52 protein-coding genes and 2 tRNA genes (1 of these 54 running past the window's edge) are annotated in these 56,138 nt (G+C 67.8%); 26 read left to right on the plus strand and 28 right to left on the minus strand.

Annotated elements, in window-relative coordinates:
* Positions 1-128: 128 nt before the first annotated feature.
* Together ABZZ22_RS15750 and ABZZ22_RS15755 are read right to left on the minus strand one after the other, a co-directional pair.
* Positions 129-1,523, minus strand: a complete 1,395-nt coding sequence (locus ABZZ22_RS15750; protein ID WP_354932920.1) for a trypsin-like peptidase domain-containing protein — start codon at positions 1,521-1,523, stop codon at positions 129-131.
* A gap of 88 nt (positions 1,524-1,611) precedes the next feature.
* The gene (locus ABZZ22_RS15755) at positions 1,612-2,151 is read right to left on the minus strand and encodes a MarR family transcriptional regulator (RefSeq protein ID WP_354932922.1); all 540 of its coding nucleotides are present in this window, start codon (positions 2,149-2,151) and stop codon (positions 1,612-1,614) included.
* Positions 2,152-2,211: 60 nt separating this feature from the next.
* Here ABZZ22_RS15755 and ABZZ22_RS15760 point away from each other — a divergent pair, with 60 nt between their 5' ends.
* Positions 2,212-3,450: an MFS transporter gene (locus ABZZ22_RS15760; RefSeq protein WP_354932924.1), complete on the plus strand. Its 1,239-nt coding sequence runs from the start codon at positions 2,212-2,214 to the stop codon at positions 3,448-3,450.
* Here the strand turns inward: ABZZ22_RS15760 and ABZZ22_RS15765 are convergent.
* The 3 genes from ABZZ22_RS15765 to ABZZ22_RS15775 form a co-directional block, all read right to left on the minus strand.
* Positions 3,447-4,055: an HAD-IA family hydrolase gene (locus tag ABZZ22_RS15765; protein ID WP_354932926.1), complete on the minus strand. Its 609-nt coding sequence runs from the start codon at positions 4,053-4,055 to the stop codon at positions 3,447-3,449. The genes ABZZ22_RS15760 and ABZZ22_RS15765 overlap by 4 nt on opposite strands.
* 91 nt (positions 4,056-4,146) lie before the next feature.
* Positions 4,147-5,433, minus strand: coding sequence for a citrate synthase (locus ABZZ22_RS15770; RefSeq protein ID WP_354932928.1), 1,287 nt, complete (start codon positions 5,431-5,433; stop codon positions 4,147-4,149).
* 87 nt (positions 5,434-5,520) lie between these two features.
* A complete protein-coding gene (locus ABZZ22_RS15775) occupies positions 5,521-5,712 on the minus strand; it encodes a hypothetical protein (RefSeq protein WP_354932930.1) in 192 nt (63 codons plus the stop codon).
* A 332-nt stretch (positions 5,713-6,044) separates the two neighbouring features.
* On the opposite strand from ABZZ22_RS15775, the gene ABZZ22_RS15780 reads away from it, so the two are divergent.
* Positions 6,045-6,491, plus strand: coding sequence for a winged helix-turn-helix domain-containing protein (locus tag ABZZ22_RS15780; RefSeq protein ID WP_354932932.1), 447 nt, complete (start codon positions 6,045-6,047; stop codon positions 6,489-6,491).
* 180 nt (positions 6,492-6,671) lie between these two features.
* A complete protein-coding gene (locus ABZZ22_RS15785) occupies positions 6,672-7,067 on the plus strand; it encodes a hypothetical protein (RefSeq protein ID WP_354932934.1) in 396 nt (131 codons plus the stop codon).
* Between the two features lie 82 nt (positions 7,068-7,149).
* On the opposite strand, the gene ABZZ22_RS15790 is transcribed toward ABZZ22_RS15785, so the two are convergent.
* Together ABZZ22_RS15790 and ABZZ22_RS15795 are read right to left on the minus strand one after the other, a co-directional pair.
* Positions 7,150-8,193: a helix-turn-helix domain-containing protein gene (locus tag ABZZ22_RS15790; protein WP_354932936.1), complete on the minus strand. Its 1,044-nt coding sequence runs from the start codon at positions 8,191-8,193 to the stop codon at positions 7,150-7,152.
* A gap of 51 nt (positions 8,194-8,244) precedes the next feature.
* Positions 8,245-9,249 carry an alpha/beta hydrolase gene (locus ABZZ22_RS15795; RefSeq protein WP_354932938.1) on the minus strand — a complete coding sequence of 335 codons (1,005 nt, stop codon included), beginning with the start codon at positions 9,247-9,249 and terminating at the stop codon, positions 8,245-8,247.
* A 160-nt stretch (positions 9,250-9,409) separates the two neighbouring features.
* On the opposite strand from ABZZ22_RS15795, the gene hrpA reads away from it, so the two are divergent.
* The 4 genes from hrpA (at position 9,410) to ABZZ22_RS15815 (ending at position 16,179) form a co-directional block, all read left to right on the plus strand.
* Positions 9,410-13,306: an ATP-dependent RNA helicase HrpA gene (gene hrpA / locus ABZZ22_RS15800; RefSeq protein WP_354932940.1), complete on the plus strand. Its 3,897-nt coding sequence runs from the start codon at positions 9,410-9,412 to the stop codon at positions 13,304-13,306.
* 133 nt (positions 13,307-13,439) lie between these two features.
* Positions 13,440-14,036: a hypothetical protein gene (locus ABZZ22_RS15805; RefSeq protein WP_354932942.1), complete on the plus strand. Its 597-nt coding sequence runs from the start codon at positions 13,440-13,442 to the stop codon at positions 14,034-14,036.
* 232 nt (positions 14,037-14,268) lie between these two features.
* A complete protein-coding gene (locus ABZZ22_RS15810; RefSeq protein ID WP_354932944.1) occupies positions 14,269-14,679 on the plus strand; it encodes a type II toxin-antitoxin system PemK/MazF family toxin in 411 nt (136 codons plus the stop codon).
* A 165-nt stretch (positions 14,680-14,844) separates the two neighbouring features.
* The gene (locus tag ABZZ22_RS15815; RefSeq protein ID WP_354932946.1) at positions 14,845-16,179 is read left to right on the plus strand and encodes an extracellular solute-binding protein; all 1,335 of its coding nucleotides are present in this window, start codon (positions 14,845-14,847) and stop codon (positions 16,177-16,179) included.
* An 81-nt stretch (positions 16,180-16,260) separates the two neighbouring features.
* Here the strand turns inward: ABZZ22_RS15815 and ABZZ22_RS15820 are convergent, their stop codons facing one another.
* Complete coding sequence (locus ABZZ22_RS15820; RefSeq protein WP_354932948.1) at positions 16,261-17,556, minus strand: ribonuclease D; 1,296 nt, start codon at positions 17,554-17,556, stop codon at positions 16,261-16,263.
* A gap of 79 nt (positions 17,557-17,635) precedes the next feature.
* Positions 17,636-18,274: a DUF3000 domain-containing protein gene (locus ABZZ22_RS15825; protein ID WP_354932950.1), complete on the minus strand. Its 639-nt coding sequence runs from the start codon at positions 18,272-18,274 to the stop codon at positions 17,636-17,638.
* A 70-nt stretch (positions 18,275-18,344) separates the two neighbouring features.
* Here ABZZ22_RS15825 and hemE point away from each other — a divergent pair, with 70 nt between their 5' ends.
* Positions 18,345-19,409, plus strand: coding sequence for a uroporphyrinogen decarboxylase (gene hemE, locus ABZZ22_RS15830; protein ID WP_354932952.1), 1,065 nt, complete (start codon positions 18,345-18,347; stop codon positions 19,407-19,409).
* Between the two features lie 74 nt (positions 19,410-19,483).
* Positions 19,484-20,788, plus strand: a complete 1,305-nt coding sequence (gene hemG / locus ABZZ22_RS15835; RefSeq protein ID WP_354932954.1) for a protoporphyrinogen oxidase — start codon at positions 19,484-19,486, stop codon at positions 20,786-20,788.
* A gap of 55 nt (positions 20,789-20,843) precedes the next feature.
* Here the strand turns inward: hemG and ABZZ22_RS15840 are convergent, their stop codons facing one another.
* Positions 20,844-21,797 carry an alpha/beta hydrolase gene (locus ABZZ22_RS15840; protein ID WP_354932956.1) on the minus strand — a complete coding sequence of 318 codons (954 nt, stop codon included), beginning with the start codon at positions 21,795-21,797 and terminating at the stop codon, positions 20,844-20,846.
* A 71-nt stretch (positions 21,798-21,868) separates the two neighbouring features.
* On the opposite strand from ABZZ22_RS15840, the gene hemQ reads away from it, so the two are divergent.
* The 5 genes from hemQ to ABZZ22_RS15865 all read left to right on the plus strand — a co-directional run bounded on the left by hemQ (position 21,869) and on the right by ABZZ22_RS15865 (position 28,338).
* Complete coding sequence (hemQ, locus tag ABZZ22_RS15845) at positions 21,869-22,588, plus strand: hydrogen peroxide-dependent heme synthase (RefSeq protein WP_179659640.1); 720 nt, start codon at positions 21,869-21,871, stop codon at positions 22,586-22,588.
* A 161-nt stretch (positions 22,589-22,749) separates the two neighbouring features.
* Positions 22,750-23,460: a hypothetical protein gene (locus ABZZ22_RS15850; RefSeq protein WP_354932958.1), complete on the plus strand. Its 711-nt coding sequence runs from the start codon at positions 22,750-22,752 to the stop codon at positions 23,458-23,460.
* Positions 23,461-23,470: 10 nt separating this feature from the next.
* Entirely contained in the window at positions 23,471-27,112 is a 3,642-nt protein-coding gene (locus ABZZ22_RS15855) for an RHS repeat-associated core domain-containing protein (protein ID WP_354932960.1), read from the plus strand.
* A 25-nt stretch (positions 27,113-27,137) separates the two neighbouring features.
* Positions 27,138-27,401, plus strand: coding sequence for a S1 RNA-binding domain-containing protein (locus ABZZ22_RS15860; protein ID WP_354932962.1), 264 nt, complete (start codon positions 27,138-27,140; stop codon positions 27,399-27,401).
* A 265-nt stretch (positions 27,402-27,666) separates the two neighbouring features.
* Positions 27,667-28,338, plus strand: a complete 672-nt coding sequence (locus tag ABZZ22_RS15865) for a hypothetical protein (RefSeq protein WP_354932964.1) — start codon at positions 27,667-27,669, stop codon at positions 28,336-28,338.
* 38 nt (positions 28,339-28,376) lie between these two features.
* On the opposite strand, the gene ABZZ22_RS15870 is transcribed toward ABZZ22_RS15865, so the two are convergent.
* A complete protein-coding gene (locus tag ABZZ22_RS15870) occupies positions 28,377-29,657 on the minus strand; it encodes a solute carrier family 23 protein (RefSeq protein WP_354932966.1) in 1,281 nt (426 codons plus the stop codon).
* Positions 29,658-29,760: 103 nt separating this feature from the next.
* Here ABZZ22_RS15870 and ABZZ22_RS15875 point away from each other — a divergent pair, with 103 nt between their 5' ends.
* Complete coding sequence (locus tag ABZZ22_RS15875) at positions 29,761-30,525, plus strand: LLM class F420-dependent oxidoreductase (RefSeq protein WP_354932968.1); 765 nt, start codon at positions 29,761-29,763, stop codon at positions 30,523-30,525.
* A gap of 28 nt (positions 30,526-30,553) precedes the next feature.
* Here the strand turns inward: ABZZ22_RS15875 and ABZZ22_RS15880 are convergent, their stop codons facing one another.
* Both ABZZ22_RS15880 and ABZZ22_RS15885 read right to left on the minus strand, forming a co-directional pair.
* Positions 30,554-31,447: an aminotransferase class IV gene (locus ABZZ22_RS15880; protein WP_354932970.1), complete on the minus strand. Its 894-nt coding sequence runs from the start codon at positions 31,445-31,447 to the stop codon at positions 30,554-30,556.
* Positions 31,447-32,175 (minus strand): HAD family hydrolase, encoded by a 729-nt coding sequence (locus tag ABZZ22_RS15885; RefSeq protein WP_354932972.1) that lies wholly within the window; start codon positions 32,173-32,175, stop codon positions 31,447-31,449. Before ABZZ22_RS15885 ends, ABZZ22_RS15880 begins: the two co-directional genes overlap by 1 nt.
* Before the next feature lie 148 nt (positions 32,176-32,323).
* Here ABZZ22_RS15885 and ABZZ22_RS15890 point away from each other — a divergent pair, with 148 nt between their 5' ends.
* Entirely contained in the window at positions 32,324-33,502 is a 1,179-nt protein-coding gene (locus ABZZ22_RS15890; RefSeq protein WP_354932974.1) for an acyltransferase, read from the plus strand.
* A 4-nt stretch (positions 33,503-33,506) separates the two neighbouring features.
* On the opposite strand, the gene msrB is transcribed toward ABZZ22_RS15890, so the two are convergent.
* The 4 genes from msrB to ABZZ22_RS15910 all read right to left on the minus strand — a co-directional run bounded on the left by msrB (position 33,507) and on the right by ABZZ22_RS15910 (position 37,632).
* Entirely contained in the window at positions 33,507-33,911 is a 405-nt protein-coding gene (gene msrB, locus ABZZ22_RS15895; RefSeq protein WP_354932976.1) for a peptide-methionine (R)-S-oxide reductase MsrB, read from the minus strand.
* Positions 33,912-33,935: 24 nt separating this feature from the next.
* Positions 33,936-35,231 (minus strand): GNAT family N-acetyltransferase, encoded by a 1,296-nt coding sequence (locus ABZZ22_RS15900; protein WP_354932978.1) that lies wholly within the window; start codon positions 35,229-35,231, stop codon positions 33,936-33,938.
* 40 nt (positions 35,232-35,271) lie between these two features.
* Entirely contained in the window at positions 35,272-36,168 is an 897-nt protein-coding gene (locus ABZZ22_RS15905; RefSeq protein WP_354932980.1) for a DUF4349 domain-containing protein, read from the minus strand.
* Positions 36,169-36,291: 123 nt separating this feature from the next.
* A complete protein-coding gene (locus tag ABZZ22_RS15910) occupies positions 36,292-37,632 on the minus strand; it encodes a hypothetical protein (protein WP_354932982.1) in 1,341 nt (446 codons plus the stop codon).
* Positions 37,633-37,773: 141 nt separating this feature from the next.
* On the opposite strand from ABZZ22_RS15910, the gene ABZZ22_RS15915 reads away from it, so the two are divergent.
* Entirely contained in the window at positions 37,774-38,859 is a 1,086-nt protein-coding gene (locus ABZZ22_RS15915; protein ID WP_354932984.1) for a DNA polymerase domain-containing protein, read from the plus strand.
* Positions 38,860-39,058: 199 nt separating this feature from the next.
* Here ABZZ22_RS15915 and ABZZ22_RS15920 read toward each other — a convergent pair whose 3' ends face one another.
* From ABZZ22_RS15920 to ABZZ22_RS15930, 3 genes are all read right to left on the minus strand, one after another.
* Positions 39,059-39,583, minus strand: a complete 525-nt coding sequence (locus ABZZ22_RS15920) for a hypothetical protein (RefSeq protein ID WP_354932986.1) — start codon at positions 39,581-39,583, stop codon at positions 39,059-39,061.
* Between the two features lie 32 nt (positions 39,584-39,615).
* Positions 39,616-40,713, minus strand: coding sequence for an ATP-dependent DNA ligase (locus ABZZ22_RS15925; RefSeq protein ID WP_354932988.1), 1,098 nt, complete (start codon positions 40,711-40,713; stop codon positions 39,616-39,618).
* A 71-nt stretch (positions 40,714-40,784) separates the two neighbouring features.
* Positions 40,785-41,306 carry a helix-turn-helix domain-containing protein gene (locus tag ABZZ22_RS15930; protein WP_354932990.1) on the minus strand — a complete coding sequence of 174 codons (522 nt, stop codon included), beginning with the start codon at positions 41,304-41,306 and terminating at the stop codon, positions 40,785-40,787.
* Positions 41,307-41,367: 61 nt separating this feature from the next.
* Between ABZZ22_RS15930 and ABZZ22_RS15935 the strand changes: the two genes are divergently transcribed.
* From ABZZ22_RS15935 to ABZZ22_RS15945, 3 genes are read left to right on the plus strand one after another with little or no spacing between them, the layout of a single operon-like run.
* Positions 41,368-41,733 carry a hypothetical protein gene (locus ABZZ22_RS15935; RefSeq protein ID WP_354932992.1) on the plus strand — a complete coding sequence of 122 codons (366 nt, stop codon included), beginning with the start codon at positions 41,368-41,370 and terminating at the stop codon, positions 41,731-41,733.
* Complete coding sequence (locus ABZZ22_RS15940) at positions 41,730-42,503, plus strand: ATP-binding cassette domain-containing protein (RefSeq protein ID WP_354932993.1); 774 nt, start codon at positions 41,730-41,732, stop codon at positions 42,501-42,503. Before ABZZ22_RS15935 ends, ABZZ22_RS15940 begins: the two co-directional genes overlap by 4 nt.
* Positions 42,491-43,297 (plus strand): ABC transporter permease, encoded by an 807-nt coding sequence (locus ABZZ22_RS15945; protein ID WP_354932995.1) that lies wholly within the window; start codon positions 42,491-42,493, stop codon positions 43,295-43,297. Before ABZZ22_RS15940 ends, ABZZ22_RS15945 begins: the two co-directional genes overlap by 13 nt.
* Before the next feature lie 148 nt (positions 43,298-43,445).
* On the opposite strand, the gene ABZZ22_RS15950 is transcribed toward ABZZ22_RS15945, so the two are convergent.
* Complete coding sequence (locus tag ABZZ22_RS15950; protein ID WP_354932997.1) at positions 43,446-43,820, minus strand: PLDc N-terminal domain-containing protein; 375 nt, start codon at positions 43,818-43,820, stop codon at positions 43,446-43,448.
* Between the two features lie 128 nt (positions 43,821-43,948).
* A complete protein-coding gene (locus ABZZ22_RS15955) occupies positions 43,949-44,227 on the minus strand; it encodes a GlsB/YeaQ/YmgE family stress response membrane protein (protein ID WP_354932999.1) in 279 nt (92 codons plus the stop codon).
* A 195-nt stretch (positions 44,228-44,422) separates the two neighbouring features.
* On the opposite strand from ABZZ22_RS15955, the gene ABZZ22_RS15960 reads away from it, so the two are divergent.
* From ABZZ22_RS15960 to ABZZ22_RS15970, 3 genes are all read left to right on the plus strand, one after another.
* Positions 44,423-44,501: transfer RNA gene (locus ABZZ22_RS15960), tRNA-Gln, on the plus strand.
* 77 nt (positions 44,502-44,578) lie between these two features.
* Positions 44,579-45,397: a hypothetical protein gene (locus ABZZ22_RS15965; protein WP_354933001.1), complete on the plus strand. Its 819-nt coding sequence runs from the start codon at positions 44,579-44,581 to the stop codon at positions 45,395-45,397.
* 93 nt (positions 45,398-45,490) lie between these two features.
* A tRNA-Gln gene (locus ABZZ22_RS15970) sits at positions 45,491-45,576 on the plus strand.
* Between the two features lie 34 nt (positions 45,577-45,610).
* Here the strand turns inward: ABZZ22_RS15970 and ABZZ22_RS15975 are convergent.
* Both ABZZ22_RS15975 and ABZZ22_RS15980 read right to left on the minus strand, forming a co-directional pair.
* Positions 45,611-47,524, minus strand: coding sequence for an AAA family ATPase (locus ABZZ22_RS15975; protein ID WP_354933003.1), 1,914 nt, complete (start codon positions 47,522-47,524; stop codon positions 45,611-45,613).
* Between the two features lie 153 nt (positions 47,525-47,677).
* A complete protein-coding gene (locus ABZZ22_RS15980) occupies positions 47,678-48,535 on the minus strand; it encodes a tyrosine-type recombinase/integrase (RefSeq protein ID WP_354933005.1) in 858 nt (285 codons plus the stop codon).
* 551 nt (positions 48,536-49,086) lie between these two features.
* Here ABZZ22_RS15980 and ABZZ22_RS15985 point away from each other — a divergent pair.
* Complete coding sequence (locus ABZZ22_RS15985; RefSeq protein ID WP_354933007.1) at positions 49,087-50,196, plus strand: hypothetical protein; 1,110 nt, start codon at positions 49,087-49,089, stop codon at positions 50,194-50,196.
* Entirely contained in the window at positions 50,189-51,649 is a 1,461-nt protein-coding gene (locus ABZZ22_RS15990; RefSeq protein WP_354933009.1) for a hypothetical protein, read from the plus strand. The genes ABZZ22_RS15985 and ABZZ22_RS15990 overlap by 8 nt, the downstream gene beginning before the upstream one ends.
* A 22-nt stretch (positions 51,650-51,671) precedes the next feature.
* Here the strand turns inward: ABZZ22_RS15990 and ABZZ22_RS15995 are convergent, their stop codons facing one another.
* On the minus strand, positions 51,672-52,241 hold the full coding sequence (locus ABZZ22_RS15995; RefSeq protein WP_354933011.1) for a hypothetical protein: 570 nt from the start codon (positions 52,239-52,241) through the stop codon (positions 51,672-51,674).
* Positions 52,242-52,818: 577 nt separating this feature from the next.
* Complete coding sequence (locus tag ABZZ22_RS16000) at positions 52,819-53,142, minus strand: NIPSNAP family protein (RefSeq protein WP_354933013.1); 324 nt, start codon at positions 53,140-53,142, stop codon at positions 52,819-52,821.
* A gap of 184 nt (positions 53,143-53,326) precedes the next feature.
* Here ABZZ22_RS16000 and ABZZ22_RS16005 point away from each other — a divergent pair, with 184 nt between their 5' ends.
* Positions 53,327-54,553, plus strand: a complete 1,227-nt coding sequence (locus tag ABZZ22_RS16005; RefSeq protein WP_354933015.1) for an MFS transporter — start codon at positions 53,327-53,329, stop codon at positions 54,551-54,553.
* A gap of 41 nt (positions 54,554-54,594) precedes the next feature.
* On the opposite strand, the gene ABZZ22_RS16010 is transcribed toward ABZZ22_RS16005, so the two are convergent.
* Together ABZZ22_RS16010 and ABZZ22_RS16015 are read right to left on the minus strand one after the other, a co-directional pair.
* Positions 54,595-55,320: an SUMF1/EgtB/PvdO family nonheme iron enzyme gene (locus ABZZ22_RS16010; RefSeq protein WP_354933017.1), complete on the minus strand. Its 726-nt coding sequence runs from the start codon at positions 55,318-55,320 to the stop codon at positions 54,595-54,597.
* Between the two features lie 39 nt (positions 55,321-55,359).
* Positions 55,360-56,138 carry the 3' portion of an alpha/beta fold hydrolase gene (locus ABZZ22_RS16015; protein WP_354933019.1) on the minus strand. 4 nt of this gene lie beyond the right edge of the window, so only the last 779 of its 783 coding nucleotides appear in the window; its start codon lies off the right edge, out of view; it ends in the stop codon at positions 55,360-55,362.

A 56,138-nucleotide genomic window follows, 5' to 3' on the forward strand; every position in this document is an offset into this window, starting at 1 on the left:
CCCCTATTCCCAACCCCCCCCATCTTCCGATCTGCTTCGCCCCGCTGGTGTGCCTCTCCCCCAACAATAATTGCCGTGGTGCGCGGCCAGGAGTGCGCCATAGCGCACCCCTGGCAGCACACGGCGGATCATTTGGCGTCGGAGTCCAGCGTCACCTTTGCGGTCTGCTCCTTGCCGTTGCGTGACCAGGTGACCTCTACCTCGTCGTCTGGGCGGTAGGAGCGGACTGTTGCCACCAGCGAGTCGGAGCCGGTGATGATGTGGTCCTCGACCTTGGTGATGATGTCGCCCTTCGCGAGGCCCGCCTTCTCGGCGGTGCTGCCCTGGCCGACCTCCTGGACCTGTGCCCCGGTGACCGAGGTCTGGCCGCTCTGAGCCGCGGGGGAGTCGGAGACCGAGATGCCGAACTGCGCGTGGGTGGCCTGCTCGCCCTTCTCGAGCTGCTCGACGATCGGACGGATCTCGTCGATCGGGATGGCGAACCCGATGCCGATCGAGCCCGCGTCCTGGCCGCCTCCACCAGAGGTGGAGCGGATCGAGGCGTTGATGCCGACGAGGTTTCCGTTGAGGTCGACGAGCGCCCCACCGGAGTTGCCCGGGTTGATCGCCGCGTCGGTCTGCACCGCGGGGTAGACGGTCGCCGCGCCGCTCTGGTCGACGCCGACGTTGACCGGGCGGTCGAGAGCACTGACGATGCCGGTGGTCACCGTCTGGTCGAGACCGAACGGCGAGCCGATCGCCACGACGCTCTGGCCGACGGTGAGGTTCTCGGACTTGCCCATCGTGATCGGGGTCAGGCCGGAGACGCCGCTGGCCTTGATCACGGCGGTGTCGGTGAGCGGGTCGGTGCCGAGGACCTCGGCGGAGGCCGACGTACCGTCGTTGAAGTCGACCGTCACGGTGCCGCCGTTGGCCGCCAGCTCGACCACGTGGTGGTTGGTCAGGATCGTGCCGTCGGAGGAGATGACGACCCCGGAGCCCGAGCCGGAGCCCTGCTGGGAGGTGACCTCGATCTTCACCACGGAGGGGAGCACCTTGGCCGAGACCTTCTCGATGCTGCCCTCGGGGATCTTCGCGTCGACGACCTGCGAGGTGGCCGGGGTGTTCGCCCCGCCACCGATGCCGTCACCGGCGAGGGCGTCGTAGATCGCCGCCCCGCCGACGCCGGCGGTGCCACCGGCCACCAGCGCTCCGGCGAGGACCGCGGCGACGAGACCGGCTCGGCCGGCGCCGCGCTTCTTGGCGGGTGGCCCGGGCGCCCAGGGTGTGCCGGGCGAGCCGGGCGAGCCGGGCGCGGTCGGCATGACAGCCGTCTGGGCCGGCGGCGGTGCGTACGGGCCGGCGGACGGCTGGGCGGACGGCTGGGCGGACGGCTGGGCGGACGGCTGGGCGGACGGCTGGGCGGACGGCTGGGCGGACGGCTGAGCGGACGGCTGGGCGGACGGCTGGTCGGTTCCGGCGGGAGCCGGGGGAGTCCACTGAGGCGGGGTCCCACTCGGCTGCTGAGAAGGGATGTCGGTCATGTGATCGAGTCTGACCAGCGTCCCTGTGAGCCGGCTGAGACGGGGCTATGTGGTGCCGAAGAGAGGAACGACTCCTCTCGGATGCCGGCTAGTGGCTCTCGATCCGCAGGGTCACCTGCTTGAGCAGCTCCGCCAGGTCCGTACGCCGCTCCGGACTCAGGCCCTCCAGCAGCCTGGTCTCGGCCTCACCGCGCAGGTCCATCGCCCGGCGCCAGATCTCGATGCCGGCCTTCGTCGCCTCGACGCTGATCTTGCGGCGGTCCTCGACCGACGCCGTACGCCGCAGCCACCCGGCCTTCTCCATGCTGTCGAGCCGTCCCGTCATCCCGGCCGGACTGATGTCGAGGTCCTTCGCGAGCGCTGTGGGCGAGGCGTGGCCCGGAGTGTCTCGGATCATCAGCATGTGGAGCGTCTTGTACTCGAAGTCGGCGAGCCCGACCTCGCTCGCGGCCGCCGCGCGGGCGTCGTCGAAGAACTTCGCGATGGTCCCGATCCGCACCGTGATCGCCTCGATCTCGTCGTCGAAGTCGATGTCGATCCAGTGGTCGCGCCAACGGTTCACGTGACGATCGGCCCCGTCCTCCGCAAGGTCGTCGGTGGGCGTCTCAGCGGGTCGCAGCTCGGACATGGCTCGACCCTACAGGGTAATTCGTTGGCGAATAGTTCGCTAGCGAAGTAAGTTTGCGACATGACCGCCACCACCGAACCGGCGACCAAGTGTCGTTCGCCGCTGAGGCATCGCAACTTCCGCCGGCTCGTGACCGGGACGGCGTCCTCGTCGCTGGGCAACGCGATCACCCCGGTGGCGCTGGCCTTCGCGGTGCTCGACCTCGGCGGGACGGTCACCCAGCTGGGCATGGTGGAGGCGATCTTCGCGACCTGCCAGGTGGTGACCACGCTGGCCGGGGGCGTTCTCGGCGACCGGGTCTCGCGCAAGCTGATGATGGAGGGCACAGCGGCGATCAGCGCCGTCGTCACCGGAGCGCTCGCCGCGACGGTGATCCTGGGAGTCGCCACCATCCCCTCGATCGCGGTGATGGGCGGCCTAGCCGGCATCGTCGCAGCGCTCAACCAGCCCTCGGCGATGGCGATGACCAAGGTCGTCGTGCCGGCCGACGAGCTCGGCGCTGCCGTCTCGGTCCGGTCGCTGCTGCAGACCACCGCCTCGACCGTCGGCTACGCCCTCGGCGGTGTGCTCGTCGCGGTGGTCGGCCCCGGCTGGGCGATCACGGTCGACGCGCTCACTTTCGCCGTCGCCGCGATCGCCTACGCCGGGATGCGGGTGCCCCACGAGCGCCCGCCCCGCAAGGCCTCGATGCTGGGGGAGCTCGCCGAGGGCTTCCGCGAGGTGATGCGGCACTCGTGGCTGTGGTTCCTGATCCTGCAGGCGCTGCTCTACCACCTGTTCTGGTCCGGCGCTCACAGCGTGCTCGGGCCGATCGTCGTGGGCGAGGGGATCGGCCGCGCGTCGTGGGGCTTCGCGCTGGCCGCGCTGATGGCGGGCTTCTTCGTCGGCGGCCTGTTCTGCCTGAAGTTCCGCCCGCGTCGGCTGCTCTCCGTCGGAGTCTTCTTCCTCGCGATGACAGGCCTCTTCCCGGTCGCGATGGCCGTCTCCGACACTCTCTGGCCGATCCTCATCGGAGCCTTCCTGCACGGATTCGGCCTGCAAATCTTCGACATCTTCTGGCAGATCGCGATCCAGCAGGAGATCCCCGAGGACAAGCTCTCCCGGGTCTACTCCTTCGACATCGTCGGCTCGTTCATCGCCCGCCCCATCGGTCTCGCGCTCGTCGGCCCGGTCGCGCTCGCGGTCGGTTTCGACCCGTGGCTGCTCATCGTCGCAGCGGTGATCTCCGGGTCCGCCCTGATGTCGTTCTCCTTCGCCGGGGTACGCCGCCTCGAGCGTGCCCCCGACCAGCCCGCCTAGAGAGGAAGGCCGAGCGAGAGCAGGTCCCTGCGGAGCTGCTCGGCTCCGGTGAATTGGAACGCCTGCATGCCCACGGCCGTGGCGGCGGCCACGTTGGCGACACTGTCGTCGATGAAGACCAGCCGCTCCAGCGGGATGCCGGCGCGCTCGGCGACGAGCCGGTAGATCGCCGGGTCGGGCTTGGCCAGTCTCTCCTGCCCGGAGACGACGACGTCGCGGAGCAGCTCGATCACGTCGTACGTCGCGGGAGCATGCGGATAGAGCTCGGCCGACCAGTTGGTCAGGCCGAGCTGTGGGACGCCGGCTGCGGCGAGCTCGCGGACCAGCTCCTGGGTGCCGGGGACCGGGCCCAGCAAGGAGAGCGGAAAGTTGTCGACGTACGCCGCTCCGGCGCTGAGCCACTGGGGCGCATCGCTCTCGAGGACGGCGAGTCCCTGGGCCCAGGTGCGGCCGGCGTCCTGGGCGTGGTTCCACGACCGGAAGTCGTAGGACCCGAGGAACGCGCGGGCGTCCGCGTCCCCGACGCCCGCCGCGATGGCCGGGAGGGGGTCCCAGCGGATGAGGACATTCCCGAAGTCCCAGACGACTGCATCCACGCTACCCATGTTGCTCCTTTGCGCTGCCCGTCTCGAGTCGGCGCAATACGGTCCTCGCTTCGCTCCGGTCCGTTTGCGCCGACTCGAGCCTGGCTGAGCGCTACGCCCAGCGAACGTCGCGCGGGACGAACGTGAGACCGCGCTCGCCGGTGTAGATCTGCTTCGGACGGGCGATCTTCTGCTCCTTGTCCTGGACGAGCTCCAGCCACTGGGAGAGCCAGCCCGGCGTACGCCCGATGGCGAACAGCACGGTGAACATCTCCGGCGGGAACTCCAGGGCCTCGTAGATCAGGCCGGAGTAGAAGTCGACGTTGGGGTAGAGCTTGCGCTTGACGAAGTATTCGTCCTCGAGCGCGATCTTCTCCAGCTCCATCGCGATGTTGAGCAGCGGGTTGGTGCCGGTGACCTCGAAGACGTTGAGCGCCTGCTGCTTGATGATCGTCGCGCGCGGGTCGTAGTTCTTGTAGACCCGGTGGCCGAAGCCCATCAGTCGCTCGTTGCCGGCCTTGACGCCCTCGATGAAGGCGGGGATGTTCTCCACCTTGCCGATGCGGCGCAGCATCCGGAGCACCGCCTCGTTGGCGCCACCGTGGAGCGGGCCGAAGAGGGCGCCGACGCCGGCGGCGACCGAGGAGTAGGGGTCGACCTGGGTCGAGCCCACGCTGCGGACCGCGTTGGCGGAGGCGTTCTGCTCGTGGTCGGCGTGCAGGATGAAGAGCGTGTCGAGCGCCTTCTCGATGCGGTCGTCCGAGGCGTACTTGCTCTCGCTCATCTTGAAGAGCATCGAGAGGAAGTTGCCGGTGTAGGACAGGTCGTTGTCGGGGTAGACGTACGGCTTGCCCTGGGCGTGGCGGAACGCCCACGCGCCCAGCGTCGGCATCTTGGCGATCAGCCGGATGATCTGCAGGCGACGGTTGTCGGGGTCGGAGATGTTGGCGGCGTCCGGGTAGAACGTCGACATCGCACCGACCGACGCCATGAGCATGCCCATCGGGTGGGCGTCATAGCGGAAGCCCTGCATGAACTCCTTGATGTTCTCGTGCACGAACGTGTGGAAGGTGATCTCGTGCACCCACGCGTCGTACTCCTCCTTGGTCGGCAGCGCGCCGTGGACCAGGAGATAGGAGACCTCGAGGAAGCTCGACTTCTCCGCCAGCTGCTCGATCGGGTAGCCCCGATACTCGAGCACGCCCTTGTCACCGTCGATATAGGTGACGGAAGATCGGCAAGAAGCGGTGTTGACGAAGCCGGGGTCATAGACGGCCAGGCCAGGACCTTCTTCGTGGGTGGCCGGGTCAGCGGCCTTGATCTTCCCCAGGTCGGCGGCGCGGATGGTGCCGTCGGTGATCGGGATGTCGTACTCCACCCCGGTGCGGTTGTCACGCACTGTTAGAGATTCGGTCACGATCAGCAACGGTAACCCTCTTGAAATCACCTTCGTAACTCGGCGTCCCACCCATTGGCCGAATTCGACTCAGAATCGAAGCCTGTCCCGCGCCGGTCTGGTGTCGCCGGAGGGCTCCTCGTCGCCGAACCGGGTCAGCGCGTCGCGCAGTCGATGGAGGTCGAGAACGGTCTGTACCGACCGCTCGTTCAGGGCCTCGTCCTCTCCGCGGAGCACACGCAGCGCATCCTGGACATCGATCTCGCTCGGCTCCCCGGTCATGGGGACATAATCTAGGCGGCCGGACCAAAGGAAGCGACCGCAGGTTGGTGTGCCACAGATTCCGGGGTGGCAGATTTCTGACAGGTCCTTGGAGGCACGGTCAGAAATCTGTGAGCCCGGGCCAGCAGCATGGTCGGAGGACAGCCGCAGCGGCGGCTGGAGACGCGATCATGCTCGGGGGACGCGATGCTGCGGATTCACTTCACCTATGACGACCTCGCTCGGGTCAGGATCGCCGACGGGCCCGATGCGCTCTGGGAGGTGCAGCTCAGCCTGCACGCGCTCCAGACGCGCGGGCGCGCCGTGGAATCGAGAACTACACCGACGCCGAGGTGCGCCTCGAGGGTCGCGGGCTGCTGCTCCAGCCGTCCTACTTCTGCGAGCCGGACACGCCATTGAAGCTGTGCGATCCCGGGCCGGAGCCGATGCTGGCCTATCCCACCGCCAAACCGGCCACCGGACTCACGATCTCGGCGGACTCGGCGGACTCGGCGGACTCGGCGGACGCGGCGGACTCGGCAGAACCTGCCGGGCAGCTCGATCAGCCGGTGGTCGCTTTGCTGGGACGTACGCGGGCCAAGGCGCTCGCAGCGGTTCGGTCCGGGTGTTCGACCAGTGAGCTGGCCCGCCGGTGCGAGATCTCGGTCGGCTCAGCCAGCCAGCAGGCGAGCATCCTGCGCGAAGCCGGACTCGTCGCCACACGGCGCGAGGGCACCTCGGTACGCCACGAGGTCACCACCCTCGGGGCGCAAGCGCTGAGCGGGGCGACGGCGTCCTGATACACCTTTCGGCCCTGGCCAAAAAGGTTTCGCCGAGGCAGCGGCTGATCGGACCCTCGGAGGGTCACTCCTCCACATCAGATTCATCTGAAGGTCCATCTGAAAGGAAAGCTCAGGATCAAGCGCATCATCGCCGCGGCAGCACTTACGCTGGCGGCCACCAGCCTCGCCTCCGGGGCCATGGCGGCGGAGGGCGGAAGCGTCGACTTGAAGACCGGCAGCGCGGTCGAGGAGGTCGGCACGGCCGCTGTCTCGCCGACGGTCTCGCCTGCGGCCGAGCGGACGTTCCACCAGACCGGTGGCATCCGGAACTACGCCTGCCCGTCCGGGCGCCTGTGCGTCGACGTGTGGGACCCGACCGCCAACACGTACAAGGTCTTCCAGTTCTACCGATGCCAGACGCACGCGCTCCGAGGGTTCTACTCGACCTACACCCCGGAGTACGAGAACAACCAGACCACCGGCACCGCAACCTACTTCGAGCGCTCAGCGGGGGACCGGTATCTGAGGTCGACGGCGAAGCACGCCGAGCGCGGCATCAACTGGGACCCGATCAACTACATCGACGTCTGCTGACTCGCTGCTGACCCCGCTGCTGAGGGTCGGAGGACGGGCGATCCCAGGTCTGGGGTCGCTCATCCTCCTGCTCTGACAGGCTCTAGACGTCCTCCGTGTCGGGGCCGTGGGCAACCCGCCACAGCAGCACCGCGACCGAGGCGCGCTGTCGCCCGCGCCCCTTGATCGGCGAGTAGCCGAGCTGGGCGCTCAGCCAGGTCAGCCGCTCCTGCAACGTCGAATGGTGCACATGGAGCATCGCGGCCGACTGCCGCAGGCTCGGCTGGTCCAGCACCGCGTGGAGCGTGTCCACCACCCACGGATGACCGGCGAGCAGCTCCTCCAGACGTCGTACGTCACCCACCCGCGCCGCCTCGGCGGCGCTGATCCGCTCCGCGATGACGGCAAGTGCCCCGAGGTCGTCGTAGCGGACCACCGCGGGCGCGAGACCGCCTACGTCGGAGGCCAGCCGGAGGGCCGTACGTGCCTGCTCCAGCGCGGCCGGCAGCTGGAGCGGATCGGGGGCTACGGCGGCGCCTGCGCGGATGCCGTCCGGGATGGTGGGCGTGCCGGGAAGCAGCGCGACCACCAGATCGCCGACCGTGCTGCTCAGTGTCGCCCGCAGGTTGGTCGAACTGCTCAGCACGACGGTGACGGGACCGGCGGGACCGGCGGGACCGGCGGGACCGGCCAGATCCAGACGTGCGACCGCGTCCCGCCTGTCGGCGTCGGTCGCGTCGGGGTCGCACGCGATCCTGACCAACCCGCTGGTCGAGGGGTCGGGCGCCCCCGTGCTGAGCGCCTGCAGGGCGCGGGCGGCGCGTTCGAGGATGAGCGCGTCGAGCGGGCCGTCGTCGCCGGTGCGCTCGAGCCAGAGCCAGGACCCGGGCTGGCCGGGCACCGGGGCGTGGTGCCAGCCGCCGTCGGTCTCGCCGGCCAGCGCGCGGCCGTCGGCCGCGAACCGCTTGGCGAGGCCGCGCGCGGCGTCGTGGAGCCCGGCGGGGGAGCCGGCCAGTGCCGCCGCGGCGCGTACGACCGCGGCGGTCGAGGCCCGTTCGTCCACGAGCCGGTCGAAGTGGTCGATGACGCGTAGCGCACTGGCCGTGTCGTCGTCGACCACCTCGAGCTTGCCGATCAGATCTCGCACCTGAACCTCCCTGGCCCACTCTCGCCCACGGAAGGCGAGCAAGCCAGCGGATCAGGCCTCGAGCGCCCTGCGGACGAACTCGTCACGGGTCGCGATCGAGGCACGGGAGACCGCGGCGTGCCCGGCCATCATGTCGAACCCGTGGAACCCGCCGCCCCACATGTGGAGATCGACGCTGACGCCGGCCTCCGAGAGTCGGCGCGCATAGGCCAGCGTCTCGTCGCGGAACGTCTCCGCCGAGCCGGTGTCGATGTAGGTGCGGGGGAGGCCGGTGAGATCCTCGGCGCGCGCGGGGGCGGCGTACGGGGAGACGCCGGGGCCACCCCGGCGTTCGCCGAGCAGTGCCGTCCAGCCGAACAGGTTGGCCTCGCGGTCCCAGACTCCCTCGTCGTCGAGCATCCGACTGCTGTGGGTCTCGAAGCGGTCGTCGAGCATCGGGCAGATGAGGATCTGGTGGCTCAGCTTCGGGAAGGACCGGTCGCGGGCGAGCAGCGCCGTGCCCGCGGCGAGGCCGCCGCCGGCGCTGGCTCCCGCGATCATGAGGTGCTCGGGATCGATGCCGAGCTCAGCGGCGTTCTTCGCGGTCCAGACCAGGCCGGCATAGCAGTCCTCCACGGGCGCGGGGTCGGGATGCTCCGGGGCGAGGCGGTACTCCACCGACACGACCACGGCGGCGCCCTCGGCGACGTGCGGGAGGAAGCCCTCGACGCCGAACACCCGATTTCCGATCACCATGCCGCCGCCGTGGATGTGGTAGATCACCGGGCGCGGCGGGCCGTCGACGGCCGGGCTCAGGATCAGCAGCGTGATGTCGGGGGCGCCCTCCGGGCCGGGAACCTGCCGCTCCTCGACCCTGACCGCGCCGCCGACGGTCAGATCCGCCGGCTCCATGCCGGGGAACCCGTCGACGCTCTGCTGCCGGATCAGCGGGAGGATCTCCGCCGAGAAGGGCGGGATGCCCTGGCGTACCGCTTCGAGGACCGGCACGAGCTCGGGATCGAACGGCGGTCGGACGGGGGTGTGGGGGAAGATCTGGCCGGCGGTCGTCTCGGTCATGGGGGTGCTCCTTCGGTGAACGGGGGTGGATCCAGCCTCCTCCGGCGCCGTCGGTCACGGTACCCGGCCTGTGGCGGGAATCACATCCGCTGCCCCCGCCATCCGGCGGGCGGGGTGCTGCGAGAAACCGATGTGCGGTCGAGGGGTACGCCGGGAGAGAATGGGTGACCTCATGTCCTCCGACCAGCCTGCCGCCGTCTCCATCGCGATCACCTATCCTGCCGAGCTTCCGGTCACCCAGCGCCGCGAGGACATCGCCGCGGCCATCCGTGACCACCAGGTCGTGATCGTCGCAGGCGAGACCGGGTCGGGAAAGACGACGCAGCTGCCCAAGATCTGCCTGGAGCTCGGGCGCGGGTCGGCCGGACTGATCGGGCACACCCAGCCGCGCCGGATCGCGGCCCGGTCGGTCGCCGAGCGGATCGCCTCCGAGCTCGGCACCTCGCTCGGGGACCTGGTCGGCTATCAGGTGCGGTTCATGGACAAGTCCTCGGCCGCATCCCGGATCAAGCTGATGACCGACGGCATCCTGCTCGCCGAGCTGCAGCGAGACCGCGACCTGCGCCGCTACGACACGATCATCATCGACGAGGCCCACGAGCGGTCGCTCAACATCGACTTCCTGCTGGGCTATCTGCGCCGGCTGCTGCCGCGGCGACCGGATCTGAAGCTGATCATCACCTCCGCGACGATCGACCCGGAGCGGTTCGCGGCCCACTTCGCCGACGCTTCGGGCGACCCCGCGCCGATCATCGAGGTCTCCGGCCGCACCTATCCGGTCGAGGTCCGATACCGGCCGCTGATGGAGCTCTCCGAGGAGGACGAAGAGGGCGAGGTCGTCGTCCGCGACCAGACCGAGGCCATCGTCGACGCGGTCAAGGAGCTCTCCGCCGAGGGGCCCGGCGACGTGCTCGTCTTCCTGCCGGGCGAGCGGGAGATCCGCGATGCCGCCGACGCGCTCTCGGACGCGCTCGGGCTGAACAAGGGGCGCTCCGGCGCGGGGCTGGTCGAGATCGTCCCGCTGTTCTCCCGGCTGTCGGCCGCCGATCAGCACCGGGTCTTCTCGGCTCACACCGGCCGCCGGATCGTGCTGGCGACCAACGTCGCCGAGACCTCGCTCACGGTCCCCGGGATCAAGTACGTCGTCGACACCGGTGTCGCGCGCATCTCCCGCTACTCCGCACGCACCAAGGTGCAGCGGCTGCCCATCGAGCCGATCTCGCAGGCCTCGGCCAACCAGCGGTCCGGACGTACGGGGCGGGTCCAGGCGGGCATCGCGATCCGGCTCTACTCCGAGGATGACTTCGAGGGACGGCCGGAGTTCACCGACCCCGAGATCCTGCGTACGAACCTGGCCTCCGTCATCTTGCAGATGGCCTCCCTCGGGCTGGGGGACATCGCCCGGTTCCCCTTCGTGGAGGCGCCGGACCGGCGCAACATCACCGCCGGCGTACAGCTTCTCGAGGAGCTCGGCGCGATGCACGGGCAACGGCTGACGAAGCTGGGCCGGCGGCTGGCCAGGCTGCCGATCGACCCGCGGCTGGCGCGGATGGTGCTGGAGGGCGAGCGGCTCGGCTGCGTACGCGACGTCATCGTGGTCGCGTCCGCCCTCTCGCTCCAGGACCCGCGTGAGCGGCCCGGGCAGGACCACCCCAAGGAGCAGGCGCAGGCCGACCAGCTGCACGCGCGGTTCAAGGACGAGACCTCCGACTTCCTCACCTGGCTCAATCTATGGCGGTATCTGAAGGAGCAGCAGCACGAGCTCTCCTCGAGCGCCTTCCGGCGGCTGTGCAAGCGGGAGTTCCTGCACTACGTACGCGTCCGGGAGTGGCAGGACCTGGAGTCGCAGCTGCGACAGGTCTGCCGGGAGATGAAGATCGACCTCGGCAAGGGACACCGCGACGTCGTCGAAGCTGCCGCGGACGCAGGTGAGAACAAAGTCACGTACGACGCCGACGGGATCCACCAGGCGCTGCTCTCCGGGCTGCTCTCGCACATCGGTGCGCTGGAGGAGCGCGACTCGAAGGCGGAGGCCGCTGCCCGGCGGGACAAGCGGCGGCCGGGGCCTCGTGAATATCAGGGCGCCCGCGGGGCCAAGTTCGCGATCTTCCCCGGGTCGGCCCTGCACCGGAAGAACCCCCAGTTCGTGATGTCCGCCGAGCTGGTCGAGACCTCCCGCCTCTGGGCTCGGCAGAACGCCGCGATCAAACCGGAGTGGGCCGAGCAGCTCGGTCGTGACCTGGTGAAGCGCACCTACTCCGAGCCGCACTGGTCCCAGAAGCGCGCGTCGGTGATGGCGCGGGAGAAGGTGACCCTCTACGGCGTGCCGCTGGTCGCCGACCGTCCGGTCGCCTTCGGCAAGATCGATCCCGAGCTGAGCCGGGAGCTGTTCATCAGGCATGCCCTGGTCTACGGGGAGTGGCGTACGAACCACCGCTTCCTCCGCGACAACGCCAAGCTCGTCGAAGAGGCCGAGGAGCTCGAGCACCGCGCCCGGCGCCGCGACATCGTGGTCGACGAGCACACGCTCTTCGACTTCTACGACCGCCGCCTCCCGGCCACCATCGTCTCCGGGGCCCACTTCGACCAGTGGTGGAAGCAGGCCCGGCGGGAGGCGCCGGACCTGCTCACCTTCGAGCTGTCGATGCTCACCAACGAGGCTGCCGGGGAGGTGTGCGAGAGCGACTTCCCGGCCGAGTGGGCTCTGCAGAACCCCGGCGGTGGCCCGCTCACGTTCCCGCTGAGCTACCACTTCGAGCCGGGCGCGGCCGACGACGGGCTGACCATCGACGTACCCGTCGCCACGCTCAACCGCGTCGGCGCCGACGACTTCTCCTGGCTGGTGCCCGGGTTGCGCGAGGAGCTGGTGACCGCGCTGATCCGGTCGCTCCCCAAGCAGCTCCGGGTCAGCTTCGTGCCGGCCCCGGACAAGGCGCGTGCCTTCCTGAAGGAGACCCCGCCGGGGGAGGAGCCGCTGCTGACCGCGCTGGAGCGCTGGGCGCGCTCGACCGCCGGCGTGCACATCCCACGCGAGGCCTGGGACTGGGCCAAGGTTCCCGAGCACCTGCGGCCGACCTATCGGGTCGTCGGCGAGGACGGTCGGGAGACGGCCAAGGGGAAGGACCTGGACGCGCTCAAGGCCCCGCTCGAGGGCGAGTTCGAGGCCGCGATCGCCGAGGTCGCCGCATCGGCCGGTCACACCCGCACCGGCGAGACGACGTGGGTCTTCGGCTCGATCGAGACCACGGTCACCGAGAAGCGTGCCGGCCACGAGGTCACGGTCTTCCCGTGCCTGGTCGACGAGGGCACGACGGTCGGCCTCATGGTCGCCGGGACGGCGGAGGAGGCCGAGGCGCGCCACCGCCTGGGTGTCGTACGCCTGCTTCTGCTCGCCCTCCCCGATGTCGGCAAGCGGGTCGTCGACAGCCTGTCCACCATGGAGAAGCTCGCGCTGGCAGGCTCTCCCTACCCGAGCGCCGCCGAGCTCGTCGAGGACTGTCGCGCCGCCGTCGTCCGCCAGGTCGTCGATGCCCGTCCGCTGCCGCGGACCCCGCAGGCGTACGACGCCCTGCTGGCCGCCGCAGGGACGCCGGCCGACCTGGCCGCGGCCGTCCGTGCGGTCCTCGTCGACGTGATGCGGGCGTTCGAGGCCTATCGCGAGACCGACAAGGCTCTCTCCGGCCGGGCCGACATGTTCCAGCTCCCCGCCCTGACCGACATGAAGGACCAGCTCGCCCGACTGGTGCACCGCGGGTTCGTCGCGGAGGCGGGTGTGCAGCAGATCAGGCGGTATCCGACCTATCTGAAGGCCATCGTCGAGCGCCGCCGCAAGCTCGATGCCGACCTCCGCGCCGACCGCACGACCCACGACCGGATCTCCTCCCTCCAGGACGCCTATCTGCACCAGGTCGCGGCGCTGCCCGAGGGCCGGCCGCCGGGGTCGAGGCTGCGGCAGGTGCGGTGGATGCTCGAGGAGTACCGCGTCCAGCTCTGGGCCCAGCAGCTCGGCACCGCGGAAAAGGTCTCCGACGCGCGGATCCGCAAGCTGCTCGGGTAGCGCTTGCTGGTGTAACTCGCAGTGAAACTAGGTGTGTAACACGCTGTTTGTAGGTCTATCCGGTCGTTCTAACGGGCGAGTAGACCTACGAACGACGTGTTACACGTGTGCTGCGGCCGCTACGCTCGATCTGATGTCCAGAGAGTTTCATTCACCGATGCGTCCCGGGGACGGCTTCTTCGACTCCATCCTCGGGGGAGACGACCCTGCCCTGGTGCAGGAGGCGGCGGACGCGGCGGCGACCGCCCTGGTGCGCGGTGCGCGGGAGAGCGACGACCCGGCTGTCGTCGAGCGGATCCTCCATCTGGCCGAGTCGGAGGGCATCGAGACGATCGCGGAGGTCTGGTCGAGCTCGCCGGCGGAGTCGCTGGCCGGGTGCCTGTGGCGGCTCTACCTGCTCCGCAGCTGGGTGTACGCGGATCCGGTCGGCGCAGCGCGAGAGTTCGAGGCCGGGCGGACCAAGGCCCAGGTCGCGCAGGTGGTGGCCGGTGTCGCCGAGCCTCCGGGCCCGGAGGAGCTCAAGACGATGGTCGACGAGGTCCTGCGCGGTATCGCCGGCAGCGACTTCGCGGTGGTGCTCCTCCGTGCTGCCGCGTTCTCCCGCGTCATCGCCGCCGGACGGGCGGCGCTGGACCCGGATGCAGCCGCCACGAACGTACGCAGCGTGCTGCAGCTCTCCGAGCAGCTCGAGGCCGCGGGTCACGCGGAGCTCGAACAGCGGTTGGCCTAGAGGTCCTGCCGAGGCGTGTGCGGTAGCCTCCTGTTCACTTTGATGCGGCTGGGTTGGAAGCACCGTTACACTGGTGCTTGAACACGTCGGGCTGCGGCAGCCCCGGGTCCCAACTTCAGCCGCTTCGAGCGGCCTTGCGCCGTGAGGCGCTCCCGGTCCGGCGTGTTCATCATCTTTTGCGGTGCGCCTCGGCTGGGCGGCCACGACGCCAGCCATCTATCCAGGAGCCGAAGTGACCGACACGCAGCCGTCCCCGCGCGAGGGCGTCATCTCCTACGAACCCGAGATCGGTGACGGCAACGCCGACCCGGGCGAGGTCGTCTGGGGCTGGGTGCCGTACGAGGACGACGAGACCAAGGGCAAGGACCGGCCGGTTCTGGTGATCGGCCGGCGCGCCGGCGTACTCCTGTGCCTGATGCTGACCAGCAAGGACCACGACCGTGACGAGGCGCAGGAGGCGCGGCACGGCCGGCACTGGATGGATGTGGGCACCGGCGGCTGGGACCGCCAGGGCCGGCCCTCCGAGGTCCGTCTGGACCGGCTGATCCGGATGGGCCCCGCCGACGTACGCCGTGAAGGTGATGCGCTGGCCAAGGCGATCTTCGACGATGTGATCAAGGCCGCACGCGATCACCTCGCCTGAGGCCGTTCTGAGGTGTTCTCAGGCTGTGCTCTCTCAGGAAGTGTCCAGGTACGTATCGTAAAGTGAATCGCTGGTAAACCGGGCCTGTGGTTCCATCACAGACCCGGTCCTGGTGTTGAGATGGAGGAAATGGTGCGGCGCACGCGGCTGGCAACGGCGCTTATGGTGACGGTTCTCTCGGCCTCCCTCGCGGCCTGCGGTGGTGAGCCCGCCGCGAAGCCCTCGCCGAGCCCGACGACGAAGGCCCCGGCGAAGGTGAAGCTCGTCTTCGGGGTCTCCGGCCACAAGACGCTCGTCGACACCTACAAGCAGCTGGCGGCCGAGTACACCCAGGAGGTCGCCAACGTCACCGTCGAGGTGAAGTCCTGGCCGACCGCCGACCAGCTCGCCGCGGCGGTCAACAGCGGCGAGAAGGTCGATGTCGTGCTGACCCCGCGCGCCGATGTCGAGAAGTTCGCCGAGGACAAGCTGATCCAGCCGGTGGACACCCTGCTCGAGGCCCGCAACGTCGACTTCGGCGACAAGTACTCCCGCGAGGCGATGGAGGACTTCTCCGTCGACCGCCGCCTCGAGTGCATGCCCTACTCCGTCTCGCCGCAGGTCGTCTACGTCAACACCGGACTGATCGACTTCGAGACCATGAAGGAGGAGGGTCTTCCCACCCCCAGCTTCCGGGCCGATGGCTCTCTGCGTGGCTGGACCCTCGAGCAGTTCAGCGCGGCGATGACCTACGCCGCCGAGCACAACAAGGGCGTCCGGGGCACCTACGTCGAGCAGAACCTCTCCTCGATGATGCCTTGGCTCGCCGGCGCGGGTGCGACCCTCTTCGACGACCCGCTGGCACCGTCGACAACCGCGCTGGGGGACTCAGCCGGTTCGTACGAGGAGCTGGTCGCGGCGCTCAACCAGCCCAACGTGCTGGCCAGCCCGAAGGACCTCGGCGGGCGCACCCCGTTCCAGGCCTTCAAGCAGGGCCGCCTGGTCGCGCTCACCGGCGACCGGTCGCTGGTCTCGGAGCTTCGGGCGACCGAAGGGACGGAGTGGGACGTCATGCCGATGCCGGGTGGCAACGGCACCACCGGTGACTACGCCGGACTGTGCATGGGCGCAGCGCCCGCCGACCCGGATGCCGCTGCCGACTTCCTCACCTACCTGATCTCGACGGAGTCGGTCGTCAAGATGGTCCGCACCGGCCACTTCGTGCCGGTGAACTCCGAGGTCGGCTATGCCCCGGTCTTCACCCAGCCCGAGCGCAATCCCAAGAACGCCCGCATCTTCACCGACACCGTGCGCGACATGCAGGTCCTGCCCGAGGACACCCAGCTCGCTCAGCTGCAGAAGGTCGCCGCCGCCCTTGTCCGAGGATCGTTCACGGCCGAGGAGCCCGAGCAGATCGAGGAGTTCGCGGTCCAGATCGACGCGCTCTCCAAGACCGTCTTCCCCCAGCCGACCCCGTCGGCCACGCCCTCGACCTCCACCTCACCTTCGCCGAGCTCGTAACCCCGCGCCGAGGCGTCACCTACGTCGGCCGAGGCGTCACCCGCTGATCTCTCGGCCGACGCGCGTGACGTCTCGGCTGGTTCAGGAGTCGTTCTCGGCGTGGAGCACGGCGTCGGTGAGGAGCGGGGCGGTGAGGGCGATCTGCCAGCCGCGCGCGCCGAAGCCGGAGAGGATCTCGATGATGCCGTCGAGGAGGGCGCCGGGGTCGCGGGTCTTCGGAGGCGCCCACATGGCCCGGCGGAGGAAGTCGGGCGTCAGCAGATTCTCGGCGGGAAGGTTGCGGGCCTCGGCGAGGGCGTTGACGGACTCGCGCGCGAGCGTGAGCCGACGCGCGGCGACCGGGTCCTTGTCGGCCCACGCGCGCGGCGGGGGAGGGCCGTCGGTCCGCGGCGTACGCACCGGGAGCTCGTCGTCGTCCATCGAGACCGCGCGGTTGAGCGCTTTGACCCAGGAGCTCACGTAGCGCTCTGCGCCCCGGCCGTGGAAACCCTTCAACCCGAGCAGCGAGGCCTTGTCCTGGGGGAGATCCTGCGCGGCGACCACGATCGCGGCGTCGGGGATGATCCGGCTAGGGGTCACGTCGCGCTGTTGCGCGATCCGGTCACGCTCGGTCCACAGCTCGCGCACCGCGGCGAGGCCGCGGCGTCCGCGGACCCGGTGCATGCCGGAGGTGCGCCGCCAGGCATCGGTACGCACCGGCGCCTCGAAGCCGCGCAGCCAGTCGAACTCCTGGCGGGCCCAGGTCTCCTTGCCCTGCGAGACGAGCTCGGCCGCCAGCGCGTCACGCAGCTCGACGAGCACTTCGACGTCGAGCGCGGCGTACTCCAGCCAGGCTTCCGGCAGCGGCCGGGTCGACCAGTCTGCCGCTGAGTGCTCCTTGAGCATGGTGAAGCCGAGCACCGTCTCGACCAGGGTGCCGAGGCCGACGCGCGGATAGCCCAGCAGGCGCCCCGCGAGCTCGGTGTCGAACAGGGCCGAAGGGTGCAGACCGAGGTCGCTGAGGCAGGGGAGGTCCTGGGTGGCGGCGTGCAGGATCCACTCGGTGCCTTCGAGCGCGGCGATCAGCGGCTGCATGGTGGTCAGCCCGATCGGGTCGACCAACCAGATCCCAGAGCCTTCGCGACGCAGCTGGAGCAGGTAGGCGCGGTTGGAGTAGCGATAGCCCGAGGCGCGCTCGGCGTCGATCCCGACCGGCCCGGAGCCGGCGGCGATGGCCGCGGCTGCCTTGACCAGGCCCTCGTCGGTGTCCGTGACCGGCGGCAGCCCGTCGCGCAGGGTCAGCAGCGGCGCCGGAGCGGATTCCTCGACGGGCTCCGTCTCCACAGAATCCGTCGGGTCGTCCGGGTTCGGCTCGGCCTCGGTGTTGTCCTCGATCACGCCTCCACCTCCGTTGCGCAAGCGCAAGGATACGGACGCGGCGGCAGGCTGGCGCTGTGGGTCACTCGCGGGTGCTCGATCACGCGCCTCGCTGCCCGCGCCGACTCTGTATGACGGTGACACCATCCGGCACCGGAGGAAGGCCTGCGGCCGTGCAGAGCAGCTCGCCCCACGCCTCGGTGTGCGGTCCTATGTCCAGGTCGCCCGACTCCGGCCGCACCGGTGTCCAGGAGGCGCGGATCTCGATCTGGGCGGTGCCGTCCTCGTCGGCCATCCCGCCGTAGGACTCGGTGGCGACCCGGGTCACGGTGCCTGCGGCGGCGACGTGCTCGGCGCCGTGGGCGGACAGCGCGTCGAGAAGCCAGGACCAGCCGACCTCGCCCAGCAGCGGATCGCTGATGTGCTCGACGTCTATGTCAGCCCGTGCGTATGCCACGAGTCGAAACATGCCGGGCAGCCCGCGCACCGTGCCCCAGGCATCGTTGCCGTCCGGGTCGTGCAGCAGGATCAGCCGTCCGGTCGCCACGTCCACGTCGTCGACGGTCACATCGGCCGACAACGCCGCGGCGTGCGGAGCGATCCGCTGGGGCGCGGGCATCTCGTCGACCAGCACCTCGGGCCGGAAGGTCGCGGCGCGCATGCCCTCCGCGGCGGACCGGAACGCGGCCGGGCCGCTCTCCGGCCCCGCGGCGGGACGCGACTCTCCACGGACGACCATGTGAACAGCGTATGTCTTCTCCGCGATTCGCGATGTGCGTACACGCCGCACCGGGTGGGACCATTGCCATGTGGTTGAGATCAGCACCTCCGACGCGCTCGCATCCTCCCCGTTCCTGCAGGCGCTCGCAGGGCAGAAGCCGAGCCGTACGCCGGTGTGGTTCATGCGCCAGGCCGGCCGTTCGCTGCCTGAATACCTGAAGGTGCGCGAGGGCATCGGGATGCTCGAGTCCTGCCAGAACGCTGACCTGATCACCGAGATCACCCTCCAGCCCGTACGCCGCTACGGGGTCGACGCGGCCATCTTCTTCTCCGACATCGTGCTGCCTTTGAAGGCCGTCGGGGTCGACCTCGACATCAAGCCCGGTGTCGGCCCGGTGATCGCGCACCCGGTACGCACCCTGGCCGACGTGGAGGCGATCCCGGACCTGACGCCGGAGCACGTCACCTACATCACCGAGGCCGTCCAGAACCTGGTCGGCGAGCTCGGAAGCATCAACGGCGGCACCCCGCTGATCGGCTTCGCCGGTGCGCCGTTCACCGTCGCGTCCTACCTGGTCGAGGGCGGCCCCTCGAAGGAGTACGCCAAGACCAAGGCGCTCATGTTCGGTGCCCCCGACGTGTGGGATGCCCTGATGCGCAAGATCGCCGGGATCTCCGGCGCGTTCCTGGAGGTCCAGGTCCGCGCGGGTGCCTCCGCGGTGCAGCTCTTCGACTCCTGGGCCGGCGCCTGCACCCCTGCCGACTACGAGCGCCACGTGCTGCCCTACTCCAAGGACGTGCTGACCAGGGTCGGCGAGCTCGGTGTCCCGCGGATCCACTTCGGCGTCAACTCCGCCATGCTGCTGCCCCTGATGGGCTCGGCCGGTGCCGAGGTCGTCGGTGTCGACTGGCGTACGCCGCTGGACTGGGCGATCGGTCAGCTCGGCGACGGCTTCGGTGTCCAGGGCAACCTCGACCCCGCCCTCGTCTTCGCGCCCACCGAGGTGATGCTCGAACAGGCCGGGAAGATCATCGAGACGGGGCGGCAGGCCAAGGGTCACGTCTTCAACCTCGGCCACGGCGTCATCCCGAGCACCGATCCCGACCAGCTCGCCCGGCTCACGGAGTTCGTGCAGAGCTACCCGCTGGACTGAACCCAGCCGAGGCCAAGGACGCGGTCGAGCGGCTCACCTGACCGAGCTCATTGCCGGGGTGCGAGACTTCTCCTGTGCGTGTCATCGTTGTCGGAGCGGGGATCGCCGGGCTGACCGCGGCCCGCGATCTGTCCCTGAAGGGCCACCGGGTCACGGTGCTGGAGGCCTCGGACCGAGTCGGCGGAAAGATCCGCGGGGAGTCGGTCGCCGGGCAAATGGTCGACGTCGGGGCCGAGGCGATGCTCAACCGTCGGCCCGAAGGGGTCTCGCTCGCCCAGGAGCTCGGGCTCGAGGTGGTGCACCCCACGGATGCGAAGTCGTCGATCTGGTCCCGCGGTGCGCTGCGGCCGATCCCGCGCTCGATCATGGGCGTGCCTCTCGACATGGCCGCGCTGGAGGCGTCCGGGGTTCTCTCCGAGGAGACCCTGGAGGTCGTACGCCGCGAACCCACGCTCCCACCCGCCAAGACGGACGAGGACATCTCTGTCGGCGACTTCATCGCGTCCCGGTTCGGCGACGAGACGGCTGACCGGCTGGCGGACCCGCTGCTGGCGGGGGTCTACGCAGGTCATGCTCGGTCGATCTCGGTGAAGGCGGCCGCGCCGCAGCTGTTCATGCTGGCTGAGAAGGGGTCGCTGCTGGAGGCTGCCGCGGCGCTCCCGAACTCGACCGTCCCGGTGTTCGCGGGGATCGACGGCGGGATGTCGGGGTTGCCCGCGGCGCTCGCCGAGGGACTGGACGTCCGGCTCGGCACCCCGGTCGACACCGTCACGCGCACGCTGCAGGGTTTCCTGGTCGAGATCGGCGAAGAGGTCGAAGCGGCCGACGCCGTGGTGGTCGCCACCCCCGCACCGGTCGCGGCGAGGCTGCTCCGCTCCACCGCCCCGTCGGTCGCCCGCGAGCTGTCCGGGATCGAGACCGCGAGCGTGGCCGTGGTGACCTTCGCCTTCCCCGACCTCCCCGCCTCGTTGGCAGGCAAGTCCGGATTCCTCGTCCCGCCCGTCGAGGAGTGCGCGATCAAGGCCTCCACCTTCTCCTTCGCCAAGTGGGCGTGGGTGGGGGAGCGCGGCAACTACCTGCGTACGTCCATCGGTCGCCACGGCGAGCCGCCCTCGGACGACGACGACCGCCTGGTCGCCGACTCCCTGGCAGCCCTGGCCGAGATCGCCGGCATCACCGCGAAGCCCACGGACGTGCACGTCCAGCGCTGGACCGACGCGCTCCCGCAGTATCCGGTCGGCCACCTCGACCGCGTCGCCAGGATCCGCCAAGGACTCCGCGGCGTACCCGGTCTGGCCCTCGCCGGGGCGTCCTACGACGGCGTCGGCATCCCCGCCACTGTCGCCTCGGCCCACCGGGCTGCGGCCGAGATCGGGTGAATGCTCACCGAGGTGGCTCGGCGGTGTCGCACTGACTTCGTGGAACTCCGCGAAGTCAGTGACCGCTGACCGAGTTACCTCGGTCAGCGTTCCGCAGGAACCCGATGATCCCGTCGAGAGCCTCCCGAGCGGCCGGGGCGACCCCGGGCAGCGCCATGAACCCGTGGAACGCCGTGCCGTAGTCGACGAGCGAGACCGGTGTGCCGGCCGCGCGGAGCGCATCGGCGTACCGGGTGCCGTGGTCGCGGATGGGATCGTGCAGCGCGGTGATGATGTGAGCCGAGGGCAGGTTGGCATGCGACGCGGCGCGCAGGGGAGAGGCCTGCCAGGACTCGTCCCCGTAGCGCTCGCCCATGTAGAGGTGGCCGAAGGTGCTCATCTGCGTCGAGGTGAGCACCGGGCCGTTGGCGTTGGCCGCCTCGGAGGGGAACTTCTCGTACATCTCCACCGCCGGGTAGATCAGCACCTGCGCGCCGATCGCGGGCCCGCCGGCGTCACGTGCCATCAGCGAGACCACGGCAGCCAGGTTGCCGCCGGCACTGTCGCCCATCACGGCGAGCCGCGTCGGGTCCCCGCCCAGGTCGGTGGCGTTCTTCGCGACCCACTCGACCGCCGCCCAGGCGTCCTCGACGGCTGCCGGGAACGGATTCTCTGGCGCCAGTCGGTACGACGGCGCGATCACGATCGACCCGGTCCGCGCGGCCACGTGCGAGGCGACCCACGCGCTCTGCTCCGGAGTGCCGAGGCACCAGCCACCGCCATGGAAGTTGATGACGACCGGCGCAGGCCCGCTGAGGTCGCGCGGGGAGTAGATCGCGAACCGGCGCCCGTCGACGTACGTCTCCTTGATCTCGACATCCGCGGGGCGGCCGAAGAGGAACGCGGTGACCGGCCCGGTCCGAAGGCCCTCGCGCTGAGCACGCAGGGCGATCATCTCCTCGGCGTTCAGCGGCGTCTTGACCAGGCGCTCCTGGAGGAAGGCGAAGATGCGGGTACGCAGCGGCAGCATGCCCACACCATAGAGGCCGGACGATGGAGCCCGGCGGGGATCGGCGACCGGCGGTAGCGCAAAATGGGGGCATGACCGATCCGCAGGCCGACATCAAGTCCAACGCAGCCAAGATCAACGAGCTCAACGAGACCATCCGCTACACGATGTGGTCGGTCTTCTCCCTCGAGGAGACCCTCGGCGACGCCGACCGCAAGGCCGAGGCGGTCGAGGTCGAGGAGCTCTTCGCCGCTCTTGCCGGCGAGGACATCGTGGTGCGCGGCACCTACGACGTGGCCGGCCTGCGCGCCGACGCCGACGTGATGTTCTGGCTGCACGCCGACTCCTCCGACAAGCTGCAGTCGGCCTACCACCGCCTCCGCCGCACCGCCTTCGGTGGCCGGCTCGTCCCGGTCTGGTCGCAGATGGCGCTGCACCGCCCCGCGGAGTTCAACCGGAGCCACCTGCCGGCGTTCCTTGCCGACGAGCGCACCCACGACTACGTCGCGGTCTACCCGTTCATCCGCTCCTACGAGTGGTATCTCCTCGACGACAAGGAGCGCCGCCGTCTCCTCGCCGAGCACGGCCAGATGGCGCGTGACTACCCCGACGTGCGGGCCAACACCGTCCCCTCCTTCGCCCTCGGCGACTACGAGTGGATGCTCGCCTTCGAGGCCGACGACCTCTCCCGCATCGTCGACCTGATGCGTCACCTGCGCGGGTCGGAGACCCGTCGCCACGTACGCGAGGAGGTGCCGTTCTACACCGGCGCCCGCGTCGAGATCGGTGACCTCCTGGAGCGCCTTCCCTGACATCTGCCCGACCCGGTCGGAACATCTCGGTAATTCACTGTCCGGCCTCGTACGTCTCCACTAGCCTCTTGCGTCGCGGTGGCTCCTGCTCGGGTTCGTGTGCCGATCCCGTCACGGGCTCCTGACATGTCCGCATGACCTGGGAGGGCTGAGACGTGGGGATGACCATCCCTGGGGAGCTGGACTTCGTACTCGACCTGCTCGGCTACGAGTGGCCGAACGTCAACGAAGATGCGGTCCGCGATGCCGCGCAGCTGCTGCGTGGTCTGGAGTCGGACCTTCGCGGCACGCTCGACGAGCTGGAGATCCGGGTCAACGAGCTCGGCGGCGGCGGTGCCGAAGCGCAGTCCGTGAATGCGCTGATCAGGGCGTGGACGGAGAACCGCACGGCCAACATGGACGGGCTGCTCGACGCGCTGCCCGGAGTCGCAGCGGGGATCGACCTCGCCGCTGATGCGATCGTCGGGCTGAAGGTGAAGGTGATCGCCGAGCTGACGATCACCGCGGCGCAGATCGCGGCCGCGGCGGCGACCGCTGTGGTCACGGCCGGCCTCAGCGTGGCCGGCAACGCAGCGATCATCGCCGTTCGAAAGAAGGCGCTCGACATCGCCACCGACATGGCGGTGGAAGAAGTGATCGGCCAGGTCGCGAGCATGGTGATCGACCCGCTGACCGGAACGATCACCGAGCTCGCCATGGCGGTCGCAGATGCTCCGATCGTGACCGACGGTGAGGCGACCGCGGCGACGAAGCTCAGCTACGACCTGATGGAGCAGATCGCCTCGGCGCTCAACGACTGTGGCGCCGATCAGTACGACCTCTGCGCGACGTTCGCAGCCGAAGTGTCCGCCCTGCCCTTCTTCGAGTCCTAGGAGAACTTCGATGGCCAGAAAGATGGATGACGTCGTCGAGGAGCTCCGTGAGGCGGCGACCAAGACTGTCAGCGACGTCGGACAGGCGTTGAAGAAGAACGCCGACGATGTCGCCGACGGGATCCGGAAGCAGGCGGACGCTCGCCGCGACCTGGACGGCGACATGGCCAGGTCCGGCTCCGATCGTCCGGGCGGCAACACCCAGGACACCACCACCACGGATGGCTCCTCGCGCAACGGAGACCGGGACCAGCAGGGTTGTGGTGACCCGGTCGATGTGGCCACGGGTGCGGTCTTTCTGCGGCAGGCCGACCTGACGCTCCCGGGTGACCTCCCGCTGGTCCTGAGCCGGAAGCACTCGAGCGACTGGACCTATGGTCATTGGTTCGGCCCCTCATGGTCCTCGACGTTCGACGAGCGGATCGACGTCCACACCGACGTGGTTGGTCGACGCTCAGCGGTCGTGGTGGCTGCTGACACCCGAGCGCACGTCTTCAAGAACCTCACGGCTGGCGTGGAGGCTCGACCGGTCGCGGGTGGGACCCTGCGGCTGCAGGTCAGCGAGGACGGTGAATACCGTCTGCTCGACGCCGCGACCGGGGAGACCCGCCACTACACCGGCGTCGGCGGCGCGGGTGGCACGGCTTGGTTGTCGTCGATCACGAATGCCTCGGGTGATTGGATCCGGTTCACTCGTGACGAGCAGGGTGCGCCCGCGGAAGTCACCCACAGTGCCGGGTATCGGGTGCAGGTGGCCACCGCCGAGCATCGCGTCACCGGGCTGACGGTGACTCGTCCCGACGGCGCCGACGCGGTGCAGGTGACGGGCTACCGATACGACGTCAACGGTGATCTGGTCGGGGTCGTCAACGGTTCCGGCGAGGAGCTGGAGTTCGGCTACGAGCACCACCGTCTGACTCGCTGGGTCGACCGCAACGGCACCTTCTACGACTACGTCTACGACACCCACGGTCGCTGTGTCAGCCAGGGCGGCTCCGACGGCGTCATGCGCAACACGTTCGAGTACGGCGAGCCCAACGCCAGCGGCCTGCGTGAGACCAGGGTCACCGATTCCCGTGAGCTCACAACGACGTTCAAGATCAACTCCCGCTTCCAGGTCGTCGCGACGATCGACCCGCTCGGGGGTGCCGCCAGCTCGGAGTGGAGCGAGCAGAACCAGCTCCTCGCGCGCTCCGACCCGCTCGGCCGCCGCACGACGTTCGCCTATGACGAAGCCGGCAACCTCATGGAGGTCACCCGACCGGACGGCAGTCAGGTCAGGGTGGAGTGGGTCGACACCGTAGCGGGGCCGCGACCGGCTCGCTACGTGCTCCCCGACGGGGACGTGACGACGCTGAGCTACGACGAGGTCGGGCGGCGTACCTCGTCCACCGACGGCACCGGTGCGACCACCGAGTTCGGCTACGACGAGCACGGTCACCTGACTTCGGTCACCGACCCCCTCGGTCGAGCCCGCATCATCGAGACGGATGCCGCCGGTCTGCCGCGGCGGGTCGTCGAGCCGGACGGCCGGTGGGCCGAGTTCGAGCGGGACCACTTCGGTCGAGTCGTCGCCAGCACAGACGCCCTGGGTGCCCGCACCGCATACTCCTGGACCGTCGACGGCCAGCTCGCCTCTCGGGTCCTGCCGGACGGTTCGACGGAGGCCTGGACGTACGACGGCGAGGGCAACCCGGTCTCCTACACCGATCCTGCTGGTCGCACCACCATGACCAGGTTCACTCACTTCGACATGCCCGCGGAGGTGATGGCGCCCGACGGCGCGACCACGCGCTACGCCTATGACCCCGAGCTGCGTCTCACCAGCGTCACCAGTCCCCAGGGTGCGACCTGGCGCTACGACTACGACGAGGCCGGCCGCCTCGCAGCCGAGACCGACTACAACGGCCGGACGCTGACCTACGCCTACGACGCCGCCGGCCAGATGGTCGAGCAGGTCAACGGCGCAGGTCAGCGGGTGCTCTACGACTACGACACCCTCGGCAACGTGGTCACGGAGCAGGCTGGAGACCAGACGACCACGCTGGCGTACGACGCCCTTGGGCGCCTCATGCGCGCGACCTCTCCAAGCGTCGATCTGATCATCGAGCGCGATCCGCTCGGCAGGGTGCTCGCCGAGTCGGTCAACGGTCGACGCGTGGCCAAGACGTACGACGCCCTCGGTCGACCGACCCGTCGTTCGACACCTGCGGGCGTCGAGACCGAGTGGTCCTACGGTCTCGGCCTCGCCCCGGAGCGGATGACTGTCGCCGGCCAAGAGATCGCCTTCGAGCACGACCTGACTGGTCGCGAGACTCGGCGCACCACCGGCGACCTCGTCCTAGAGCAGACCTGGGATCTCCTCGGCCAGCCTCTGACCCAGCGCCTCGAGCGGGAAACCACGTCGACGCCGGGTGATGTGCTCCAGGAGCGCACCTATGCGTACGAGTCCGCCGGTCGTCTGATCGGAGTCGAGGACCGCCTCACCGGCGCCCGCCGCTTCGAGCTCGACCTCGCCGATCGGATCACCTCGGTCGCCCTAGACGACTCCGTGTCGGAGGTCTACTCCTACGACCCGCTCGGCAACATCACCCGCTCCGCCGCCGGTGGTGACGACGCCGAGCGTCGCGACTACGCAGGCACTCTCCTCACCCGCGCCGGCCGCAGCCGCTACGCCTACGACGCCCAGGGCCGACTGATTCGCCAAACTCGCACCCGGCTCTCCGAGAAGCCGGACACGTGGCTCTACGAGTGGGACGCCAACGACCGCCTGACTGCCGTACGCACCCCCGACGGCACCCGCTGGACCTACCTCTACGACGCCCTCGGCCGTCGCGTCGCCAAGCGCCGCCACACTGAGTCCGGTGAGGTGGCCGACGAGGTCCTCTTTGCCTGGGACGGTGTCAACCTCATCGAGCAGACCACTGTGGCGGGGGAATCAGAGGGTGCAACGCTCTCGTGGGCATACCGGGGTTTCAAGCCTCTCGCCCAGATCGAGCTCGACACGATGTCCCAGGATGAGCTCGACGCCCGTTTCTACTCCATCGTCACGGATCTAGCGGGCGCCCCCTCCGAGCTAGTCACCCCCGACGGCGACCTTGCCTGGCATGCCCGTCGCACGATCTGGGGCGCGTCCTCCGAGGCGTCAGCGACTCCGCTCCGCTTCGCCGGCCAATACGCCGACTTGGAGACGGGCCTCTATTACAACAACCAGCGCTACTACGATCCCAGCACGGGTAGGTACCTCTCGCAGGATCCGCTCGGACTTGCGCCAGCTCCGAACCCGAACACGTACGTGGCCAATCCGACGACTTGGGCCGACCCCACGGGCCTTCTCGGGTGTGACGTCTCCATCTACAAGGCTTCACAGCCCGGGTTGGGTTCTCAGCACTACCGTGAAGGGTACAAGGCTGAGGATTTCCCAGGTGTCGCCTTCTTCACCCGGGATGAGCGCCTTGCCCAGCATTGGTCAGAGATCTACGGTGACGGCTACATCGAGATTCGAATGCCGCAGTCAGTCTTCGACGAGCACTTTGCGCCGCATGAGTGGAGATATCTTGGCTCTGAGGGGGACACGGAGTTGGAGGTGCCGTCTGATCTGCTCGACCTCCTCAGTTCGTTCCCTCGCACGCCCCATAACGTCCCCACGTAACCCCCCCCCATGACCAGGAGTGATGATGCTGACCGTTGGACAACGAGTACGAGGCCGCGTGGTTCGTCACGAGGCGTACGGCGCGTTCGTGGACATCGGAGAGTCAGAGCTCGCGGCACTGTTGCTGGACGCTCTGATCGACGATGATCCGCGGCGTGCCCGTGACTCGCTCCCAGCGGTCGGAGACGAGATCGAGGCAGTGTTCTTGGGTTACGGACCCCCGCGGGGAACTCAACCGAGAATCAGTATCCGACCAAGCGATTTTGCGAGGGCCGACCCAGAGGCTTGAGCGTCGATGGCGGGGCGCTCTGAACCGCGATCTGGTCGCCGACATCTTGGGGTATACCTCCCTGAGACTGGCACACAGGTGAGGGGCCCGAGCCGGAAGGAAGTGCGTCAAATGGCGTGGTGGCTGGAGCGATATCACCGGATCGGCACGCCGGGCTTGGTGAATGAGGTCGAGCTCGGTGAGGAGTTCGACGAGGACGAACTTCGAACGGTATGGAGCGCAGGGCGCATAAGGCTCTTGACATCATCGAGTCCGTCGGCCTGTCGTGGCAGAACTGACGAGCCCTGAGGGCCATCTGATCGCACGCGGGTTCTGGGGCCCGAGGTACGAGCCGCCGCAGCAGATCGCTGACAAAGTGGTGGCTTTCCTCGCGGCGTTGGACGGAGTGGTTGGCGAGACTCTTCCGTGGTCGTCGGCGCGGCTCCCGGGCAGTTCGATCGCCGAGCCAGCGAACGCTCTGCGGGCGATATCCGAAGCGTTCCAACGCAACACCGACGCTCCGCATCTCGGGGTGACCCAGGCTTACGACGCGCGCGGAAAGAGGGTCGAGGACGTCTCGATCACGACGACTGTCGGCGGATACTCCGATTCCCCGAACGTGCGGAACGCCTTCGTGCTCAAGTGGCGTGGAGCCGATGTGGGGGCACTTGCCGTCCCGATTCTGCGCAGGCTCGTCTCGGTTCGGGACCCGGACTGGGCCGCGGTGACCTCGAGAACTCTCACGCGCGCTCTGGCCGAGGTGCGACCTGCGGGAAAGCCAGGTCCAAAGGTCGGCCATCTGACGTACCTTTCCGCGGGGAGGGCGCAGGCACTGCCGGGTGGCTTGGACGACAAACAACTGGAGACGCTCGACGACGGCGGCATCATCATCGGTTCGGGTGAGGGCGACGGCTTCCTGTCCGTGGAGGGAGCGACCGCCTTGCAGCGGAGGTTGTGAAGCTGAGAATGGCCCATAGACCACTCTCAGCTTCACAACTACCTCCGGAGCCGCGCCAGCGCGCTCGTCCCGTGATAGATCACGACCGCGGCGATGGTGCCCAGCGCGATGCCGGTGAAGGTGAGGTCGCCGAAGGTCAGGGTGAGGTTGCCGATGCCGATGACGAGGGCGACGGCGGCGGTGAACTGGTTGACCGGCTGGGAGAAGTCGACCCGGTTGTCGAGCCAGATCCGGATGCCGATCAGGCCGATGAGACCGTAGAGGGCGACCGTGATGCCGCCGAGCACGCCGGCGGGGACGGTGTTGAGCAGCGCCCCGAACTTCGGGGACAGCGAGAGCAGGATCGCGACGACACCGGCCACCCAGTAGGCGGCCGTGGAGAAGACCCGGGTCGCAGTCATGACGCCGATGTTCTCGCCGTACGTCGTCGTCGCCGAGCCGCCGAAACCGCCGGCGATGGTGGTGGCGAGGCCGTCGGCGAAGAGGGCCCGCCCGGTCTCGCGGTTGATGGAGTCGTCGCCGGCGAGGTGGGCGACGCTGCGTACGTGGCCGACGTTCTCGGCGACGAGGACGAGCACGACCGGCAGGAACATGGGCACGACCGACCAGGACACGGTCGGCGTGGTGAAGTCGGGGAGCCCGAACCAGGCGGCGTCCTGGAACGCCGAGGTGTCGATCTGGCCGGCGATCAGCGCGGCGACATAGCCCACGACGACACCGACCAGGATCGAGAGCCGCGCGACCAGGCCGCGGAAGGCGACCGCGACGATCAGCACGGTCGCCAGGGTGATCGCGGCGATCAGCGCCGCGCCGTTGTCCGGGTTGGCCGGGTCACCACCGACCACGTTGTTGGTCGCGGCCGACGCCAGGTTGAGACCGATCAGCGCGACGATCGCGCCGGTCACCACCGGCGGCATCAGCGCCTCGATCCAGCCGGTGCCGGTGACCATCACGATCACGCCGACCAGGGCCAGCAGCGCGCCGGTGACCAGGATGCCGAAGAGCGCTTCCCCCATCCCGCCGCCGCCCATCGCGGCACCGATCGGCGCGATGAAGGCGAACGAGGAGCCGAGATAGCTGGGCAGCCGGTTGCGCGTGATGAGCAGGAACAGCAGCGTGCCGACGCCGGAGAAGAACAGCGTCGTGGTCGGCGGGAATCCGGTCAGCAGGGGCACCAGGAACGTGGCGCCGAACATCGCGACCACGTGCTGGCCGCCGAACCCGATCGTCCGCGGCCAGCTCAACCGCTCGCCGGGCTTGACGATCGCCCCGTCCCGTACGTTCTTGCCGTCTTCGTGCAGGTCCCAACCGAATCGCATCTCGCACCCTCTTCAGCTCTCGTACGGCGCGATCCGCCGCCTGCCGAACGATAGGACCGATTGACGCGTGAACAAAGGCCGGACGCTCCGTAGTGTTGAGGACATGACGATCCGCATCGGAGTCCAGATCCAGCCCCAGCACGCCGACTACGACCAGATCCGCGACGCCGCGCGCCGCGCCGAGGAGATCGGTGTCGACGTGATCTTCAACTGGGACCACTTCTACCCGCTCTACGGCGAGCCCGACGGCAAGCACTTCGAGGCTTGGACCATGCTCGCGGCGTGGGCCGAGCAGACCTCGCGCGTCGAGATCGGCTGCCTGGTGACCTGCAACTCCTACCGCAACCCCGAGCTGCTCGCCGACATGGCCCGCACCGTCGACCACATCTCCGGCGGCCGCCTGGTATTCGGCATCGGCTCGGGCTGGTTCGAGAAGGACTACACCGAGTACGGCTACGAGTTCGGCACCGCCGGTGGCCGCCTCGACGCCCTCGGTGAGGCCCTCCCGCAGATCGAGGCGCGCTGGGAGAAGCTCAACCCCGCACCCACCCGCAAGATCCCCGTCCTGATCGGTGGCGGCGGGGAGAAGAAGACCCTGAAGTACGTCGCCAAGCACGCCGACATCTGGCACTCCTTCTCCGACGTGGAGACCTTGGAGCGCAAGCGCGGCGTGCTTGCCGGCCACTGTGAGGCGATCGGCCGCGACGTGAACGAGATCGAGATCTCGACCGCGGCCGACAGTGCGGAGGCCGCCAAGCCGCTCTACGACGCCGGTGCCCGGTTGTTCACCTACGGGGTCAACGGTCCCGACTACGACCTCAAGCCGCTCGAGGACCTCGTCGCCTGGCGTGACTCGGTCGACGCCTGACCGTTCACCGAGGTAACTCGGTCAGCATTCAGCCCGCGACGACCGTCCCCGAGGTCGCCTGCAGGTCCGCGTACGCCTTGGAGAGCTGCTGCGTCACCGGCCCGCGCTCGATCGGCCGACCGTCGAGCGAGACGACCGGGGTGAGCCCGCCCATCGTGCCGGTCACGAAGGCCTCGTCGGCCGTGTGGGCGTCGGTGAGCGAGAAGTCACCGACGTCCACCGGCAGAGCGAGGTCGGCGGCGAGCTCCAGCACGGTCGCGCGGGTGATCCCCTCAGGGCAGGCGCGGGTCGTCGAGGTGCGCAGCACGCCGTCGCGTACGTGGAAGAAGTGGGTCGCGTTGGTCTCGGCGACGAAGCCGGCGTCGTCGAGCATCAGCGCGTCGTCGGCGCCCGCGTTGTTGGCCTCGACCTTGGCCAGGATCGAGGGGATCAGGTTGTTGTGGTGGATCTTCGGGTCGAGCATGTCGGCGCGCGGGCGGCGCTGGGCCGCGGTGACCAGCGTGATCCCCGAGTCGTCGTAGACAGGGGACTTGAACTCCGCGAGCACGATCAGCGTGGGGCCCGACTGGTTGAGCCGCGGGTCCATCCCGGAGGTGACCTTCACCCCGCGGGAGAGCGTGAGGCGGATGTGGACATCGTCGCGCATCCCGTTGGCCGCCAGACACTCCCGGATCGCCTGGGTCATGAACTCGTCGGAGGGGATGTCGGAGAACGCCAGCGCCCGCGCCGAACGGCGGAGCCGGAGCAGATGCTCGGAGAGCTTGAAGATGCGTCCCTGGGTGAGCCGGAGGCCCTCCCAGACGCCGTCGCCGCCCTGGGCGAGCGAGTCGAACGGCGAGATCCGTGCGTCCAGCCGGTGGCTGAGCTCACCGTTGATCCAGACCTGGAGATCGTCGTTGCGGGGGTCGTAGGTCTGCAGCATCAGTCGCTCTTCTTGATATCGGTGGTCATGACATAGGGGGCGAGGCGATCGTAGTAGGGCTTGCAGCGCTCCAGCAGCGGCGCCAGTCGCGAGGGCAGCGGGTCGGCGGCGCCGGGGGAGGAGGCCGCGAATCCGGTCGATGCCCACACCCCTGAGTACCAGTGCGGCGCCCACACCCCGTCGGAGTCGCGGCGGCCGGCCGGCCACGACAGCATCGCCTCGTCGAACCCGATCCCCAGCGACTCGCACAGCCCGGTGAGTGCCGCGCGTGGCGAGGCCAGGATCGAGGCGGCATCCACGACAGGCCCGCCGAACTCCTCGAAGAGCGCCACCTGCTGCGGCAGCCCGAGGTCCTCGAGCGTCGGCTCCTCACGAACCTTGGCGTACGAGGTCAGCACCCGCTCCGGGTCCCGGACCAGGAACGCGTGCGAGAGCCCGGCGAAGGCGCCGTGGTCCATCTCCGGGAGCAGGTGGTGCGTCATGTGCTTCTGGTACTGCACCGCCGAGCCGACCGGACCTGCGGTGATCTCCCGGGCCACGACCCGCCAGTCGGTCGGCTGTGAGGCGAGCACGTCATCACGTCCGGGGTGGTCGAGGCCCGTGGCCGAGAGGTAGGCGGCGTACAGGGGCTCGTCGAGCACCGTGCAGTCCGGCCGGTTCTCGAACGAGCGCATCAGTGCCGTGGACAGATTCCGGGGTCCTGACCACATCGCGATCCGCACTGTCACAGCGACCAACGTATCGACCGTTCCAGGAAGTCTCCGGGATAACTATCGCGGGTGGCCCGATAGGGTGGCTTCCCATAGCCCGTTCGGACTATGTACGCTCGCCGTTCGCTCCACGCTCATCTGAAGGTCCCCCAACCCCAGGATCGCTGTGTCTGCCCCGAAGTCCCCCACCGAGCCGTCGCTCGGACGGATGGCCGTCCTCGACGCCGTCCGCCTCTTTGCCGCCATCGTCGTGGTGCTCTACCACTTCACGGCACGCGCCCATGACCCGTGGCAGGAGGGCACGGTCTCCTCGGAGTTCTTCCCCGACCTCTCCGACTTCACGGTCTTCGGGCAGTTCGGCGTCGACCTCTTCTTCATCATCTCGGGGTTCGTCATCCTGATGTCGGCGTGGGGGCGTGACGTCACCTCGTTCACGACCTCGCGGATCTCGCGGCTCTTCCCGGGCTACTGGGCGGCGGTGCTGCTCACCGCGGGTCTGCTGATGTTCGTGTGGGCCCCCACCGACAAGCAGGTCGAGCTGACCGAGGTGGGCGTGAACCTGACGATGGTGCAGACGGCTTTCTCGGTGCCGATGGTCGACGGCGTCTACTGGACGCTCTGGTTCGAGCTGCGGTTCTACGTCCTCATCGGGATCCTGATGCTCTTCGGGCTGACCGGGACCCGCGTGCTCGCCTTCGCGGCGATCTGGCCGACCGCCGCGGTGCTGGCCGAGGCCGCGGGCGCCGGGCTGCTCAGCGATCTGCTGATCGCCGAGTACGCCCCGATGTTCGCCGGCGGGATGGCGATCTACATGGTGGCGCGAGACAAGCGAAACCTGCTGGCGTGGTTGGTGCTGCTGCAGAACGTCGCCCTCGGTGCGGGCTGGGCCTCGCTCAACACCCGGGAACGGCTGATGGAGTGGACCGCCTTCGAGCCGCCGGTGATCTGGTGCGTGCTGGCCAGCCTGGCGTGCTTCGTGCTGGTCGCCCTGGTCACCCTCACGCCGGTCTCCCGGATCACCGGCAGCTGGCTCACCACTGCCGGCCTGCTGACCTACCCGCTCTACCTCATCCACCAGTACTGGGGCTTCGCGATCATCCGTCTGCTCCAGGACGACCTGCCGCGCTACGCGGTCCTGGCGATCGCCGTCGGCGCCTCCATCGTCCTCGCCTGGCTCATCCACCGGCTCGTCGAGCGACCGCTCTCACCGTTGCTCAAGCGTGGGCTCAAGCGCTCCTTCGAGTCGCTGGCCCATCAGGACGGACGTCCCCGGACCAAGCGCATCCCGGCCCCCGCTCTCACGCGGGCCGACTCGCCCGTGCGTGAGCGGGAGCCGGTCAGCTGAGCGATCAGGCCTGGTCGGCCGGCTCCAGGGAGATCGAGATCGAGTTGATGCAGAACCGGTCGCCGGTCGGGGTGCCGTAGCCGTCGGGGAAGACGTGGCCGAGGTGGGAGCCGCAGTTGGCGCAGCGGACCTCCACCCGGTCCATCCCGTGGGACTTGTCCTCGATGTATTCGATCGTGTCGCTGATCGGCTGGTAGAACGACGGCCAGCCGCAGCCGGAGTGGAACTTGGTGTCGGACTCGAACAGCTTGGCCTTGCAGGCCTTGCACGAGTAGATGCCCTTGGCCTCGGTGTCGGTGTATTCGCCCGTGAACGCCCGCTCGGTGCCCGCCTCACGCAGCACCGCGTACTCCTCAGGCGACAGCTCTGCTCGCCACTCCTCGTCGGACTTCTCCACGTTGTAACCCATGGTTGAAATGGTACGCCGCGGGCCTCAGAAGCCGGTGATGCAGTAGGGCGGCGGACCGCCGTCGGCCATCGCGGCCCAGGTCTCGATCGCGTCGGGCGACCCGGTGATCCGGCCGGCCGCCGCCAGGGTGCGGACGTCGACGCCACCGAGGTACAGGGCGCCGAGGGTGTCCGCTGCCAGCTCGACGGTGGGGGTGGCGTCGGTCCGGGTGACCTCGGCGGCGCCGTCCCTCACGGCGACCCGCCAGGCCCCGGCGGCGTGTCCGAGCGAGTCGTCGACGCCGAGGACGACCTCGCCCGCGGCGTACCAGGGTCGTGCCTGCAGAGCTGTCGGCACATCGAGCACCCGCATCCACAGCATGTCGTCGAGCTCGGCGCTCTTGACCGCGAACGGCTCGGCGAGCGCCCAGTAGAGCGGGTCCTGGATCGGTGCCTTGCGCCACGCGACCCGCTCGACGAGGTCGATGTCCGCGAGGAAGCGCCACAGCCGCAGGTAGGCCGCCGGGGTCAGAGCCACCAGATCGACGACCCGCGCCATCCGCAGTCCGGAGTCGTTGCGCTCGTCGGCGGTCTTGTAGATCGCGTAGCCGTCGGGAGCGCCGGAGGCGTCCAGGTGCAGCACGGCCCGCTGCTTCGACTCGCCCTTCGAGTCGCCGCCGAAGTCGTAGGCGCTGGAGAGCCACGGCTCGTAGAACTGTGGCCTGGTGACCGATCCGCGGGTGCGCTCCTGGAAGGTGCCGTAGATCGCGGCGACCGTCTTCCACGCCTCGGCCGGCTCGACCAAGGTCACCGAGCCGTCGTCCTCGGGGACCTCAGGACGGTAGCGGAACTTCGAGGTCACATCGACCTCCACCTGGCGCAGATGCGTGGCCGTGCCGAACCCGAACCGGCCGTAGATCGAACCCTCCGAGACGGTCAGCGCCGCCAGCGGCACCCCCGCCGCGACCGCGTCGGCGAGCGCGACGGTCATCAGCTTGCGCAGCAGCCCCTGGCGCCGGTGGGTGGGCGAGACGGTCACGTCGCTGATCAGCAGCGTCGGCAGACTGGCGCCCTCACCCACGTTGACCGGTGACGTCCAGGACGAGAAAGTCGCGACCGGGATCGTGGCGGAGGAGAACTCCGAACCCTCGGCCCATGCTCCTCGGGGAGTCACCGAGTCGTCGCGGATGTGGTCGCGCCAGACCTGCAGCCCGTCGTCGTTGCCTCGGGTCTGATGGAAGCCACGCCGCGTTGCTTCGTACCATCCCTTAAGCAGGGCCTCGTCCCCGTCCAACGGGTCGAGGCTGCGAAAGGCGAGACCGGGGTGCTCGAGCGCGCTCATGGTCCGAACGTACGCCGTCGAGCACCCCGATCTCGACTGGTTATTCCTCCGCCGGGCCCGTGGCAGTGGCCGAGGCGGGGGCAGGAACCGTGGCCGGCGCGACGACCGCCTTCCGCCGCCGGAGGAGCCAGATGGGCGCGATGAGGAGCAGGATGACCGGCGTCCATGGAAGGATCGCGCCGAGGGCGACCGCGAGCACCCGAGCCGATGCTCCGAGCGCGTCCCAGCCGGCGCTCAGGCCGGCCAGGAATCCTGGGTCGTCGGCGGAGCCACCGGGCCCGGCCCGGTCGATGCTCACCGTGATCGTCGAGAGCGAGGTCTGGTCCTCGAGGGCCGCCTGCTGGGCGAGCAGCGAGTTGAGGTCGGCCTCGCGTCGGGCGAGCTCGGACTCGATCGCGATGACATCACCGATCTTCTCGGCCCTCGAGAGGAGCGTACGTATCCTCTCGATGCTCGTCCGGGCGTTCTTCACCCGCACCTCGGTGTCGACGACCTCGGTGGTCACGTCGGTGGTCGTCGTGCTGGAGTCGACCAGGGTGGCGGTCTCCTCGAGGTCGGCCATCGCGGCGTCGAACGACTTCGACGGGATCCGGAGGACCATGCGGGCATGGCTCGGACCGTCGTCGTCGCTGTTGCTGGTCTCCTGCTCGGTGACCTGACCGGCGTACCTGTCGGAGATGTGCTGCACCTGCGTACGGGTCTTTCCGACGTCCTTCGCGCTGAGCGCGACCGAGCCGGTGGAGATGATCGACGCCTTCGTGACGGCCTGGTTCGGTGCCGCCGCGTCTGCGTCCTCCGCGGCCATCTCCGGTGCTGCCGCCTTACCGGCAGATGAATCGGTCAAGGACTCGACCGAGCCGGAGTCGGCGGAGGACCCGCCCGATCCGTCGGACCCGCCGCAGGCGCCGAGGGCGAAGATGCTGACGATGCTGATCACAAGGGCCGCACCCGAGATAGGCCTGACCTTTGCTGTTTTCATGCCTCTAGTACGCCCGGGGGCATGAAAACGGTGCGGGAGAGGGCTAGTTCCTTCGGGCCATTTCATCGGGCCATCTCCAGATCAGCTCGTCGCCGCAGCCGCCACGAGATCGACAGCCTGGGCCACGATGTCAGCCCGCATGTCGGCCAGCGGTTCACCGCTGGCGTCCCCATCGAGGACGGGTACGTGGATGTGACCCTGCTTGGTGTCCGCCCGGAGCGCGTCGCGGAGGGCGGTGGTGCGGTAGGCCGACTCGTTGGACAGGTAGTCACCGCCGCCACCGGCGACCGCCGTCGAGCCCGGCGTCGGGTCCTCCCGGGTGACCGGCGCGGTCGATCCGGCCGGGATCTCGGTGACGACCCGGTTGATGTTGACGGGGAAGGTGCCGGGCACGGCCGCCTTCATCGCCTCGACCGGCAGCGTGGTCCGGGTCCACTGCGGCTGCGGGTCGGCATGAGGAAGGTCCTCGGGGATCGGGATCGTCTCGTTGACGCTGACCCGGTCGTTGTCGGGGAAGGTGCCGCGATGGGCGCCGTTCCAGACCTCCAGGTCGAAACGGCCCGCGCGGCCCTGGCTGATGGTGATGGCGGTGTCCACGTCGCGCTTGCCGGGGATCAGGTGGGTCAGGAAAGCGCGCTCGACGATGCCCTGCGCGAACGGCTCCCACAGCACCGGGAACACCACGGTCTGGATTTCGACGGGACCCTTCGCCGTCTGTACGACGCGCCCGTCCATCGCCAGCGCCGTCGCCCCGGACGGGTTCGACTGGCGGATGTTGCGATCGAGGGTGAACGGGTCGAAGCCGGAGGCCAGCACCTGCCGTGACCGGCCGGACTCGTCGCGGGCGAAGGCGGTCGACTCGATCCCGCGCGAGCTCCGGTCGAAGGCCGCCAGCACCTTCGCCCGGGCGTCCTCGGACCAGGTCCGGTAAGCAGGAGCGACCCGCGCGATCTCCAGCTCGCCCGCGAGCCGGGCCCAGTAGAGCGGCCGGTCGTCCGCGCTTCGCACGGTCACTCCCTCGCTCGGCGCGAGCGGACGAGCAAGCTCGCCGCTCGACCTCGCTCCGGTCGTCTCGCTGCGCGGCAGGTCGCCACCGGCGTCGCCGCGGCCCTGCACACGGTCGACCGCGCGCTGCCAGAGGTCCTGGCCGGCGAGCCGTGCCGCGGCGGTGGCGGCCCTGCTGCTGCCGGCGTCGCAGACGGCCGTCCTCACCGCGCCGGCGACGTCGTCGAACCCGGAGCGGGCCAGGATGTCGGTCACCGTCGGGTCGGCGAGCCGGGTGTGCTCCACCCGGGTGTCGGGCGAGGCGACGGTCCCGCAGGCTGGGTTGGTGCTCGCGGTCGAAGGAGCTCCGGTGAGGCCGAGGGCGATGGCGGCGAGGGCCGCCGTGGCGGCGGTCAGTGCCGTGGTTCGAGTCGACATGTGGGGGTCCTCCGAGATCGTCGCGGTCGCCGTACGTTAGAGCGGATCATGCCGGTCTCAAGACGTACTGGCCAGTGAGTTGCGGATGTCGTCCGGGCGATTTCGCTGGGGGAGGGGCTTGGCGCGGGCTAGGTTGGCGCCATGGCGAAGACACCGGCGGCACATGTGCAGGCAGGCGAGCGCGAGGTGCGGATCTCCAGCCCCGACCGGGTGATCTACGAGGCGACAGACCGCACTCCCGAGGTCACCAAGCTGATGGTCGCGGAGTTCTTCGCGACCGTCGGCGACCCGCTGATGCGGGCGCTGCGCGATCGCCCGACCGCTCTGGAGCGCTGGCCCGACGGCTGGCGCGAGGGCATGAAGCTGGCCACCGGCCCCACCGACAAGGAAGGCGACGGCTTCTACCAGAAGCGCACACCCAAGGGTGCCCCCGACTACCTCGAGGACGTCGAGATCACCTTCCCGAGCGGACGCAAGGCGCGAGAGGTGTGCCCGACCGAGCCCGCGATCCCGGTCTGGTGTGCTCAGATGGGCACCCTCACCTTCCATCCCTGGCCGGTGCGCCGGGCAGACGTCGACCACCCCGACGAGCTGCGCATCGACCTCGACCCGCAGCCCGGCACCGACTTCGGCGACGCCAAGCGCGTCGCCGCGATCGCCCGCGAGACCCTGGAGGAGCTCGGCCTGCGTGGTTTCGCGAAGACCAGCGGCAACCGCGGCGTACACATCTACGTACGCATCCGGCCGGAGTGGACTTATCAAGAGCTGCGCCACGCCGCGATCGGCTTCGGCCGCGAGCTGGAGCGTCGTGACGGGGGAGTGACCACCGCGTGGTGGAAGGAGGAGCGTGGCGAGCGCATCTTCGTTGACTTCAACCAGAACAACCGGGATCGGACGATCGCCAGCGCCTACTCGCTGCGCCCCAAGCCCGGCGCTCCGGTCTCCACCCCGCTCACCTGGGACGAGCTCGCCGACCTCGACGACCCACGAGAGCTCAACCTCTTCACCGTCCCTGACCTCCTCGCCGACGGCGACCGCTGGGCGGAGATCGACGACGAGGCGTACGACCTCGGACCCCTGCTCGAGCTCTGGGAGAAGCTGCCCGGAGGGGAGCTGAACTTCCCGCCCGACTACCCGAAGATGCCCGGCGAGCCCCCGCGCGTTCAGCCGAGCAAGAAGGTCGCCTCCCACTGGGACGAGGACGGCAACCGGATCGACGACAAATGACAGAAGTGCCTGCTCAGCGCGGATCCCCCGATCGCACGAGCAGGCACTTCTCGTCCGCTGGATCCCCCCAGAACAGCGGACCCCAAGATCTTAGGGGAACGCGGGCCACAGCTGCCATGTAAAGCCGGTAACAGAGCGGTAACCTTTGGTGTGTTCGCCGTCACTTCCGTGGATTCAGAGGTAATGACGACGACACGCTTCACATGCCGCTGATTCCTTCGCCTTCGCCGGCCTGCTCGTCGAAGTTCTCGTGCTCGATCAGGTGCAGCACCGGGACGTCGAGGTGGCGGCGGGCCTGATGGGTCCAGTCGACGTGGAAGAACTCGGCGACCACGTGCGGTCGGGTCATGATGATCGCCTCTCGGCCATCGACCGCTCCGACCTTCGCGCGCAGTGCCTTGACCGGGTCCTGGACGAGCTCTCCGTGGGCGGAGGCTCCGGAGCTCTTCAGGACCTGCAGGGTCTGGGCGAGGGCCTTCTCGGCGCCCTCCCTGGCCTCCTCGCGCACCGCGTCGAGGTCGACCTCGTTCATGATCATGGCCGAGCCGAGATATTCGGCCGCGCTGAGTGTGCCCATCGCCGACTCGATCCGAGCGGCGGCGTCCTCCAAGGGCAGCAGCACGTGGTAGACCGGGTCCTCGACTCCCTCATGGAGGGAATGGACCCGGGTCGCGTCGTCGAGAGTGAGTGCCTGCTCGACCAGGAGTACGACGTCGTAGCTCATACCCCGACCCTAGCGGGATATGACGGTGCTGTTCAGCGGGGCACTCCGAGCACTTCCGCCAGCTCGTACGCCACGGGTTCCTCGAGCTGGTCGTAACCGCAGGACTCCGGGTCACGGTCGGGGCGCCAGCGCTTGAACTGGGCGGTGTGCCGGAACCGGCGTCCCTCCATGTGGTCGTAGCCGACCTCGACGACCCGCTCCGGACGCAGCGGGGTGAAGGAGAGGTCCTTCCCCTGCGACCAGCGGCTCTGGGTGCCGGGGACGCGGTCGGGGTTGGCGGTCAGCCACTCGCTCCAGCGGCCCCATGGGTGGTCCTCGATCGGCACGACCAGCTCCTGCAGCTCCTGCCACAGCTCGGCGCGTCGCGCGGCGGTGAAGGAGGCCGAGACCCCGATGTGCTGCAGCTCCGGCCGGCCGTCCTCCCCAGGGGCGTAGAGACCCAGCAGCAGGCTCCCGAGCAGCGGCGCCTCCGGGGTGGAGGTCTTGTGCTCGCGGTAGCCGGCGACGACCACGTCAGCCGTACGCGCGTGCTTGATCTTCAGCATCGTCCGCTTGTCGGGGATGTAGGGAGCGTCCAGCGGCTTGGCCATCACCCCGTCCAACCCGGCGCCCTCGAACCGGGTGAACCAGTCCTGGGCGACCTCGGGGTCGGTCGTCGTCGTGCATAGATGGACGCTGTTGGAGGACACGGAAGTGAAGACGTCCTGCAGCGCAGTGCGCCGTTCCGTCAAAGGTTCGTCGAGGAACGACCTGTCGCCCAGCGCGAGCAGATCGAAGGCCGCGTACGCAGCGGGCGTCTCCTCCGCCAGGAGATTGATCCGCGACTCGGCCGGGTGGATCCGTTGCTGCAGCACCTCGAACTCCAGCCGGTCGCCGATCGCCACGAAGATCTCTCCGTCGAGCACGATCTTCTCCGGCAGCGACTCGCGCAGCGCCTCGACCACCTCGGGGAAGTAGCGGGTCAGCGGCTTGGTGTTGCGCGAGGCCAGTTCCACCTCGTCGCCGTCCTTGAACACGATGCACCTGAACCCGTCCCACTTGGGCTCGAACGCGTAGCCGCCGTCTGTCGGCACGCCCTTCACGGGCTTCGCGAGCATCGGCTTGATGGGTGGCATCACGGGTAGGTCCACACGGCCACGATAGGTCAGCCGCAGGGCGACCGCCGCCTCATTCGGTGGGGTAGGTGATCCGTTCGCCGGCGCTACTCGGTGGGCAGGAGCACCGTGGACAGCATCACCCGTCGCTTGTCTGCCGCCTCGTGGAGGTAGGGAGCGATGAGCTCGTTGAATCCCTGCTGGATCCGGGTGAGGTCTTCCTCGTCCACGTAGAGCGCGCCCGTGCCGAACCCGAGGTGGCTGCGGATCGCCTCGCTCTGGCTCAGGGAGCTCTCGAAGGTACGGAGCAGCTCACCGATGAAGGCAAGGAAGCTGGCCCTGATCTGCTCATCAGAGAGCGTCTCCAGCTCGGCCTTCTCGACATGAGCCATCTGCTCGCCCAGCGTGTAGGTGCGCTCGACGGTGCCGCGGATCCGCCTCTCCGAAGCCACGGCGAGGACGCCGGCGTCGACGAGCGCGGCGATGTGTCGATACAGCGTCGCCTGGGGGACGTCTGTCATCAGCTCCCGCAGCTGGGCGGTGGTCAGGTCGCGACCTCCCACTGCCTGCAGGACCCGAAGTCGAACGGGGTGCGCCACGACCTCGGTGATATTGCCTTGCGACGGCATCGGCCCTCCATTATTCTCATTCTGAGAATGTTCTTGGTCTGATCATATTCTAGGAGACGACATGACGACCCTCGATGTCGAGGACCATCTGCTGACGCTCGCCTTTCCCGGCTGGGAGCGGCTGATGGTCGGCCGTGCGCGCTACTGCGTCGCTCTCGGTGCCATCGACTCGGTGGAGGTGATGTCGGGATGGAGCTCTGAGATCCTCGGCTGGCGTTCTGGCCCGGCGATATCCGGCTTTCGCAAGCTGGGCACCTTTCGGCACCCCGATGGCACCCGCAGGCTGGTCTCGATGACGCGTGGGCTGCCCCTGCTTCGGATCCGGTTGCGCGACCGGGAGGCCGGTGCCGGGTTCGACGAGCTGCTGGTCAGCACCCCGGAAGCCGCCGACCTGGCGGCGGAGCTCGACGCGCTGGCCCGGCCATGAGCGCTGCTGAGGCCGTGGGCATCGCGGCGAAGGAGAGTGAGGTGCTGTCCGGCCCGACCCTGCGTACCGAGGGCCTGGCCAAGTCCTTCGGGTCGATGCCCGCGTTGACGCGGGTCGATCTGATCGCCCGGCCAGGGCGGGTGACCGGCTTCATCGGTCCGAACGGCGCGGGCAAGAGCACCACCTTGCGCATCCTCACCGGACTTGCCCGTGCGGACCAGGGCACCGCGACCATCGATGAGGTGCCCTACGCCGCGTTGAGCTGCCCGCTCCGAGTGCTGGGGGTCGTCGGCGACCTGGCCGGCGCCCATCCGGGGATGACCGCCCGCGGACATCTGCAGACCCAGGCCGCCCTGATCGGTGTGTCCGGCAACCGGGTGGAGCAGGTGCTCGAGGAGACCGGTCTGCTCTCCGTGGCGCGTCGACGAGTCCGCAGGTTCTCGACCGGGATGCGGCAGCGGCTGGCGTTGGCGACGGCCCTGCTGGGACAGCCGGCCGGGTTGATCCTCGACGAGCCGACCAACGGGCTCGATCCCTCAGGCATCGTCTGGCTGCGCAGGCTGCTGCGAGCCTTCGCCGACGCAGGCGGGACGGTCCTGGTGTCCAGCCATGTGCTCACCGAGCTGCAGCAGGTCATCGACGACCTGGTGCTCATCGAGGGTGGCCGCACTCTCTGGGCCGGTTCCTTGAGCGACTTCATCGGCGATCACGCCTCACTGGAGGAGGCCTACCTGAGCATGATCGAGGAGGAGATGGCATGCGACAGCTGAGAGATGCGATCCGTGGCGAGGCGGTGCGACTGACTCGGACTCGGCTGCCTCTGTGGACACTGATCACCGCTGTGGCGTGCGGTGGTGGCCTCACCGGCCTCGTCGCACTGACCGGGCCGGAGAACACGACCCCGCCGATGCCTGGCCTGGACACGGTCGACGGCGTCTCCGGTGTCCTGAGCCTCCTCGGCGTCGCTCTCTTCGCGCCCGCCGTGATCGGCACGGTGGCGATCACAGGCGAGTTCCGGCATCGCACTCTGGCCACCACCTTTCTCGCGGTCCCGAAGCGTGGCCGCGTACTGGTGGCGAAACTGGTCGCCTACGGTGCGCTGGGCCTGGCGTACGGGGTGGTCATGGCGTGCACGGCGGCTGCAGGGATCTATGCAGGAGCCACCGTGCACGGGATCGAGCCGGGGCTCGGGCTGGGCGCCATCCTCGGCATCGCAGCGAGATATGGCGTCGCCGCCGCCATCTACATGCTGCTGGGAGTCGGCATCGGAGCCGTCGCGCGGCACCAGCTGCTCGCGATCGGGATCACTCTGGGTTACTTCTACTTCGTGGAGAACCTGATGATGATCCTCCCTGGCGGAAACGTCCTCTATTCCTTCCTGCCCGGCGGAGCCACCTCCGCACTCACCGGATCGACCGCGCTGTTGGAGATGATCGCGGCCGAGACGGGCCTGGACGGACCCGTCATCCAAGCGCCCCTGGTCGGGGCGCTCGTACTCCTCGGGTACGCCCTGGCTGCCTCGGCGTTGGCCGCCGCTGTGTCTCTGCGCCGCGACGTCGTCTGAGTCTGCGCGAAGACTCAGAGGTCAGGCGTCAGACTCCTGGGCTTCCTTGGCTCCACCCTCGAACGACCGTGACTCGCTGGCGTCACCCGATGCGGGTGTGGGGTGTGTGTCCACCCGCATCGGGCTCGAGGCGATCACCGCCGGAGACTCAGGCGAGTGCCTTTGCCTTCAGGGCGTCGAACTCACCCTGGTCGATGGTGCCGGCGTCGAGGAGGGCCTTGGCGCTGGCGATCTGGTCGGCCGGGGAGGCCGGTGCGGCCGGGCCGCCGGCGACCTTCTTGATGTAGTCGGCCTGGGCCGCCTCCAGCTCCTCGGCCTTGGCCCGCTGGCGCTCGTTCATGCTGCGGCCGCGGGCGATCAGGTAGATCACCGCGCCGACCCAGGGCAGCAGGACGAGGAGGACCGCCCATCCGGCCTTGGCCCAGCCGCTGAGCGATGTGTCGCCGAACAGGTCGAAGATGCAGCGGATCCAGACCATCAGTGCGGCGACCCAGATGAAGATCCAGAGCGTCCAGAGCAGCACGGTTCCGAAATCCTTCAATATGGCGTCCAAGACAAGCCCCTCTTCGTTTGATCCTGCACATGCAGGATGACCAGTGGGGGCGAGTCTGATCGCAGGCTACGGGTGCCGCTTCACCCGTATGGGGTGACTCAGTCCTGGCGGGAGCGGCGCCAGAACCCCCACGCCCAGGTGAGGAGCAACGCGCCGAGGATCGACCCGATCAGCCCGGTCGCGTGGAGATCGAGGCCGTTGCCGGTCAAGAGGCTGAGCCCCAGGCCACCGACGAAGGAGCCCAGGAGGCCCGTCACCACGGCGGTCGTCCAATCGATGTCCTTCATCGAACGACCGAGGATGAGCTGGGCCACGCCGCCGGCCACGATGCCGAAGAGGATGATCGCGAGGATGAGCATGTCGGCAACGTATCGCATCCAACCGCCTGGAATCGCTGATTCCGAGGCCAACACGTGACGAGCGTCGGCAAACCCCGGGATCAGGCCTCAGCCGCCGCCGACGGGTTCCCGAAGCGAGCGACCGAGCATCACGTCGCTGCTCTCCCTGCACGAGTCAGTGCGGTGAGCGAGACGTTCGCCGTCTACAGTTGTCCCGTGCGTTTCGGCGTACGTTCCCCGGTTGGTCTGCCGGCAGGGCCCGCCTGACTTTGAATCAGGACTAGCGACGTAGGTTCGACTCCTACCCGGGGAGCAGCAACCGCCCGAGGTCGTTTGACCTCGGGCGGTCGAGCAGGAGGTATCCCTAGGGATACGGGGAGGATTCACCGCATGGCTAGGTCGGCCGAGGGGTTGCTTTCTCAGATTGAGGAAGGTGCCCTCAGCAGCTCCACGCCTCTTGCCGAGACGTTGCGCAATTGTGTCGCACTGGGTGGAAGGGCGAACTCTGCCGAGTTGAGGGACTGGGCAAGACGTGAATTGGATGGCTACGAACCTGACGACGAGCTCCCGGGCTACAGGACGGTCGTCGCCCCGATCGTGATCGATGGCGCGACCCTCAACGCGATCTACACGGGAAAACGGATTGCCCACAGCGCTCTGCCTGAGTTCGCGCAAGAAGTCATCAAGGAAGAGGTCGAGATCCGCTACGGCGTCGCTCAACTTGAGCACATGGTGGCGGCCGCTGACGGTGGCATAGTCAGGCTCCAGCATCCCAAGATGCCTGATCTCGTGCGTTACATGAACCACCAAGCCCCCTATGGGCAGGCCATTCACGAACTCTACTGGGCCGTCTCTGATAACTCGGTGCTTGGCGTGCTCGACCGGACGCGGACGGTGCTCGTGTCGTTGGTGGCGGAAATGCGTGCGGCCGGGATCCATGGGGCGGACCTGCCTTCCCCGGAGGTGGCGACTCAGGCCGTGAACGTAGTCGTTCACAACGCTAAACGGAGCGTTTTCAACGTGACCACTGCCCACTCGACGGGGTCGAGTTCCGCTGTGGCACATGGCATCGAGGAACCGCACGGCGAAACCCAAGGCTCTCACATCCCCGGTTGGATACGAGGGCCCTGGGCATTCGCGGTCGGAGCCGCGACGATCGTCGCTGGCGTAGTTGGTGTCGCAGCATGGCAGGGGTGGAACCCAATCTGAGGTCACGCGTAGGGCGCTCCGGCCGCGCGCCGATGCACCTGAGCGCGACCCAACGGCGGCGTCAGCAGCGTCGGCGAACAGGGCGCGCCGCCGTCCTCGAGCACCTCTCACGTGCCGGCAGGGCCCGCTTGGCTTTGAACCAAGATTTAGCGATGCAGGTTCGGCTCCTGCCCGGGGAGCAGGCAAACGGCCCGAGGTCATCTAACCTCGGGCCTACTTGCCCGATGGCGCCGCGTTGAGCGCCTTCAATATGTCGACGTGGAGCGCGGCGAGCGTCTCTCTGGCTCCGTCGGCGAGTTTCAGGGAGTCTGTCTCAGTGATCAACTGGGTGGCGATGACGGTCTTGCCCGGAGCCTTGATCTTGTGCTCCGTGCACCATGCTTCGACCGCCTTGCTGATTGAGGCGTCCTTGTCCAGATCCTCGAAGCGGAGCTCGGCCTTCTTGTTGCCTGTGCTGAGGAAGAAGGCGTTGACCAGCTCGAGGTAGCGGTCGGGATGAACAAAGTCCTCGATTGCCTTGGGCGCTGGAAACTGCTTGATCCGATCTTTGGGGATTTTCATCTCGTCGTGCAGTCGTCGTAAGTGCTTGTTCCCGCCCTCGTCGCCATCTACGAGGTAGACGACGCGGGCAGCGACCTCTTCGAGTTCGAGTCCGGTTCCGTGGTAGCTCGCGATACCGGGAGCCACCTGATAGTCCAGGTCGGCCGAGTCTGTGGCAAGCCGCATGAGGCTGGGAAGCAGAATCATGTCTCCAGCGCCTTCGGTCAAGACCGCTCTACGGAAGGCGGAGAATGCTGCTGCTCCTGCGCCCATCGCGAAGAGCAGGGGAGTGAAGCCGGGGCTGTCGTCGATGGTCCAGAAGTCGTTGCGGAGACGACTTGCATCCGAGCGGTTCTGGATCGGCTGGACCAGTCGGACGCCGGTACCGAGATCTCGCGGCAGGCAGCCGGGAGAGTGGGTGGTGTAGAAGACCTGTGTGGCCTCGACGTCGGAGGTAAGTACCTCAATCAGATCGGCTTGAGCGTCGTAGTGCAGATGAGTCTCGATCTCATCGACGAGGAGCACTGGCGGCACTTGGAATTCGTGGCGGGCCAGGAACGCGACAAGGGCGATGAAGGTGCGGAGGCCGTCGCTGCGCTCCTCGACTGGCGTGATCGCGCCGTCGGAGGCGTGCTCGCTGACGTTGATCTCGATCTGAGTTCCGCTCACGTTGAACTCGACGTCGAGGCTGTTCTGTCGCCACCTTGGGCCAAGGCGAGCCTTCAGCGCATCGTTCGCTTGTCGTTCCGCGGTCCGTGCTTTCCGTACCTGGTCTGTCTCTATCGCCTCCCACAGATCGGCGAGGTCAAGGTCGGCGACCCACGCGAGGTTCGCGAGGGCGTTGGGTGGGGAACTGCGGAGACTCTCGTCGGCGAGGTCGTAGGACGACTTGAGACTGCGGTCCTCCTCGCCAAACAAGATGAACCCCGGGGCGCGCTTCCTCAGGATGCCGCATGCTGAGTCGCCCGGATGCTCCGCCGAGAGAATCATGCGTACCTGGTTCAGGGACTCTATGGCGTCCAATGCGCCGATACCTTCGAGGCGATCGAGTGCGCCATCCCAGTGTTCATCCCACTCTTCGTCCCAGCCGCCGTCGGCGTCTTCCATGGCCTCTTGGACTGTCGCGGCATAGTGTGCGAGGTGTGGCTCGGATTCGTCTTCGTCGAACGGACCCTCGGACTCGAACGCGATTTGAAAGAGCTCGCGAGCCTTCTCGAAAGGGGCCTCGTTTCGACGCCCCGAAGGTACGAGACCGCTTTCGCGCTCTCCGTCGGCACGACGACCACGAACAAAAAGGTACGGAGGCTCTGCCAAGTCGAGGTCTTCGATAACTTTCAGGTCCTCCGGGTCCAGCCAGTAGATGACGTTGACAACTGCACTCCCCTCTACCGGCGGGGTTCTGCTGTTGCGGGCGATGGCCGGGAGTGCACCCTCGCCGTTGGCGAACCAGTCCAGCGCTCGCAGCACAGTCGTCTTGCCCGCCTCGTTTGGACCGAGGAACGCAATCATCTTGCCGCTGGTGTTGCATGCCGTGTCGGCGAGTCGCTGGTAACCCTTGAAGGCGATCTTTGAGACCCGCACCGACATCCTGCTTTCATCCCGATGACTGCGACTGTGGCTCAGCATCCAACCCGGATACCTGACCGGGTCATCACACTATGGGTGACCGCCGTCCGGGCCGGATCCTTCGGCTTAGATGATCGTCGACCTACCCCAATCTGGGTATGTGTTCGGTCCGCGCTACTGGACGGCTTCAGCGAACAGGGCACGCAGCCGTTCTCGGGCTCCCCTCACGTACTCGTCGCCTGTCGGCAGGTAGTTCTGCAGGTGGGTGGCTAGAGAGCGGCCGAGCAGCGAAGCGCCTTCAATGGGCTTGAATCCGTTCTCGTGTAGTGCGCGGGCAAGGCTGTGTCTGAGGTGGTGGATCTCGGTCAGGTGGGGGAGTCCTGCAGCGACAACCAACTTGTCGAAGCGAACGCTGAACGCGTCCGGGTGGACCAGTTCGCCGACAGCGTCGCGGATGACCAGTGAGTCGCCTGAAGGGCGACCCTGCAACATCCAGAGCTCTCGGAGGGCGGCAACGGTGCCGGGCACTACGTCCTCGACCGGGACCCACCGGACTGAGTTGTTGGCCTTGGCCTTTCCGCGCTCGGTGATCTTCTTGCACCCGGTCTTCACCCTCGACGCATGGACATGCACCTCGCCGTTCTCGAAGTCGACCGCTTCCCAGGCAAGGCCGAGCACCTCGGAGCGTCGCATTCCTGCAAGGCTGAGTCGGTAGCCGGCGCTCAACCATGGCTCGGCGGCGAGCGCCTCGATTGAGAGGCTGGCCAAGTGGTGGCGGAACGCGATCAGCTGGTCACGGCCCCAGGTGGTGATCTGTACAGGTTCGTCCTCGACGGGCTTCTTCGGTGTCTTCACCGCGTCGGCGGGATTCTTCTGGATCAGCCAGGACTCGACGGCGTAGTCGAGAACGAGCCAGAGGCTCGTCAGGGCGTAGACAACCGACCGGTGAGAGAGCGGCCTACCCTGAACACCTCCCTCGGTCGCCAAGGTGACGAGCAGGCCGCGAATGTCGGTCGTGGTGAGCTTCTGCACGCGAGTGTTCATGGGCAGCCTGGTGTCGGGCGGCTCCTGATCGACTGTGCGGCCGCCGTTGCGCGCGATCGAGGTATCGGCTTGCTCCGCTGGGATGCATGGAGCACCAATCCAGACCTCCATCGGTACTACTGCTCAATCCCAGGCGTCAGGATGCTGCGCATTGTTCCTGAACAACTCTCTGGCGCGCTCTTCGAACTCGAGGTCTCTGATGCCCGCGAGTCTCCGGGTAGACAATGAGGGGTGTGATTTGCGCGGCATGAACGACCCCAATATTAGTGACAGATCTGGAGAGATCAGGCAACCTGTCGCCCAGCGGAAGACGCATCGATACGCTGCGGTCAATCGGCGTGCCGTGCTTCAGGCGGCGGCGAATTCGGCGGAGGGGACTAGTGCTTTCAGACGCGGAGCTGCTCCTAGGTCTCGGGCGGCATCTTTCGACATACACCATCTCGTCAGCACATGCTGCGCTTGAGACTCTTCAACTCGCCGGTCAGGTCTACGAGCTGGCGTGGCGTCTGCGGAACTCTCAAATCTCATCGGCGAAACGTGTGGGCGCCATTGCGATCGAAGCTCACATTGGGAGCCGCCATCTCGATCGCGAAATTCTCCCGATCATGGAAACTCTAGGATGGATTGGATGTCGGCGGGGTGAGAATAATGAACCGCTTGAAGTCGAAGCGTTCATCCCGCCCAACGAAGTGCTCATCAACGATGCCGCCAGGATTCTGGATCAACTCATGGCATCGCCGCTTGAGCGTGCTGCACTTGTGATCCTCCGGGCGACGAGCCTTCAGCCACTGACTGAGGAAGCGGCGAAACAGGCCGGATCGGTGCACGGGGACGAAGCGGCATCTCAAGCGATCGAGCACCTCGCCGCAGTCGGCCTGCTACGACGTATCGACCGGGAGGTCGACCGTCCTGTCCTCTTCAACCCCAATATTTGGACGAACGATGAGCAGGTTGTGACCGCCGCCCTTCGCGCGGACGACGCGCGGGCCAGCGCCGAGGTAGGTGCACTTCTCGAGGAAGTATCTGGCCTGCCGGGGATTCCCGAGAAGCACGTAACCTCGACTGAGAAGAAATGGATCGACTTCGCTGTTTCTCAGGGGTTGGTGGACAGGTCGATCGTGCAGACTTCGGACGGCGTCGAAGAAGGTTTTCTCTTCAGCCCTCATCTCAAGAATGATCCATTCGGTGCAGGGCGAAACGATCCGTCTGGCCATGTGCGTCAACTCGTTGGGAGCATGATCTACGCAGCAACCTTCGCTACGTGGAAGTTGCACAATCCCAGTGCGTTTCTGTCCAAGTTGATCCGGGACGGTGAAGCGGGAAATGTTCGCCAGATTGGGACTGACTACCCGATGCTCGAGACTGCTGGAACGATCCGAGTGGCACCGGGTACGTGGAACGGCGCGCATCGCATGATCCTCTTGCAGTCGGAGGTGGCGGAGGCGGCACTAGAGATTATTGACTCTCGAATCGGTTCCTCTAGTGCTTCCGTAGGGAGCCTGTACAGCCTTGGCGACCAACGCTCATATGCCCACGTTGAGGCCGAGAGGGCGCGGATGGCCGCGATGGCAGAGACGAGTGACAGCGAAGCGGCACGCCTGGTTGCAGCTCTCCGTGATGTGGCTTCGGGAGGTTCGTTCGGTGCCTGACGAGGAACTACCTCTGGAACCCGTGGTATCCGAGGACAACACCGACCAGAGCGATTCTCCAAGCACTGCCGAGGAGAAGCTTGGTGCTCAGGTGGATGCCGGTTCAAGCCTTGACGATGCCTCCGATGCTCCGGAACCAGACGAGTCTTCATCGGAGATCCAGGAGCCGGCGAAGCAGGGGACACCATCGCAAGGCGTATCGGCCAACACCCGTGCTGGAGGTTCGAAGCGCGTGCGGCGAGGAGCAGGCGGACGCCCATCCGACGTCGGAACGAAGCGTAACTTGGGAGCCGATCTCGAACGGCGTGTAGGTCGCGTTGAGTTCACTGACGGTGCGCTCGTGCGTTTGCGGGGGCCGATCCGCGTCGAGGCAGACAGCGGTCGTGATGTCCTAACCGATATCGACGTACTTGCCGTCGATGTAGACGGCCGCTTGCGCGTCACCCGATCGATCCTGGAATGCAAGAGTGGTAAAGGGCAATCGGGCGAACCGGACCGACTGTTGTGGCTGTCTGGGCTACAGCGTTTCCTTGGCTTCGAGCGGGCTGTGTTGGTGCGGCAGACAATCTCTAGGAGGGGTCGTGCGTTAGCTCGTCGCCTCGGTGTGGGCATGCTGGACGTAGCGACGTTGAGTGACCGCGAGAAGACACGCGCTTGGGCACCAGAGACCTTTGCTCACATCGATGGCGCTCAATGCATGGAGGCCGAGAGGCGCACGGACGTCCAACTCAAAGGGCTAGGTCATCTACCCAGTGACCTCGTGGCATTCCTGCGGCACGACGCGCTGCGTGCACAGCCGCACGAGGCTATCCGGGCTGTTGCGACCTTCGGGCGTCGGGTAAGCGAAGGCGGGGTCCTGCCGCAACCGACGCGCGAAGTTCTGAGCGGCCACGCGTTGGTCGCGTTGTCTTTGGCAGCGATCACGGACGCTGGCGAACTGGATCGCAGGTCCCCAAGCGAAATCCTGGAAAGGACCAGCACGGCAGTGATCACCGGGGACCCGGACGATGACCAGGTGCTTAATCTGCTCGCCAGGGCAGATGAACTGACCAACCTGATGGTTCGGCGTGTTCACGATGCCTACGGTGCCGCCGGCGCGGCTCGACTTGAACTACAGATGCCGTCTCTTCATGATCTCGTCGCGCAACGGCCTAGCTGGGTTCCCGTGTACGTAGACCTCGTGGAGAGGTATCGAGCAAACTCCGCGGTCTCTCGCGAACTCCTACAGACGATTGAACTTGCCGTGTTCGATGCGCTCTTGGGTGGGGAGTCCTATAAGTCACCCGCCTTCGATCACCTGTTTTCGACCGAGCACCGCTACCTGCTCAACGCCACACTTCGCTGCCTCGGTGAGATCGCGGGGCCAGCGGTCGCCGAGTCCCTGGGCGCCATTCTTTCCCTGGACTTCTCGCGCTCCATGGGTACAAGAGACCATGACGTCTCCCAGCCTTGAGTCCAACATTGGATTGTCGAATTTAAGCCTCTGGTTCAACCACTGTTACGGCCTTGCTGTCCTGAAAATACAGAAGATTGGCGTACGTTATTTCGCTTTCTTCGAGTTCCTCTAAGTTGCCATTGTCTACCAGTTCGGCGCGAACGAAGTATTCGATTCCAGGCGGGGGCATAGTAAGCCAGCAGCGCCATGCAACCCCATCCTCGCGCGCATCCGGGGACCGCATCTCGCAGGTAGCGAATGTGACGTGTATATCCGTCGGCTCGATCACTTCGAGCGACTTGGCGTCGTATGCTCTTACTCTGACGCTGTACTTGCGGTCCTCATAACCCGCAAGGTTGGCGTGAACCCACACCATGACACCGAAGTCGCCCCAGCGCTCCTTATCGACAGGGAATCCAGTTTGGTACTCGTACTCCCTGTAGCCCACGTTCTGCGCCACCGCTAGGTGAGTTAGCTCGGCTCCTAATTTGTCTCGTGGTTCGAGTTTCGGGAGCACAATGTATAGGGCAGTCGAGATTGCGGCCGTTGCGCCGGCTAGCGCCACAACTGAACCAAGGGCGGCTTTCGCAAGACGAACGAGGAGCGCCACCCAATCGGTCGTCCCTGTACGCGAGCGTCGTGGGTTCGGCGCATCAGTTTCTGACACACCAAGAAGATGTCACAGAACCGCGTTCCCGCGCATCAGGATCGCCACTGACCCGTTGGTATTAAGGTACCCGGAGCATCTCTGCTACCGCGCAAGGAGCGCAAGGCAGCGGAGGCTCAGAAGCCGGAGACGACGACGATGACTCGTTCCTCGAAGGTCCGGCCGTGATGCTCGACGTGCTCGCGATTTACCGCTGAGTGCGGCTCTTCGTCCGAGACGCCCCGCACTAGCAACCTGGCTAGGGCCACGCCAGGGGTCTATGAGTTGCCTGGCTGAACGGCACGCGGACGGCACACCAACCCAGGCACAGTCGGCGCTACTCGGTGGCAGTCGTTCGCGCTCAGGCGCAGGTGGGAGCGTGCCTTTGAATCAGGACTAGCGACGTAGGTTCGACTCCTACCCGGGGAGCAGAAAACTCACGCTGACCTGCGTCTTGGCAGGCCACAGCTCCATCGAGTCGCCGAGAGTTGGGCCGATCGCTCCGTCCGCGGGCCGCGGTGCCGCCCGATGCCGCTGTCCCTCAGCGTTCGGGCAGGCGCCCGTCCAGCACCGGGCGCATGAACGTCCGCTCGTACCGCCGGACGCATCCTGATTCTTCTCGTATCGCGTCCGCGGCGATGAAGTCTGGGTCGGTGCCAAAGCGGGCTCGGAATCGCTCGTACTCGGCGAGGGAGGGAAAGGAGAACAGCGCGAGGGCCTTGTCGCTGGCGCCCTCGCTTGGCAGGAAGTACCCGTGGTGGGTCCCTCCGTGCCGGTTGACCAGCGCGATCCACGCTTGGGCGAACCGTTCGAAGTCCTGCAGCTTGCTCGAATCGACCGTGTAGTCGATGACGCACGTGATCATGGCTCCAGCCTAGGCGTCGACGACGCGTTCACCCGCCGGTCGCTCGTCTGCGCAAGGCTTCAATCCCGGACCTCGGCGTACCGCCGTTCTGCAACGCCTGCCGTGACGAGGTAGCGGCGGAACATGGGCGCTTTCCTCGGAAACCGCGCGGCCGGGCCGATGTCGCATCATAGGCTCCCTCCGCATGAGGGACGAGGCGATGAAGATCCCCGCCTTCGTCCGTTACTGGACGGCGTCGACGACGGGGGCGTTCGGCACCGCCGTCTCGGTCGTCGCGGTCCAGGTGCTCGTCGTCCAGGTGCTGGTCGCCTCGCCTATGGAGGTCGGCATCGTGAACGCCGCCAGAGTTCTGCCGTACGCCTTCTTGGGGCTCTTCGCGGGTGTCCTCGTCGACCGGGTGCGACGCAAACCGCTGTTGGTCTGGTCGAACGCGGCGCAGGCGGTCGCCCTGCTGGCCATCCCGGTGCTGTGGCTGGCCGACGCCCTCACGTTGGTCGTAGTAGCTGCCGTGCTCTTCGTGGTCGGTGCCCTCTCTGTTCTCGAGATCGCTGCGCGGCAGTCATTCCTTCCCCGGCTGGTTCCGAAGCGAGCGCTGCTCTCGGCGAACGCGCGCATCGATCAGGGCGACACGGTCGCGATGACGTCGGGACCGGCCCTGGGCGGCGGGTTGGTCGCGTTGATCGGGGCGCCTTTCGCGGTCGTCGCTGATGTGCTCACCTGTGCGCTCGGGGCGGTGATGAACGCTCGTCTACGCGTCGAGGAGCCTCCGCTGCCGCGTCGGCCGAGCACGCCGAGCCAGGTGCTGGCGGACATCAGCGTCGGGGTGGGTTACATCTACCGCCATCGCACCATCGCCCCGCACGCGATCTCGACCCACATCTGGTTCATCGGCAACGCGATGGCGCTGACGGCGTTCGCGCCGTTCGCACTGCGCGAGCTGGGACTCGGTGCGCTCGGCTATGGCGTGGTCATGGCGTTCACCGGCGTCGGCGGTCTGGCCGGAGCACTGCTCGCTGTCAAAGCCGGATTTCGTCTGGGGGCGGGAGGCGCCACGCTGCTCGGCTTCGCTGTCGCACCGGTGGCATGGGGAGCTTCTGCGCTGGCACCGCCGACCGCAGCCGGCATCGTGATCCTCGCTGCCGCACAGGTGATGGCCGGGTTCGGCATGGGCGTCGGGAACTCCAACTCATTGGGCTATCGGCAAGCGGTGACACCGGATGAACTCCAGGGGCGGATGAATGCGAGCATCCGGTCCGCGAACCGCACCTGCGCTGTGGTCGGTGCTCTGGCTGGTGGTCTGGTCGCCCAGCTGCTGGGGCTTCGCCAAGCCTTGTGGGTGGCTGTCGCTCTCTTCGTGATCGCGGCAGCGGTCGTGTTCGGCTCACCGTTCCGTACAGCTCGCCACGAATGAGGAAAGCAGGAGGGCACGGCGGGTAGACCGCAGCGTCGGCGTCAGTCGGTGATCGTTCGGGCGATGCGGAAGCCCAGGTCGTCGAAGGCAGCCTGCGGATTGGTCTTGCGACGGACGCCGACCCGGCAGCTCCAGTGTGCGTCGCTCCAGCCGCCACCTCGGATGATGCGGTACGACCCGTACACCTCTGCGTCATAGAGGTCCCAGCACCATTCCCACACCCCGCCCAAGGTGTCGAACAGCCCCCAGGCGTTGGGCATCTTCCTTGCAACCGGGTGCAGCGATCCTTGGGAGTTGTCGGCGTACCAGCCGATGTCGTCCAGGTCGCCGTAGCGCGGGCCGGTCGAGTCTGCCCGGCAGACGACCTGCCATTCCGCATCCGTGGGTAGTCGATACCCGTTCGCCTCTCGGTCCCACGTCACGCGCCAGTCGTCGGGGGCTGGTTCGTCGTGCGGAGTCCAGGTGCTGTCTCCACGGGCAGGCGGCTCGACCGTCGTGATGGCGTAGGGCGGGGTGAGTCCGTCCCTCAGGGACATCTCGTTGCAGAAGGTGATCGCTTGGCGCCAGCTGACATCGACCTTCGGGAGGTCCGCCTCATGTGGCGCGGTCATCGTGTCGAACACCGCGTTCCACTGCCGGACGGTGACGACCGTCGTAGCGATCTCGAACGGATCGACTTCGACCGTCCACGTCCGCCCGGTCCGGCGGTCCACGATGGCCTCGGCGACAGGGCCGCCAGAAGGCAGCCGAACCATGTCGATCAGCACACGCGCATCCTCTCGTACGGCGTCGAGTGCTCGCGCGGCTCAGTCGGCGTGGCGGCGGAGGAAGCCGCGGAGGATGTCGTTGAACATCTGCGGGTTCTCGAGGTTGCTGACGTGACCGCAGTCGGGGACGACGGCGAGGCCGGCGCCCCGGATTCGGCGAGCGAACTCGTGGGCAACCGACAACGGCGACCGCGCGTCGAGTGCGCCCCAGATGAGTTGGGTGGGCACCCGGATCGTGTCGAGCACGTCGGTCAGATCGGCCCGGGCCATCGCGGTCAGGGCGGTCAGCATGCTGTGGCGGCGTACGTCGGCTGCCATCGTCTCCAACAGGGGCAGAAACTCCGCCGGCGGAGAGCCGGCGAAGAGGCCCGGGAGGGTCGGGTCGAAGCCGTCCTCCGGCTGGTCGCGCAGACCGGCGAGCCGGGCATCGGCCTCGGCGGGTCCGAGCGAGCCGCGCCAGCCGGCGTAGCCGTCCGCGAGCACCAGGCTTCGCGCCAGCGACGGGTGACGTCGATACAGCTCCAGGATCACGGTCACTCCCCAGGAGAGCCCGACGAGGGCGCACGGAGAGATGTCCAGGGTGCGGATCAGACCCGCCAAGCGATCTGCGTAGTCGCTCAGCGCGAAACCTGCGGGTACGTCGCCCGAGCCGCCAGCTCCAGGTTCGTCCCATGCGATGACGGTGAACTCGTCGGAGAGCGCGTCGAGCTGTGGGGTCCAGGCGCGGCCGTCCTCTGCGCCGCCGTGGACGAACACGACCGCAGGACCGCTCCCGGCTCGCCGGAAGGCAAGGCGCAACCCGTCGATCTCGACGACCT

Source organism: Nocardioides sp. NPDC006273, from assembly GCF_040613495.1.
Lineage (GTDB): Bacteria > Actinomycetota > Actinomycetes > Propionibacteriales > Nocardioidaceae > Nocardioides.

Excerpts from the sequence above, each read along its gene's own strand:
- ABZZ22_RS16000 (WP_354933013.1), bottom strand. The coding sequence starts at position 53,142 with ATGATCACGTGCGTCATCGACTACACGGTCGATTCGAGCAAGCTGCAG.
- ABZZ22_RS15860 (WP_354932962.1), top strand. The coding sequence starts at position 27,138 with ATGCTGACCGTTGGACAACGAGTACGAGGCCGCGTGGTTCGTCACGAG.
- ABZZ22_RS15915 (WP_354932984.1), top strand. The coding sequence starts at position 37,774 with ATGGCGAAGACACCGGCGGCACATGTGCAGGCAGGCGAGCGCGAGGTG.
- ABZZ22_RS16005 (WP_354933015.1), top strand. The coding sequence starts at position 53,327 with ATGAGGGACGAGGCGATGAAGATCCCCGCCTTCGTCCGTTACTGGACG.
- ABZZ22_RS15765 (WP_354932926.1), bottom strand. The coding sequence starts at position 4,055 with ATGGGTAGCGTGGATGCAGTCGTCTGGGACTTCGGGAATGTCCTCATC.
- ABZZ22_RS15880 (WP_354932970.1), bottom strand. The coding sequence starts at position 31,447 with ATGCTGCAGACCTACGACCCCCGCAACGACGATCTCCAGGTCTGGATC.
- ABZZ22_RS15920 (WP_354932986.1), bottom strand. The coding sequence starts at position 39,583 with ATGAGCTACGACGTCGTACTCCTGGTCGAGCAGGCACTCACTCTCGAC.
- ABZZ22_RS15930 (WP_354932990.1), bottom strand. The coding sequence starts at position 41,306 with ATGCCGTCGCAAGGCAATATCACCGAGGTCGTGGCGCACCCCGTTCGA.
- ABZZ22_RS15805 (WP_354932942.1), top strand. The coding sequence starts at position 13,440 with ATGTCCAGAGAGTTTCATTCACCGATGCGTCCCGGGGACGGCTTCTTC.
- ABZZ22_RS15785 (WP_354932934.1), top strand. The coding sequence starts at position 6,672 with ATGGCGGCGGAGGGCGGAAGCGTCGACTTGAAGACCGGCAGCGCGGTC.
- ABZZ22_RS15750 (WP_354932920.1), bottom strand. The coding sequence starts at position 1,523 with ATGACCGACATCCCTTCTCAGCAGCCGAGTGGGACCCCGCCTCAGTGG.
- ABZZ22_RS15940 (WP_354932993.1), top strand. The coding sequence starts at position 41,730 with ATGAGCGCTGCTGAGGCCGTGGGCATCGCGGCGAAGGAGAGTGAGGTG.
- ABZZ22_RS15875 (WP_354932968.1), top strand. The coding sequence starts at position 29,761 with ATGACGATCCGCATCGGAGTCCAGATCCAGCCCCAGCACGCCGACTAC.
- hemQ (WP_179659640.1), top strand. The coding sequence starts at position 21,869 with ATGACCGATCCGCAGGCCGACATCAAGTCCAACGCAGCCAAGATCAAC.
- msrB (WP_354932976.1), bottom strand. The coding sequence starts at position 33,911 with ATGGGTTACAACGTGGAGAAGTCCGACGAGGAGTGGCGAGCAGAGCTG.
- ABZZ22_RS15935 (WP_354932992.1), top strand. The coding sequence starts at position 41,368 with ATGACGACCCTCGATGTCGAGGACCATCTGCTGACGCTCGCCTTTCCC.
- ABZZ22_RS15900 (WP_354932978.1), bottom strand. The coding sequence starts at position 35,231 with ATGAGCGCGCTCGAGCACCCCGGTCTCGCCTTTCGCAGCCTCGACCCG.
- ABZZ22_RS15975 (WP_354933003.1), bottom strand. The coding sequence starts at position 47,524 with ATGTCGGTGCGGGTCTCAAAGATCGCCTTCAAGGGTTACCAGCGACTC.
- ABZZ22_RS15855 (WP_354932960.1), top strand. The coding sequence starts at position 23,471 with ATGGCCAGAAAGATGGATGACGTCGTCGAGGAGCTCCGTGAGGCGGCG.
- ABZZ22_RS15955 (WP_354932999.1), bottom strand. The coding sequence starts at position 44,227 with ATGCGATACGTTGCCGACATGCTCATCCTCGCGATCATCCTCTTCGGC.
- ABZZ22_RS15870 (WP_354932966.1), bottom strand. The coding sequence starts at position 29,657 with ATGCGATTCGGTTGGGACCTGCACGAAGACGGCAAGAACGTACGGGAC.
- ABZZ22_RS15850 (WP_354932958.1), top strand. The coding sequence starts at position 22,750 with ATGACCATCCCTGGGGAGCTGGACTTCGTACTCGACCTGCTCGGCTAC.
- ABZZ22_RS15775 (WP_354932930.1), bottom strand. The coding sequence starts at position 5,712 with ATGACCGGGGAGCCGAGCGAGATCGATGTCCAGGATGCGCTGCGTGTG.
- ABZZ22_RS15840 (WP_354932956.1), bottom strand. The coding sequence starts at position 21,797 with ATGCTGCCGCTGCGTACCCGCATCTTCGCCTTCCTCCAGGAGCGCCTG.
- ABZZ22_RS15910 (WP_354932982.1), bottom strand. The coding sequence starts at position 37,632 with ATGTCGACTCGAACCACGGCACTGACCGCCGCCACGGCGGCCCTCGCC.
- ABZZ22_RS15760 (WP_354932924.1), top strand. The coding sequence starts at position 2,212 with ATGACCGCCACCACCGAACCGGCGACCAAGTGTCGTTCGCCGCTGAGG.
- ABZZ22_RS15795 (WP_354932938.1), bottom strand. The coding sequence starts at position 9,249 with ATGACCGAGACGACCGCCGGCCAGATCTTCCCCCACACCCCCGTCCGA.
- ABZZ22_RS15945 (WP_354932995.1), top strand. The coding sequence starts at position 42,491 with ATGCGACAGCTGAGAGATGCGATCCGTGGCGAGGCGGTGCGACTGACT.
- ABZZ22_RS15755 (WP_354932922.1), bottom strand. The coding sequence starts at position 2,151 with ATGTCCGAGCTGCGACCCGCTGAGACGCCCACCGACGACCTTGCGGAG.
- ABZZ22_RS15825 (WP_354932950.1), bottom strand. The coding sequence starts at position 18,274 with ATGGTCGTCCGTGGAGAGTCGCGTCCCGCCGCGGGGCCGGAGAGCGGC.
- hrpA (WP_354932940.1), top strand. The coding sequence starts at position 9,410 with ATGGGTGACCTCATGTCCTCCGACCAGCCTGCCGCCGTCTCCATCGCG.
- ABZZ22_RS15965 (WP_354933001.1), top strand. The coding sequence starts at position 44,579 with ATGGCTAGGTCGGCCGAGGGGTTGCTTTCTCAGATTGAGGAAGGTGCC.